Source organism: Paraburkholderia sp. Cy-641 (genome assembly GCF_011752945.1).
Taxonomy (GTDB): Bacteria; Pseudomonadota; Gammaproteobacteria; order Burkholderiales; family Burkholderiaceae; genus Paraburkholderia.
In genome coordinates, this window is record NZ_VWWM01000051.1 from 1 (window position 1) to 57,671 (window position 57,671).

Genomic DNA, 57,671 nt, shown 5'->3' on the forward strand with positions numbered 1-57,671 from the left:
CATTGCTGTTCGTCGTGCTCAGGCCAGTCGACAGCGAGCTTTCCACTGTCGAAGCCGACGTCGACAGCGAAGCCACATTGCTGTTCGTCGTGCTCAGGCCAGTCGACAGCGAGCTTTCCACTGTCGAGGACGATGTCGACAACGAAGCCACATTGCTGTTCGTCGTGCTCAGACCTGTCGACAGCGAACTCACCGCGGTCGACGTCGACGTCGACAAACTGCCGACAGCCTGATTAGTCGCATACAGTTGCGATCCGTTGATCGCATCGGTGCTCGTTTCCGTCACCTGTCCCGCTGCGACATTTGTAATCTGACGCTCCGCGTCCTGCGTCCCGACACTCACGACACTCGTCGGATTAGTACCCGCATAGGCATAGGTCGTACCACCTACCGTCCCGCTGGAAGTTGGATGAGGTACGTCGGTGATCGATCCCGAGCCGAGCGCCACGTCGCCCGAACTCGCCGTAGCCGTCGCACCATTGCCGATCGCGACGCTTCCTGTGGTGGACGTCGAAGTACCAGCGATTGTGTTTTGACCGAGTGCAACCGAACCCGGTCCTTGTGCCGTGTTCGTGTTGCCAATCGCCAGTGCGCCATCGCCGCTTGCCGTGTTGTTAGCCCCCAGCGCTGCAGCGCCCGTCCCGGTTGCAGTATTCGGATCACCAAGCGCGATCGCCCCGCTACCTGAAGCGGTCTGACCTTCCCCCAGTGCAATCGCGCCAGATCCCGACGCCACGGTCGAGTTATGACCACCCGCAATCGATCCCGGTCCGGCAGTTGTATTTACGGTGTTGCCGTCCCCAATCGCGACCGTTGAAGCCGCTGCGGCAGTAGACTGATGACCGATCGCCACGCTCTGATCGCCGGCTGCATTGACAGCATTGCCTACAGCCGTTGCACCGGCACCGCTGGTGATGGCATCCACACCCGCAGAGAGTGCATTGATGCCGGTCGCACCATCATTGTTGTAATTGCCGCCCTGAACACCGTTGTCGTTGACGCTGTAATAATGCGTGCGCGTAGCCGATACAACCGTCGACAGCGACGACACATTGCTGTTCGTTGTGCTCAGACCCGTCGACAACGAACTTACACCAGTGGACAGCGAACTCTCCGTCGTCGAGGTAGACGTCGACAGCGACGACACGTTGCTGTTGGTCGTGCTCAAACCCGTCGACAGCGAGCTTTCCACCGTCGACGCCGAGGTCGACAGCGACGACACGTTGCTGTTGGTCGTACTCAGACCTGTCGACAGCGAACTCACCGCGGTCGACGTCGACGTCGACAAACTGCCGACAGCCTGATTAGTCGCATACAGTTGCGATCCGTTGATCGCGTCCGTGCTCGCAGCACTGACTCGTCCGGCTGCGACGTTGGTGATCTGACGCTCCGCGCCCGATACGCCGACACTTACCACGCTCGTCGGATTGGCTCCCGCATAGTTGTACGTCACGTCCCCAACCGTGCCCGTCGCAGTCGCATTCGGTCCCGCCGTCACCGATCCCGAACCCAATGCGACATCACCCGAGTTCGCTACCGCCGTCGCACCCTTGCCGATTGCAGTACCGTTCGCGCCCGCCGTAGCCCCATCCCCCTGTGCTATGCCGTATGCTCCCGTGACCGCCGCCGCACGGCCAACTGCAACGCCCGAAGTCGCCGCAGCTGCAACGGACGACTGGCCGCCGAGGGCGATCGAATCCGATGCGGCCGCCTGCGCCCCCTTCGTCGCATTGCTACCGATCGCGATCGCGCCAGAACCTGACGCGATGACGGAATTAGCTTGCGACAACGGCGTCGTACCGTTACCACCCGCACCACCAATTGCAACTGAATTCAACGCATTGGCAGTCGAACCGAAGCCAAGCGCAGTAGCCGCTGTGCCGCTCGCGGTCGATTCAAGACCCGCCGCCGTCCCGAACAGTCCCGCGGACGACAGCAGGCCAGAAACTGTCGCACCGGTACCCGTTGCCTTGGCAAACGCACCCGATACCGTTACCCCCAAATTTCCGTTGCCGCTTGAGTTACAACCAACCACCATCGAATAGGTACCCGATCCATCCGCGGCATTACTCGACGTTGGTCCTGGATTGAAGCGACCAACTACGCCCGAACTTCCGGTATTGCACGACTGCACTGTATTGACAGTATTTGCATTGGCAAGCGAAGGTATCCCGATCACCAATGCCGTAATAACAGTGGCAACAACCGAAGACTTGTTCGGCTTGCCACGCGCCGAATCGATTTCCGATGTCGCAACCCATGTACCAAGCGCGTCATTCCAGATGACGCGGTAGATCCGGTTCATATTATTAGCACTCCGATATTTTATATGTAAAAATTACTACTTTCGTTTTTCGTCCCAGCCACTTTAGAGCGTGTTAAATACCTTGAAGTACTGGCACGGCGTGGACAGGCATGAGCATGGCGAAGACGATGAAGCGCCTGCCTGCGAGGGTCTCGGGCAGGCGCTCGCAATCGCGTGCCAGTCGCCTGAAGCGATTCAGCTATCCGAAGCTGGGCTCGACCACCCAGCGATGGGGCAGCAGCACGAAGCCTTTCTTTGCCTCGGGCAATCTGATGACCTGCAACTCCATACCTTCGGCGTGTGCGGCCTGCGCAACTGTGTCGCCGATATAGCCTTGGTCTGCAAAGGCGTGTTTTACCGTTTGCCCCGTGACGTACTCAAGCTGGCGGGCAAGCTCGTCGACCTGTGCGCGCTCCTGTTCGTTGGTGGGCGTAACGTGTACAGCGAGCAGCAGGCCCAGCGTGTCGACGGCCATATGAACCTTGCTGCCCCGCCTGCGCTTGTGAGAGCCATAGCCCGCGCACGGTCCGCTTTTGCGCGTGGACTGCAACGTGCGGCAATCGAGAATGACCCTGCTGCGCCACGCGCTGCACCGAGCGCAAATCGTTGACCATCTAGCACGGCGTGACCCCGAACCAGTTGTTCCACTGGCGCACGCTGTACCAGGACAGGAGCCTGTTGGCGGTCGAGGTTTGCGAGGGAGTGGTTCCCGCATCGGAGCGGGCCGATGCATTCAAACAGATTCGCGAGCTGCAGCGGATGCTTGGCAAAAAGACGATGGAGGACGAGATTCCCCGCGAAGCGGTCGAGTATGGTCCTGCAAAAAAATGGATGGCGTACTCGCCGTCGCTGCCGGAGGATGAGCGGTGAAACTGGTTTGTGAAGTTTCCGGCGTGTCGCGCCCGAACGTATCGGTACGCCGGGGGCGCGCGGCCACATGGCGCGATGGGCGGTAATCCAGGCAGACCGATGATGCGGTGGTGGTCGAAGAAATCCGCCGGGTTGTTGGTGATTTGCCCAGCTATGGCTATCGCCGCGTCTGGGAAGCGTTGCGCAATGAACGCGTTGCTGCCGGACAGGTACCGCTCAATGTGAAGCGCATCTATCGCGTCATGCGTGCGCATGGTCTGCTGATGCAACGCCGCCTGACTCAGCCTCGGTCGCAACGTCGGCACGATGGCAAGGTGGCCGTGGCGCGCAGCAACCAGCGTTGTTCGGACGGCATCGAGTTCCGTTGCGATAACGGCGAACCGCTGCGCGTGACGTTCGCGCTGCACTGCTGTGATCGTAAAGTAATGAACTGGGCGGCCACGACGGCGGGCCGCAGCGGCGACATCGTATGTGACGTGATGCTTGCTGCAGTGGAAAATCGGTTTGGCAATGCGTTGCATACACCGTCCGAAATCGAGTGGCTGACCGACAATGGTTCGGGCTACACGGCCGACGACACGCGCCGGTTCGCAGTGGTCATCGGCCTGAAGCCATTGACCACGCCGGTGCGCAGCCCACAAAGTAACGGGATGGCCGAGAGCTCCGTGAAGGCCATGAAACGCGATGACGTCGCCTTCATGTGAAAGCCAGACGCGGCGACTGCGGCACGCAATCTGTACCATCGCGGTCGAGAATTACAACGAGAAGCATCCCCATAGCGCGCTGAAATACCGCTCGCCTCGCGAGTTCCGGCGCTCGATGGATTCAGTAATCCTTACTGTGATGCTGTGTCCGATCCTGCTGGGTCAAGTCCAATTCCGCCAGGTTTCCACGTTTGGCTGAAAGCGCCTAACACGCTCTAGGAATATTTAATACAGACTAATCTGGCTTACGGAAATTTTCAAGCTAGTTGTCACCCCAACAATTTAATTTCAGGCGGCCTTCTTCTCTTGATGACGGTTTGGGGCGACGCCCTGGTTGTCTCTGCGATCCGGGAGATAGGGTTGGCCGGCTGGAAGAGGAAAAAAGTACGTACACGGTAATTTGTTCTCTCCGAAGCATCTTAACGGTGATCTTTGCTATTGAGATTCCCCGTTAGATTCGGTGATTCTGAAGATCTTATGATTGATTGACAGGGTGCCGTTGCTTTCCTGGTATTATCATAAATGACGCATACGTACAATAAGTGTTGGTTCCGGGTGATCGGTGCGTGGCTTATGCGCTTCGCAGGTAGTGCGTCACGGCTGGTTTGCCATCAGTACATTTTCCTGTCTCAAATGCGGCGGCTGGCTATGGTGGTAAAAATCAATGTAGTTCACCTGTAGTGGTAATCCCCCCGAAGAACCACTGGGATCGGAAGTAGAGTTTTCCCGTTGAGGGAGTTCTACAGAATGAAGAAGTCGAGATTCACGGACAGCCAGATCATGGGCGCGCTCAAGCGCGTAGATGTTGGACTGACGGTGCCGGAGCTGTGCCGGGAGTTGGGTATCAGCACAGCGACGTTCTACAAATGGCGCTCGAAGTACGGCGGCATGGACGTGTCGCTGATCGCGCGGATGAAGGAACTGGACGCCGGGAACGTGCCGCAGCGGCGATACGGATTGCGCGAGATGTTCAACGCATTGCGCTGGATGGCGCGAGCCGGTGCGTCCTGAAGAATGCTGCCGACCAACTTCCTGCCTTGGGAACAGGTCTATCAGCAAACGCAACGCTGGTTGAACGCGGGTTGCTTTGAGACAATGGTCAACGACTTGCGTTCGGCGCCGCGCGTGGTGCAACAGCGTCAGGAGCAACCCAGCGTGGTTATCCTGGATGGACGTACGCTGCAGTCCACATGCGAAAGCTGTCCGCGCGTGTTACGACGGGCATAAACGCAAGCGCGGAAGCAAGATCCATATGACTGTCGATACACTGGGCCTGCTGCTCGCAGCGCACATTACGCCGGCCAACGAGCAAGAGCGCGCACAGGTAGCCGAGCTGGCGCGTCAGCTCCAACACGTAACCGGACAGACGGTAAAACTTACATTCGCTGACCAGGGTTATACGGATAACACCGCTGCACAGGCTGCACGTGAAGAAGGCATTGAGTTGCAAGTCATCAAGCTCCCGAGGCGAAGAAGGGTTTCGTGCCGTGGCTTCGCAGCTGGGCTGGGTGGTCGAACGCAGCTTCGGCTGGCTCAACCGCTTCAGGCGGCTGCACGCGACTACGAACGCTTGCCCGAAACCTGGACAGGCTTGCACTTTGTCGTCTTCGCCATGCCCATGCTCGTTCATACTAGACCGATTATGCAAAGTGCCCAACCTGCCTTAGGGGGAGCATGAGACGCTATCTTGCCGACACATTTGCAATGGTGATTTTTTCGATTGCCATAGGTGCTTTCGTTGAGATTGTCATCACGGGGCTGACGATAGAGCAAACCATCAAAATACGTGCTGCTGCCATGCCAGTCTCGTTGTTAGTTGGAAGGCCATACGGAATTTATAGGGACTGGGTGTTCAGGCGACTAGGTAGTGCAGAAAAGACGCCGCTACAAGAAATCCTGCTGGATACCTTCATCAATTTGACGTTCCAGATTCCTCTTTATTCACTGATATTGGCATTGAATGGCGCCAGGTTTTTGCAGATTCTTACGGCAGTCAGTTCAATTCTTGTCATCGTTGGTCTTTCCGGTCGCCCCTACGGCATTTTCCTAAGAGGATGTCGGCGGTTGTTTAAAGTACCTGACACGCTCTAAGACCTCAAGTAATAGCTTCTGCTTGAGCGCAGTACATTCCGGCGCTGCCTCAATTACGAGGCCCGCGCCTGAAACCGATTCTGCGAGGTCGCAACACAAATGGACTTTTATTTGTTCGATCATCCGTGTGAATCTCAACCTCGCCCTGGACACGGAAATTCTGACGCCTCCCGGCGTCGTTATACGGCGCACAACGTGAAGCTCCGCGCTTCTTTCACCACGCGAACCGGGCGCTTTCGATGCCTGGGTGGTTTTCGCAACTCACAGAGTTGCTCGACTGCACTCCCGTTCAACGGGTCTTGCGCTGCCGTGCAACTGCACCACGCAACATCCACATATTCTTGAGTCACACCGTAACCCACCCCGGCTATCGGCCCGAACAGACTTAAGGAGGCAGTCATGCAAATGACAACTGAATCAGCACTGAAAATCAAGCCACACGTGCCCGAAGAAGCAGTGCAACTTGACGATATTCCCTGGAGACCGTTTCCCGATGCACTGTCCGTCGGTGGCATCCGCTGGAAATTCTTGCACGCATCGCCGGAAATGGGTGGATGGACGGCAATCTTCGATTGTCCTGCAGGCTCTTCGTTCAACGCACACTTTCACGTCGGGCCGGGCGAATACTTCCTTACCAGGGGCCGGATGGACGTGCGCGGTGGCGCCGAACAGGGTGGCGACACTGTCGTCGCACCCGCGTATGGCTACGAATCGGCGAACGCCCGTCACGACAAGACGTATTTCCCTGTCGATTCCGAGTTCTACATGACGTTCCTCGGGCCCCTCGAATTCATCAAGGAAGATGGGACTCCCATCGTCGTTGTGACGTGGGACGAAGCCCAGCGTGCCTACATCGACTAGAAAATTTGCACTCAACGCAGAGGTCAACATGTCAGTCACCACCGTTCCGGCTGCCGAAGCAACCAGCCAGATTTTCGACCACCATCTCGGTGCATTCGCGCAGGGTCTCGACGAACTCCTGAAGGACTACGACGACGGTTCCGTCATCGTCACGCCTGAGAAGACCTATCGCGGCACTACGGAAATCCGCGGCTTCTTTAAGGCATTTCTCGATGATGCCCAGCCAGCATTCTGGGACGCATTCAAGGTCACCAGCAAGAGTACGGAGGGTGAAATCGCCTACCTCGCCTGGGAAGCCAGGCCATTCATCGAACTGGCGACCGACACGCTTTACGTCAGGAACGGGAAGATTGCGGTCCAGACGTTTACTGCATTTTCGGGCTGACTGCAAAGAGGCTGCGATGGGCGAGCGCGAAGCCTGCGTTCGATGCCGGTAAAACATCTTGGGAGACAGGCATGGCAGGGAAACTCGAAGGCCGCACCGCGGTCGTTACGGGCGCCAGTTCCGGGAACGGTCGCGCAATTGCAGTGGCCTTGGCGCGGGAGGGCGCTCACGTGGTGTGCTCCGACCTGAAGAAACAGGCGCTGCCGGGTGGCTACGAAAAAGACCTCGAAGTCGATACCGACGCGCTCATCAGTCAGAACGGTGGGAAAGCGACGTTCATCGCGGCAGATGCGAGTAAGGCCGTAGACGTGCAGAACGTCGTCGCTGATGCGGTAGAAAAGTTTGGCAGGCTCGACATCATGGTGAACAACGCGGGCGTGTTCACCGGTTTGCACAACATCATCGACGAAACCGAAGAGCAATACGACTTCACGATGAACGTCAACGCCAAGGGTGTGCGGCTGGGGTGTAAATATGCCATCACGCAGTTCATGAAGCAGGAGCCGATTAAAAGCTCGACCGGTGCCGAACTGCGGGGCCGTATCGTGAACATCGCGTCCATTGGCGGCCTGGTCGGACTCGCACTCGAGCCTGCTTACTGTGCCTCCAAGGGGGCGGTGGTCAACCTGACACGTGAGCTCGCAATCGATTTCGCGCCGGAGCGAATCAACGTCAATGCCATTTGCCCAGGTTTCCTCGCAACGGCGATGGTTCGTTCCTTCCTTGAGAAGGAAGACACCAACAAGCTTCTCCATGACCTCACACCGTGGCCACGTGTGGGAACCGCCGAAGACGTGGCACGTGCGGCGGTGTTCCTCGCGTCTGACGACGCCGAATGGATGACCGGCTCGATGCTGACCGTAGATGGTGCATTTACGGCGCGATAGCGCTCTCTGAAAAAAGGAGACATCGACCATTTCACAGGAGGAATACCATGAGCAGGTTGAAAGACAAGGTAGCTATCGTCACCGGCGCAAGTTCGGGTTTCGGCCGCGGTATTGCACTCGCGTTTGCAGAAGAAGGCGCAAAAGTCGTAGTGAGCGACATTCACGAGGAGCCGAACAAGGGCGGATTCGAGGGTAACGCGCAATTCACCACCGTTGGTGCCATCAGGGAAGCCGGCGGCCAGGCTACGTATGTATCGTGCAACGTGACAAAGCAAAACGAAGTCGCGAATCTCGTACAGGAAGCGGTGCGCGTGTACGGAGGCCTCGACGTCATCGTCAATAACGCTGGCATCTATCGGGCAGGCAAGCTGGCACACGAGTTCGCTGTCGAAGACCTCGACGCATGCTTCGACGTGAACGTGCGAGGTACGTGGTTCGGCTGCCAGGAGGCTATCAAGGTATTCCTGAGGCAGGGCCGCGGCGGCAATATCGTCAACATCGTATCGACTGCGGGCCTTCAAGGTCACCCTAATCAGTCCGTGTACAACATCTCGAAGGGGGCGGCAGCGAATCTGACGCGCTGTCTGGCCATCGAATACGGCCGCGACAAGATTCGCGTCAACGGCATCTGCCCGACTTACGCGAAGACGTCACTCACGCGTGCGCTATTCGACGACAAGGACTTCGACAAGGTGTTCACCGATGCAATACCGCTGAAGCGCTGGGGCGAAGTCGAGGACATCGCGAACCTGGCAGTCTTCCTTGCGTCGGACGAGTCGAGCTACATCCACGGCGACCTCGTTCGTATTGACGGTGGCGAAACGCTCTGCCGTTTCTCTGTCTAGGTTATTTCCACCGATACGGTTGCCATGGCTGCGTCGGTATTCGTATCTCTGGAAGCTGAGCATGCGCGCATGTCGGGGCTCAACATTAACCCGATGCCGGTGAAGGAGTTCAAGCGCGGCGACGAGATGCTTGCACGTTTTTTCTTCGTCCAGGACCCCAATGGCTACAAAATCGAAGTGCTCCAGCGAGCAGGCCACTACGTCTAACGGCGTGGGTGCCCGTATTCAATCGACGCGTGAAGTTCTGAAGAGAAGCCACGAAGACGGCCGTGACTATCTCGCCATGAACGTGCTGATAATCTTCGCGGAGAGACTCGACATGGCGAAGCCAGCGAGGCGAGTACGGGTCTGACACCGCAGGCGGCCGCGACTTCGACGGAAGCCGCCGCAAAGCATCACTCCGAAACTCCGTTCAAGCTTGTGCGCAAAGCCGAGCGGCGCATGTCGCCCGGCGACAATCCGTAGCGCTCCTTGAATGTCCGGCAAAAGTGGCTAACGGAATTGAAGCCCCATCTAAACGCGATTTCGGAAACCTGCAATCTGTGGAACGCGGGGTCGGTCAGTGCCTGTTTGCACATGTGCAGTCGACTGTTGAGGACATATCCGGATACAGTCAAATCGCTGCGCTGAAACAACATGTGCAGATACCGCAACGAAATATTGTTCGCTTCGGCGATGCGGGCCGGGTTCAGGTCTTCCTCGTGTAGGTGTCGCAGAATGAAATCCTGCACGCGCCGGAGCGTGGCCGCGCTCGCGTCGAATGTCGCTGCGGGTTGCTGGCCGGAGAGCGCGATCCCAAGAAGTTCCAGCGTCGAGCGGCTCACTGAGCCCTGAACGGTTTCGTCAAGCGAGCCAATCTGATTCGATAGTGCGAGCAGATGCACGGCGAGCAGTGAGCCAACGCCAGTGCGACTTTCAATCTTGCCACCCGATGGTGGCGTTTTACGCTCGGGTAAGCGCTCCCTCATGAGTGACCACGGAATCATGAGCGTTACCTTGTGCAGCCGTTCCAGCACTTCGAACTTGACGACCTGGTTCGTCGTCCATACCACCAGATCTCCTGAAGCCACTTCGACGCCGGAATCGCCAATCCTGAACCGCTCCCGACCTCCGGTTGTGAGCTGCACACCGACATAGAGCTCGTCGTCTCGTCGCACTTGACCGCGAGTGCGTTCACCGACACAGGGGTCGCAAATCGTTTCGACGATACCCGCGCCGGCGAAGTGATGATGCTTCACGTGGGCATAGAACGTTGCAGGTAACCGTTGAGGCACTTGCCAATCACGATAGCTCTGGCTGAGAACGTCTTCCCAGGCGTCCGTGCGGTCATTGACGGGGACTAGCTCGCTTGACCACTCGTTGGAAGCATTTGGCAATTTTGTCTCCTGTCTCTAGCTGCAGCGCCACTTCTATTGGAGGCGCTTGCGCGTCTTTTGAGCGTACTCCTCAACATCCTCGCGTTCCACGGGGGCAACCCTTATCAGACATTCTATCTTCATCGATGCAATTCTTTAGGGTCGCATGAGCAATGTCCGAGGCGAGACGAGACGACGGCCGGTACCGCTATTAAGGACTCTCATGCTCGACGCTGTAGTCGAAACCGCCAGGCACTTCGAAAGACTGATCTCGACGGCTGGTCCAGGCCGAAACTCGTTGAATGGGTAAGGGGGAGGGGAAGTGATCTTTTCGCGACGAAGGCGAAGGGCCCATACCTGACCTGACGGAACAGCAGTTTCAATCGACTGCGCCACCGGCAGGCGTTGTTCTGCATAGCCCATCGATATAGTCCGCTCACTCCTGCGTCACGCGGCGACGATCGTCGTCGAAAGTTGTCCTGTCATAGGCTTTCTGGCACGTCGCTTCGTTTCGCGTGGGCGGAGCCGCCGGATGCGCTCGCCCGTCTGTTTCTCGATGTCACGGGTGAATTGCCTGACGACGCCAGTTTCCTGCGTCTGCGGCGGATTTCTGGTGCGCTGAAGCTGCGGGACAACGATGCGTTATGGTCAGTACTCGCGGCACTCGAATACTACACACGACTTTACGAAGCGATGCCGGACTGCATCCGCAAAGTCGGGGGCGACAGTTTCGGGGCCGTACGCCGGGAGGCCGGGGAGGAGACCGATGCCCTGATGCACCGGCACCGTGACGCGCTGGCGCGCTGCAAGGCGACGATCCAGCTTGCTGAGGACATGATCCGGGAACACGAGGCGAGGTATCAGGCCGCGCTGGCGACACTCAACGAAGCGTCGCTCGTCGCGCTTGCGGACCGGATGGCGCATCGGGTCGCAGGAATTGCCGGGAACCGGCTTGTCGGTGCGGCGGCGGTGGCGGCGCGGGAACAGCGCAAGCGGATGGACGACGCGGTGGGCCTGTTTGAACAGGCGGTAGCAGAAGCAGCGAAACGGGCACAGGCAGGCTTTGACGTGACCGAACGGCGCCTGGCTCGCACGCTGGTTCGCCTGCTGGTCGTTACGGTCAGCCTGTGCGTGATGCTGATTGCTGCTGCATTCTGGGTGGTCGAACACGCCCGATGAACGATACTCCCTACCCGCGCGAACGCGGGCAGGGAGCGGGGCGTTATGCCGTGTGCTGCACGGTTTATGCATTCTTCACGCTGGCGCCGGTCGGGAAGGGCCACGCCAGGCGGCTTCCGTCCGCTGTTGCAGGGTCAGTTTCCTGAGCGCTGTTTTCATCTGCGCTGGCTGCCTGCGGGTTTTCCGCTTCGCCTTCGTCGTCCGGGCCGCTCACGACACCGTAGGCGCGTATCACCGGCACTTCCCGATCGGTGAGCACTTCCGGGAGCCATGCTGATTTTGCGAGCCGCAGTTCCGCCCAGGCGGCGGCATCGCCCTTTTTCATCCTGCTGAGATCAAGGGCAATCTTCGGGGAAACAGCCTGCATGGCGATCTCCACGATACGTGCCTTGCTGACGTGATCGAAATACGAGGCGCGTGTCGGCGTCCAGTAGTGCGTCATGTCGAGTTGCAGCGCGTTGCTCAGGGCATTGATGGCGTGCGGGCCTTCCGTGCCGGTTACACCGTCGAGCAGGGTACCGGTGCAGAAGGCGAGCAGGTCGGGCAGCGTCGTGCCGGGGTCGTGGTCGGTCAGCCATGGCAGCAGGTCGGCCAGTCGCGCGGGCAGGGCCGTGAGCCACTGCTGGCGCTGTGCGCCGATGATGCTCCATGCTGTGCTCGCAGACAGGTCGTCAGCGGCCTTGAGCAGTGCATCGTGGTTGCTGGCGGCGTTGAGTTCCAGGTAGTCCTGGCTGGTGTGCCCGTACCGCTCGGGGAACGCCACCGGCACGAGCCGGTACAGCAGCGCGGCGAGGGCAACAGATGGCTGTGCGATCAGTTCCGCATGGAGGGCCGCGGTGCGATGGGCGCTCAGGCGCTGGCAGAGCTTCGCGCTGTGAACCGGTTTGGGCTTCCGGCTTGCCTCGGCGAGCGTGGAAACGGCCTGTCCGACCGTGATATCGCCGTTATCGCGATCTGCATTACTGTCACGTCGATCAGCCCACGCTCGATGATCAGGTTGCCTTGTGGGTCGAGCATGACGAACGCACCGGCTTCGGCCATCTGCTGCGCGTCCCATGCCTGTATCTGCGTTTCGAGCACCTGGATCGCGGCGGTGACAGCGTCCAGTTCGGCCTCGATCTTTTCGCCTTCCCCGTAGGCGTTTTCATCATCTTCCGACAGCGCGTCGTACTGTTCCGCGAGTTCATCCTGCCGGGCGGTCAGCGCATCCATTTGCCGCTGCTCGTCTTCCGTATAGGGACGGTCGAGCGGATCGAGCCGGTGGTAGCGGTTCAGTTCGGGCACGTCGCGTTCGATGCGCGTTTCGGTCCAGTTCCAGCCCTCTGCGTGCACTTCTTCCGCCACGGCTTCGAGCTTTTCGCCGGCGAGCCGTTGCAGCAGTTCGGCGTCAGCAATGAATCCGGCGTTGTCGGTGTCGCTGAAGAGGTCGCGCCGGACATAGCCGCCCGCTGCCTCGTAGGCTGCGAGTCCGACAAAGCGCACCAGACGGCTGCGGCTCGCGTCGATTTCCGCCTGCGTGATCGCTTGCCGCAGATACTGCGGGGCACGCTGCCAGTCGTTCGGCGCATCGAACCAGACGCGCTCCTGCGTTTCGTGATCGTCGGCCAGGGCGAGCGCGGCCAGCTGGTCGAGGGTGATGCCGTCCTCGCACAGCAGGGCGAGCAGCTTCGGAGACACGCTGGCGAGCTTCATGCGCCGTCTGACCGTGAGCGGCGAGGCTGAGAACAGTGCCGCAATGTAATCGACGCTACGGCCTTCCTCCGCGAGCAGCCGGTAGGAGCGCAGCACGTCGAACGGATCGAGTCCTTCGCGCTCGCTGTTCTCGATCAGCGAAATGGCGAGGGCTTCGCCTTCGCTGACGATCCGCACGGGCACCGGATAATCGGCGGTGATGTGCTTCTGTTCGAACAGCAGGTCAAGCGCAGCCTCGCGACGCTGGCCCGCGCAGACACCATACTTGCGTTGCCTGCCACGTGATCCCTTCATCTCGTGGACGACGAGATTCTGCAGCAATCCCTTCGCGCGGATATTGGCAGCGAGTCCCGGAATGCCCGACAGGGGATTCGTGCGTGCATTGAGTGGCGAGCGTCGCAGGCTGGCATACGGCACGGTCACGATGGGTTGTTCGTTGCCGAAGTGGGTTTCGAGCGGGGAGGCCGCTTCGGCGGTTTCTACCTGAGTGGTTTCGATCTGGGCTTGCATGATTGACTCCCGAAGATTGAAAAAGCCAGGGCCGTGGTGTTGCCAGAACCTGTCAGGACTCGACCCGGCGAGGAGTCCTGATGGGTAAGGGCGTGATGGAGCAGCGAGTCATGCCCGCTGCTCCACTGGTACTTACGCCTTCATCTGGCGCATGGCGTCAGCGAGCATCCACAGCGCGCGGTTGAGCTTCACGTTCTGGTCGATGCCGGTGATGGGACGCGTGGACATCGCGCGACCGGTGCGCGAGCGACCGTGCAGTCCGCCTTTGGTGAGATTTTCCTGCACGCGGTTAAAGACCGTCCAGAGGTCGTCGCGGCGATCCTCGAAGCGACGCGGAGCGAGCAACTGGTTTTCGGTGATGGGGGCCGGTGCCTCTGCGTCGGTCGGGTCGTAGCGCAGGGCGAGCGCGGAGCGGGCAAACGCCTGCTGTTCGTCGCGATCGAGCGTCACGTCGCGCATGGCGTCCTTCTGCTCGCGGATCAGGTCGAACCCGTCGAGCACATCGAATGCGCCGTTGATGACGTTCTGCACGATGTTGCCTTTGTGCGGCACGCGGATATCGACAACGTTCTCGCCTGCCACCATGCCGTTCTGGCAGACGAAGCGCAGCACGCCCGCGAGCATCTGGTAACTGCTGGTGCCGTCGTGCGAGTTCAGGAGGACGATTTCGTTGGCTTCGTCGCCGTTGATCTGGTCGGCGTGGCGCAGGCGAAGCATGTGCTTCGTGTATTCGCGTCTGCTCTGATCGCGCACGCGGGTCTGACAGATCATGAACGGCTGGAAACCTTCGTTGCGCAGGCCGCGCAGTACGTCGATGGTGGGAATGTAGGTATAGCGTTCCGAGCGGCTTGCGTGCTTGCCGTCCGCGAAGATGGACGGGGCGACGCGCAGAATCTGGTCGTCCGACAGGGGCGCGTCGGCCCGAAGCATCGGGGAACCGTAACGGAAAGAGGAAGTGAGTTGCATGATTATCTCCACAGCTAGAGGGTTGAAGTACGGGCTGTGGGATGGCCCTGGCGCTTACGCGGGAAACCTTCCCGGTGGAACTCGGGGTTGGCTTCTGCTTTTGCCTGACGCCCTGTTTCCTGCCCGTGCGACCCAGGGAGCCGGGGGCGGGGCGGTGTCAAGGAAAGAGGCGAGGGATGGTGCGGGCAACACGGTTCTTCGCCCCCGCCCTCGGCTACGGTCGCGGGACAGGGCAGGAAACGGGGCGGCAGGCAGATGCCAAGGTGCGAGTTCGACGGAAGGAATGGCGAACGCGTCTTCTGCAGCGTCAGATTGAGGTCGAGCGCGTAATCGAGTGTGTGCGCGGCCAGACGCCGCAAGCGACCCCGGCGGCGCTGCAGGATGATCCTAGGCAACTGCTTTCGGCCGCAGGCCCTCGGCGGGATCGGAGATGAGACGGTGCGTCAGCGCGAATGGGCGGGAGAGCTTTTTTCGATCCTTCGCCCGGGGCGCAAGCGGGGGCGGGAGTATCCGGCCTTTCAGGCATGGGCGGGTATTACAGGTGAGCCGTTGCGGCAGGTTCTGAAGGCGCTTGACGAGCCGGGATGCGCCGAGGCATACGCGTTTTTCACGTCGCTCAACGATCTGCTGGGTGGCCTGACACCCATCGAAGCGATGCTTGGCAAGATAGGTTCGGAAAGGGATGTCGACGACGATGCTCGACGGCTTCTGTCGACATCCCCGAGCGATCGAACGGAAGCGGTCTCTCACGCAGCCTAGGCCTATGCGGCGGTGCTTGCGTCATGAGTGCTGCGTCGTCGGGCGGATTCCGAGGCCGGGACCTGGAACTTGAGCTGCTGGATGCGAACAGTGAACCCCTGGTCCGCCTGTTCGCGCATCCGGGTGGGGATTGGGACCCGCCAGAAGAAAAGTACCGGAATCTGCGAGTCGACCCGCCGGCTGGCCACAAGGATGCGTTTGCGGTTCTTTATACCGGCAACACGCTGGCGACAGTCGCGATCGAGTGTCACATCCTTGCGGCGGACGCGGCCGACCGGTACCTATTTGCACCGGAGCCTTCGAAATCAACGCGAAGCGCGATGAAGACGCGAACGGATTGATGCGCCTCCAGTTCAAAATGAACCTCAGTGAAACTCGGATTCCGACGTGGGTTTGCCATCAAGGACGCCGCTAGCCCCGTTGGTCTCCCTGCGAGGATATGGACCGGTGTAGCCAAGCCTCCGGGATATGTCTTCGCCCGTGCGTTGAGTGAGTTCGCGGATGTGTGCTTCCTGTGGGCGAAGCCGATAAGTCGGCCCCGTGACGCTGACGCCGGCCAGCATGTGCCCGACTTCATTCCAGATTGGCGCCGTAATTCCGCTCATGCCTTCGAACATGTTCTCATGCGAGATCGAGATCCCGTGCTCGCGAATACGCTCCAGTTCCACGAGCAGGTCTTCTTCGTCGATGATGGTGTGCGGCGTAAATGCTTCCAGAGGGCTGCGCCTCAGATAGGTCTGGCTCCATTCGACAGGCTGATAGGCAAGCAGCAGCTTGCCTATCGAAGTGGAGTGAAGCGGACGGCGCAGTCCCACCGGAAGGGAGAATCGCACCGGCTTGCGCGTTTCAATGATCTCGATGGTTTCGGCAAGCTCTTCGTCTTCGGCGAGAATGCCGAGCTGCACCGTTTCGCCGATATTCGCGAAGAGCGCCTGCAATGCAGGGCGCGCAGTCGGCAGGAAGCGTTCCTTGGCGGTTATCGCCGCGGCGATCGCGTAGGTCTCCGTGCCGAGACGGTACATGCCCGATACGTTGATGACGTAGCTCGATGCCTCGAGCGAGCGGAGGAGCGTGAGGAGGCTGGTCTTCGGCAGGTGCGTCAGGGCGGCCAGTCTGGCCAGCGTCAAGCCGTTCGTGCTGATCGCCAGTTCGTAAATTACCTGCAGCACCCGGGCGGGCGAGCGTGTCGTCTCGTATTGTTTGCGCGAAGTTATGCCTTCCGCGTCGGACTTGTATCTGTTCATCACCGTGTCTTGGCGGAATCCGGGAATTGCGTTGACCTGTGTTCCGCGCCGGGCGGCGGGCTCCCGTTCACCGCAGCCACCGGCAGGTCATTATAGCGGAAGCAATTTTCCGGAGGCCGGGGCTCGAGTGGGCCTCCGCGCGGCGTCGCGCGGAGGTGCGGGCCGCGTCGGCCGTGATGCGGCGATCAGCCTTGCTGGTCCTGGAAGTAAAGCTGAGCGGGGTTGTCGACGAGGATGCCATGAAGCGTTGCCGGATCCTGCGCCCACTGCGCGAGCCGGTTCAACAGTTGCCCGTCGTCCGGAACGTCCTCTTCGTACGAGACGTGCGGCCAGTCGCTGCCCCACAAAACCCGTTGCGCATTGATGGACACGAGCGCGCGGGCGCGTTCGTCGTCGGGCGAGAAACGCCATGCCGAGAGCTTGACCCACGCCTTGCCTTCAGAGAGCAGATCGTGAAGGCCGCGAAAGCCCGGTGATGTCATCGAACTTCCCTGATACACATGCGCCATGTGATCGAACACGACCGGCACGGGCAGCCGCCGCAACAGGGGGATGAGTGCTTCGATATCCTCAGAATCGATGAAAAGCTGGACATGCCAGCCGAACGGCTGGATTTTCGCGGCGATCTCAGCGATCTCATCCACGCTCGTTCCCCCCGCCACGACGCGCTGGAGCCGCACGCCTCGTGCGCCGCGCGCATGCATGGCGGCGAGCGTATCTTCATCGACGTCCGGCTCGACCACGACCACCGCGCGGGCATGCTCGCCCATTTGCTCTGCCGAGTCCAGCGTGCACGCGTTGTCTTTCGCGAAGAAGCTCGGTTGGACGATCACGTTTCGTTCGATGCCGGTTGCACGCTTCATGCCGAGGTAGTCGCCCAGCGTCGACTCGGGCGGTTGCAGCGAGCGCGTTTCGCGCAACGGGTACTGCCCGAATGGTCCGACGATGTGCATGTGGGTGTCGCACGCACCGGGCGGAACCGCGAAGGACGGCGGTTGGATATCTCGACGGAATCCGAGTGGGTTCGCACGGGGTGGCGTTCGATTGACGGTCATGGTCTTGGGTCGGGAGGGCCGGTTCACACAGGCTCGGTGTTTTCGGAACGGCGGTGGCCGGTGGCCGGGTCGCCAGCTTGTATTTTCATGCTAGGCATTCCGATATCGGACGTCAATATAAAATTCGGAACAAAACTTGTTGACGGTTCCTGAACTCGTGCGGTTTAATGTTCCGAAATAAGAACGAATATTGATTTTCGGAACAAAATTTGCCGAAACAGGAGACATGACATGGCGGGACAAGTGGTGCGTATCGGCGCTGGGGCAGGCTTTGCCGGAGACCGGATCGATCCGGCGCGCGATCTCGCCGAGCGCGGCAATCTGGACTACCTCATATTCGAGTGCCTGGCGGAGCGCACGCTGGCCTATGGGCATTTGCAGCGGGCGCAGGACTCGGCCCGTGGCTACAACCCGCTGCTGGAGAAGCGGCTGAACGCGGTGCTTCCCGCCTGCATGGCGTACGGCACGACGATCGTCACCAACATGGGGGTCGCGAATCCACGGGCCGCAGCCCACGTCGCGATTGAGGCCGCTCGCAGGATGGGCCTGCGCATTCGCGTGGCCGTGGTCGAGGGCGACGACGTGACTGCCCGCATTTCCGATGCGACGTTCTTGCCCGAGATCGGCAGGACGGTTGGCGAGTCCGGCTTGCGCCTTGTCGGCGCGAACGCGTATCTGGGCGCGGAAGCCATTCTTCCGGCGCTGGACGCGGAACCCCACCTCGTGATCACCGGACGCGTCGCCGATCCCTCGCTCTTTCTCGCGCCGCTGGCGCATCGCTACGGCTGGAAGCTCGACGACTGGGCGACGCTCGGGGCGGGCACGGCCGTGGGCCATCTGCTCGAATGCACCACACAGGTCACGGGCGGCTACTTTGCCGACCCGCCGTATAAAACCGTGCCAAATCTCGCGTACGTGGGTTTTCCGCTTGCCGAGGTCGATGCCGACGGAAGCGCCGTCATTACGAAGCTGGAACGGACCGGTGGATGCGTCACCGACCTGACCGTGAAAGAACAATTGCTTTACGAGGTGCATGACCCGAGCGCGTATCTCACGCCTGACGTGACCGCCGACTTTTCCAACGTCCGCATCGACGATACCGGCGGCGACCGGGTCGCTGTCAGCGGTGCAACAGGACGCGCGCGTCCCGACCGGCTGAAGGCGATCGTCGGCTTCGACGGCGGCTTCCTGGCGGAGGCGGAGTTCAGCTATGCCGGCCCTGGCGCGGTGCAGCGCGCGCAGCTCGCAGCGGCAATCGTCGAAGAGCGCATGCGCAACGTTCACGGCTGCGACGAACGCATCCGCCTCGATCTGATCGGCGTGAATGCGCTGCACGCTACCGCCATCCGCCGGCCGGTCGAGACGCAGGACGTGCGTTTGCGGGCGGCGATGCGTACCGGTAGCCGCGACATGGCGCAGACGCTTCTGTCCGAAGTCGAAAGCCTGTGGGTTGCGGGGCCCGCGGGCGGCGGCGGTTACCGGGGCAGTGTCAATGCTTCGGTCACGACACAGGCCGTGTATGTCGGCCGCGATTCTATCGAGACGAAGGTGGAGGTGTTGCAGTCATGAAAAGAACGGTTCCGCTCCGTGAGATTGCGTCGGCCCGTACCGGCGACAAGGGCAATGTGTCCTGTGTCTCGGTCTGGCCTTATGACCCTAAGCATTACGAAGATATCAAGGCTTCCTTGACGGCGGAGCGCATCGCGAAAGCCTGGCCGGATCTATTCCGGGGCCCGGTCGAGCGTTTCGAGATCCCCGCGCTCCAGGGTCTCAATTTCGTGATCCACGATGCGCTGGAGGGCGGCGTGAACGCTTCGCTGAATCTGGATTTTCATGGCAAATCGTTCAGCTTCCTGCTGCTGGAGCTACCAGTCGAAGTGAGCGATCTCTAACTTTGCGGCGGGAACGGACGGTTATCCGAATACATAAAATAAATTCAGGAGACAAAAATGCAGAACACGGTTTATGCCGCGACGCGGCTCGACAGATTACCGCTGAGCGCTTTTCACTGGCGCCTGTTTTTTCTGATCGGAACCGGGTTATTTCTCGATGCGTTCGACGTTTATCTGGGCGGTGTCGTCACCGGCACGCTGCTCAAATCCGGCTGGTCGACGCTGGAGTTGAATGCCTGGTTTACAACACTCACCTTCGCCGGCCTGACGGTGGGCGCGTGGTGCGCGGGTGTGCTCGGCGACCGCTTTGGCCGGCGCTTTTCGTATCAGCTCAATCTGCTCATTTTCGGTGGCGCGTCGATTGCTGCGACCTTCGCGCCGAGCATGTACTGGCTCATCGCGCTACGGTTCATCATGGGAATTGGCATGGGGGCCGAGATCGTCGTCTCGTACGCCATGCTCTCTGAGTTCGTGCCGCCCCGCTATCGCGGCCGGCTGCTGGCCGCGCTTTCCCTTTTTGCGAATTCAGCGGTGTTTGTTGCGTCACTGGCCAGCCTGTGGATCATTCCGGCTTTCGGCTGGCGCTACATGTTCGCGGTCACCGGGGTGGCCGCCGGCATCGTTTGGTTGATGCGCAAGAAAATGCCCGAGTCGCCGCGCTGGCTCGTCAGCCAGGGGCGCTTCGACGAAGCGCAGGCGGTGCTGGAGGCGATCGAATCTTCCGTTGCCCGCAAGCATGCTCTGCCCGACTACCTGCGCGAAGATCCCGTGCAGCCCGAGGCCGTGCCGCTCGGCGTGCTCTTCAGGACGCCGGTGGTGTGGCGCACGATTGTCGGCTCACTGATCATGGTGACGATCGGATACAGCATCTACGGGCTGATCAACTGGCTGCCGTCGTTTTTCGTGCACCAGGGTTTCAATATCGTGAAGTCGCTGACCTATAGCACGGTCATGTCGCTCGGCGCGCCGGCCGGCACGATTATCGGCATATTCGTTGCGGACCGGTTGGGCCGGCGCCCGGCGATCATTGGCGCGGCGCTCGCAACGGCCGTCATCGGGCTGGCCTACCAGCACACGACGTCGAGCACGGCGCTGCTGTTCGCCGGTTTTTGTCTCGTTGCGGGAATCTACGTTCTGGTGGCGGTCGGCCAGGGCGCCTACGTGCCGGAGCTGTTCGCAACGCCGTACCGGCTGCGTGGCAGCGGCATTTGCGGCACGGCTGGCCGCGCGGCCAGCGCGCTGTGCCAGTTCTTCGTGCTCTGGCTCTTCACGGTGGGCGGCGTGAACATGGTGGTCGGGTCGGTGGTGGGCATCCAGTTGCTGTTGGCGGTGATGGTCTGGCTACTGAAAATCGAGACGAGCGGATTGCGCCTGGAGGAGACAGTGGGCGATGGCGCGAGCTTCGGGGCACAGGATCAGCAAGGCGCGGTCAATGTCAGTCACTGAGCGCTAAAGAGCGACGGTAGTGCGGATTCGGTGGGGTTCAGAGTATAGATTATTTAGTCATGCGAACTTAAAAGATGGCATGAACCACCGTAGCGGAACAGATCATCGGAGGCAGGGCGTTGCCATGAAAATACGTTACATGATCGGGGCAGTGGCATTGAGTCTTTATGCTTCGAGCGCGTGGAGCCAGTCGTCGGTCACGCTTTACGGGTTGATTGACGAAGCGATCCGGTACGACAACCATCAGACGCCGTCCGGTGGTCACAACATCACGATGGGTACGGGCGGTGCGATTTTGGGGAGCCGCTGGGGATTGCGCGGCGTCGAAGATCTGGGCGCCGGGACGAAGGCCATCTTCACGCTGGAGTCGGGCTTCATTGCGAATACGGGCGCCATGGCGTTTCCCACGCCGAGCGGGCAAACCCGCATATTCGGGCGGCAAGCCTTTGTCGGGCTGTCGAAAACGGGCTGGGGCACGCTGACGTTCGGCAGGCAATATCTGCTCGCCTATTTAATGGGTGCGTCGCACGACACATTCGCATTCGCCAACTATGCGGCGACCTGGGGGTTCCAGGCGGCCGGGCTGGTGGGCGGCGCGCGGCTCGACAACACCGTGCAGTACAGCTCGGACAACTTTCACGGATTCAGGCTGAACGGGGCTTACACGTTTGGCGGCGTGGCCGGTGACATCCATCGCAATTCGTCGCCGGCGGTGAGTGTCGGCTATGACAACGGCGCGCTCAGCGTGGGCGTCGCGTACCAGATCGTCAACGACATCGGCGGCGAAGTACCGGCGAATAGCGGGTACGGGAACACGTATTTCGGCATTGCCATTCCACAAAGCTTGCAAAAGATTTTCATGGCCGGCGCGACCTGGACGCTCAGCAACGCCGCACTGTACGCGCAATATATTTACAGCCATGTTTATCCGGCGGATTACCGGAACGATTCGATGTCGCTGGGCGCAGCGTACCGGTTCAGCCCGGCATGGGAAATTCGCGATGCGGTCTACGTCGATATCTTGCATCACGCGGCAGGCGAGGGCGCGAGAATTACCACCGGCCCCATTCTGTTCTATCACGTCTCCAAGCGGACGGACCTCTATACCGGATTCAACTACAACCACCTGAGCGGCCAGTGGACGAAGCTGGCGTCGACCAGCGGATTTACCCAGTCTTTTAACGGCTACAACTCGCTGTTTGAAGGCGTGCTTGGGATGATTCACCGATTCTGACCGGATATGCGTGCGTACGCGGCTTCTCGTTCGCGAAGCACAGCATTTCTGTTTTACGCAAGCGCAGCTAGTTTGGAGGAAACGCAATGAACTCGGCAGGAAGGCTGGAAGGCAAGATCGCGCTCGTCACGGGCGCTGGATGCATCGGACCCGGATGGGGCAATGGGCGCGCAATCGCTGTACGGTTTGCCGCCGAGGGCGCGCATGTCGTCGCGATCGATCGCGACCTCGCATCGATGGATGAGACGCTGGAGCTGATCCGGCAGTCGGGAGGGCAGGTCACGCCATACGAGTGCGACGTGACCGACAGCGGGGCGATCGCCCAACTCGTCGCGCAAAGCACGGCGCGCCTGGGCCGCATCGACGTGCTCGTGAACAACGTGGGGGCGCCGGCGCCAGGGGGGCCTGTGCAGCTGAGCGAGGCGCAGTGGGAAAAGCAACTGGAGCTGAACCTGACGACAACCTACCTGATGTGCCGGCACGTGTTGCCGGTGATGGAGCAGCAGGGCGCCGGCGTGATCGTCAATATCGCTTCGACGTCGGGCATTCGCTGGACGGGCGCTGCGCAGGTCGGTTATGCGGCAGCCAAAGCCGGCGTGATCCAGATGACGCGTGTCGTGGCGGTCGAGTACGCGCAAAAAAATATCCGCGTGAACTCGGTGGTGCCAGGGCTGCTGCATACGCCGCTGGTCGACACGACGGTCGCCCGCAACCAGACCGGCGGCGATGTTGAATTGCTGCTGAGCAAGCGTAAGGCACGCATCCCGATGCCATTCATGGGCGATGGCCGGGACACGGCCAACGCCGCGCTGTTTCTCGCGTCGGACGAGGCCCGTTTCATCACGGGCACCGAAATCGTCGTAGACGGCGGCATGAGCGCGCGCTGCGACTGACGCGAAACGGCGCTTGCGCATTTCGCCCCTTTCTGCAACTCAATACGGAGTTTCCATGGCACGCATTCCCTATCCCGATCTCAGCGCCGGTGAAATCGCGCCGCTGGTCGATCGCATCGTCGCCGAGCGCGGCCGGATGCTCAATCTCTATTCCATGCTGCTGCACAGCCCGCCCGTTTGCGAGGGCTGGCTCTCGTTCCTGACCGCGATTCGCCAGCGTTCTTCGCTGCCCGCGCGGGTACGCGAGATGATCATCATGCGTATCGCGGTCATCAACGACGCCGACTACGAATTCCAGCAGCATCGTCCTATTGCGCTGTCCGTTGGCGTGAGCGAGGAAGAAATCGACGCGTTGCGAATGGGCCGTCTGAACGGATTCGACGACCGCGACCGGGCGGTGCTCGCCTACTGCGACTCGATGACGAAAAACGTGCACGTGCCGGACGACATCTTCGCGGCTGTACGGCGTCACTTTGATGATCGGGAACTTGTCGAAGTGACCGCGACGGTCGGAGCATACAACCTGGTGTCGAGGTTTCTCGAAGCGCTCCATGTGGATCACGACGATTAGCGTGCTCGCGCGCATCGATATCGCTTTACGACGAAACTGTCTGGAAGAACATCCATGAATCATTCAAAGAAGGTCATCATTACCTGCGCGGTCACGGGATCCATTCATACGCCCACGATGTCGCCGTATCTGCCCGTTACTGCTGAGCAGATCGCGCAGGCGGCGGTGGACGCTGCCGAAGCGGGCGCATCGATCGTCCACCTTCATGCAAGGAACCCCGCCGACGGGCGGCCGACTCAGGACCCTGAAGCATTCGGTGCGTTTCTGGGCGAGATCCGGCGACGCTCCAACGTGGTCGTCAACATTACGACCGGCGGCAGTCCGCACATGAGCGTGCAGGAGCGCCTGAGGCCAGCGCTGCACTTCGCGCCGGAACTGGCCTCGCTGAACATGGGGTCGATGAATTTCGGGCTGTATCCGATGCTGGACCGATATGCGCAATTCGATCACGCATGGGAGCGCGAGCATCTCGAGAAAAGCCGCGATCTGGTCTTTCGCAACACGTTCGCCGATATCGAAACGGTTCTCACCTCATGCAGTGCGCAGGGTACGCGTTTCGAGTTCGAGTGCTATGACACATCGCACCTCTACAATCTCGCGCATTTCGTCGATCGCGGGCTCGTCAAACCGCCATTCTTCGTGCAGAGCGTTTTCGGGCTGCTTGGCGGGATCGGCTCGCATCCCGAAGACCTTGCGCATATGAAGCGGACGGCCGACCGGCTGTTTGGCGCCGACTACGTATGGTCCATTCTCGGTGCGGGACGCAACCAGATGCGCCTCGCCGCGATCGGCGCGGCTCAGGCATCCTGCGTGCGCGTGGGGCTTGAGGACTCGCTTTGGATCGCCCCCGGCGAACTCGCGAAAAGCAACGCTTCTCAGGTTGAGCAGGTGTGCAAGATTTTGGCAGGGCTTGCGCTCGATGTGGCAACGCCGGACGAAGCGCGGGCGATGCTGGGGCTCAAAGGCTCGGACAACGTTCGGTTCTAGATCGCGCTATCGGCGACGTTCAGGAGCCGCTCGCACGGCAGGGATCTGGTGCAAATCTCGCGGATGTGAATCGGTTAGTCGTGCAGAAGGGCAAGTCACTGATGCATGTGGCACCGGATCGTGGCAAACGTAGCGGAGGGCCGTGTCGGGTTGAGTAGTTTTACGGCAAGCGGGGGCAGGGAGGACAAATCTGGAGGGTGACGGAACAGCAGTTTCAATCGACTGCGCCACCGGCTGGCGTTGTTCTGCATAGCCCGTCGATATAGTCCGCCCACTCCTGCATCACGCGGCGACGATTGTCGTCGAAAGTTGTCCTGTCATAGGCCTTCTGCACGTCGCCTCGTTTCGCGTGTGCGAGTTGCGCTTCGAGAACATCGATGTCGATGCCGAGTTGCTCCCGGCCAACGGTCCGCAGCATGCCGCGGAACCCATGAGTAGCGTGTTTTCCCTGGAAACCCATCTCGCGCAGGGCCTTGCTTAACGCGTCGCGATGTAAATGCGGAGTCTTCTGACGAGCCGGAGACGGAAACACATAGTGTCCGCGGCCTGTAAGCGACTGCAATTCGCCGAGCAACGCAACCGCTTGCTTGGGTAGAGGCACAATAATATGGTCGTGGCGCATCTTCATCCGCACGGCCAGAACATGCCATTCGCCCGCTTTCAGGTCAATTTCGTCCCACGGTGCAGATGCGACCACGCCGGGGCGTAAGCTCGTGAGCATGGTCAGTTTCAGTGCGGCCCTGGTAATCGGCGACTTGTAGGTATTGATGGCTTGCACTAGCGAGGCGATCTCGGTGGGTTTCGTAATCGCCGGGATGTGGCCTTTCTCGTGTCGCGGGATGACGCCGCGCAGCGACAACGGAACACCGTCGTCTCGCAGGCTATGGTGGATCGCATACGTCACGATGCCGCCGACGTATTGGCGAGCCTTCGTTGCGAGATTGGGGGCATGCGCCGCTATTGCTTCCAACACCGGTTTGACTTCCGACGTCGCGAGCGTCGAAATGGGCTTGCTGCGTAATGGCGGGATCAGGTATTGCCGAACTACGAACTCCGCTTTGCGGTAAGTCTCGTCGGCCCACTCCTTGCGCTTGAACGCGAGCCAATTCTCCGCGACGAGACCGAACGCTCCTTCAGCGATCCGTTTGCGTGCAGCGGCCTCGGCATCTGCGATGCTCGACCGGATCAGTACCATCACGCACGAGACTACGCGTAATCGCAGCTGACTTGCGCGCGTCGACGAGTGTAACTTCGGGATAGGGACCAAGACTGAGAAAGTTCTCCTTTCCCGTACTCGGGCGACGATAACGGAGCAGCCACGTTTTGCTTCCGTCCGGCCAGATGCGCGGGGCAAGCCCGTTACCGTCCGAGAGCAGGTAAGGGCGTTCGCGCGGTTTGGCGACGCGAAACACTACTTCGGACTTCGGTTCGGCGTGTTTGGGCATCGCTCGGTACCTCGATTCCGTGTATACGCAAGAAAGAGTGTACGCAAAAATCGCCGATGCCACCGGTATATGACGGCTGTCCACGGAAACAAAAAACCCCGTAAGACTTTAATCTTACGGGGTTTCTCGAACTACTGCGGCTTACGCCGGAACAACCGTTGGTGCCCAGGAGAGGACTCGCTTCATTCTTGTAAATAACTGTATTAAAAGATTTTTATTCGAATTCCGTGGAGGAATGTACTAGCTGATGTACTACATCGTCGCTTACAGACCTATGCGTAGCCGTTACAAAAATCGAGCCTACTGGGACGGCGGCGAGTTCGCGTTGCGGCCCAATTTCATTGTTGCTTATACGCAACGAACGTGTGTGTTACATGAGCTGTGACCGTGACGAACCCTGGTTCCACGAATGCTTGAAGCGCCGATGTCGGCGTGCTTCTCGCTGTCTACTCAACCCTCCGTCTTCGGCCAACAGGCGATCCCGGGTTAAAAGGCAGCTTTCGTGGGGGAGGAAATTATTGAGTGGGTGTACCGCATTGCAGCTAGCCCGAGATTGAAGTCTGCGCTACCGAAATCAAGTCCGTCTAGCGGTGCGATTTAGCCGATATCTGGCCGCCGGCAGTAGCCACCCCGGAAAGTCGCGACACCGGCTGAGCCAACACTGCTGGCGGATGGATGAGTCCGCAACTGTAACGACTGGCTTGATTTTGGACTACCTCTTTTATACCGTACCGAACTCTTACCTCCGACTCCAACTCCCATATCTGTCGCGAGCAAATGAATTGTCCGGTTGAGTAGCACGTAATGTGTCCGGTTTTTGGATGGGGGATGAAGGTACCCATGAGCCGGGCAAGGTTGCTACAGGAAACCCGGAAGATGAGATTCGAAGAGGTCTATGCAGACTGGCAAGACAGGCGTCTGACGCAGGAGGAAGCGGCGTGCTTGCTGGGCGTGTGCGAGCGGACGTTTCGTTGGCAGATCGGACGTTACGAGGCCTAGGGGCTGGACGGCTTGCTCAACAAGCGGTTAGAGCAGGTGTCGCCCCGATGCGCCCCGGTGGATGAGATCACGCAGTTGGTCAGTTTTACCGACGTGACTACCCGGGCTGGAACGTGCGGCATTTCTACAACTGGTATCGACGCGAGCACGGCGGCACGCGTAGTTCCACGTGGGTGAAGAACTATTTGCAGCAGGCCTGCACTGTCAAGCGGGCGAAAGCGCGCGGCAAGCACGGCAAGAAGCGCGATCGAGCGCCGCTGCTGGGCATGCTGATCCATCAGGACGCCAGCCGCCATGAATGGGTGGCCGGACACGACTGGGACTTGGTGGTGATGCTGGACGATGCGACTGGCGAGCACCTGTCGATGTTTTTCTGCGAAGAAGAAGGCACGGCATCCAGCTTCCACGGCGTGGGCCAGACCATCGCCCGCCACGGTCTGTTCTGCGCGCTCTACACTGGACCGCGGCGGCCACTATTTCCATACGCCCGAGGCCGGCGGTAAGGTCGATCCCGATCACTCGACGCAGTTCGGTCGAGCGCTCACGCAGTTGGGCATCGAACACATCGCGGCGTATTCGCGAGGAAGCGCGCGGGTGCTCCGAGCGCGCCTTCGGCACGCATCAGGAACGCTTCCCCGCGAACTCGCCAAGGCCGGCATCACCGACATGCCGCAGGTCAATGCGTATCTCGAACGAGTGTACCTGCCGCGCCACAACGCTGAATTTGCGGTGCCGGCGGCCGAGCTAGGCAGAGCCTTCGTGCCCTACATCGGCAACGGCCTGGCAGACATCCTGTACGAGCACCATGACTATTTGTCCGCGACACTCCAGCGTCCATATCTAATCATAGTTTTTCATGATGGCGGTATCGTGATCTCATATTTTGAAACCGGCCCATCTGTCGATAGACTCACTTGGAAGTAGTCGAGTTGCCCAATCACGATATGGTCATGAGACATGGCTTGGAAACTCTCCGGTACTGCTCCATCAGCAGCATAGTTTGAGAATTCATATCATAAGACGGAAGCGATAATGGAAGAGACGCTGATCGCGGTCCCAAAGGCTGCGAGTCTTGGCGCTGCTGCGTTGTGTGGTGGTGTTCCGGGTGAGCACAAGACCGTGCATCGTCCTATCCAGCTTCGCCATGTCGAGATCGTGGGCCAGTTGGCCGTCCCTGATCAAAAAGACATTGAGCACGTGATCGATAAGGTGAACCGATCTGCCTTTCGTCCTCTAACTGCGAATCAGCCTACGCGACGTCGGGCCGCCGATCTGGTGTCGAGTGTTGATTCCCGAGCAAATCACGATTGCGCAACTGGATCAGATCATGCAATTCGCGATGGGCTGGGATAACGAACACCTCCATCGTTCATCGTTCGCGGACGGCGTTATGGTGGCCATCGCCACGGTGCGCTTCAGTTCTTCGGTGGCCCAGATGCCCTTCCACTGGCGGCGTTTGGCCTGTACGAACATGGGCGCTTTACCTACCTGTACGACTTCATCTCGTCATGGCTTCATGACGTGCGCGTCGAGCGGTGCACGTGCAACCAGCGGTCAAGGTCGCTACCTGCTGCGTCGAGCATTTCGGGCGTTGCCAGCCAGAAGACGTCGGAGGCCTCGAGAGATACATGAACGCACTGGAAGTTCGTGGCGAGCACGCATTTTTCAGGTGGATCGAGACGTTGCTTGGGGGCCAGATTGACGTGAACGATCTACGCGTTGAGGCCGACGAATGGCAGGTCTGGCTGGAGCGGGGTTTCGACTGGTGTGCAGCGAATGAGCGGCTGCAGATTCTTGCGCGGTAAACTCATCGCCCGCTCGACGCGCGGAGCGGGAGGCTGCGATGCAAATCCGCGTGCAGATTGTGGTTCAGACCGAAGTCGACGAGTGGGCGAACATTACGGAGATCGCTCGCTTCGAACGGGATGTATGCGATGCGGGTTCGCTCGACTTGCGTCTTGAGAAGGCAAAGGCGCTGCTGGGCCGGTTGCAGCGTTCGATGATCGACGTCCAGGCCGCTAAGCGATCGCTCGGATGCGCGTGTTTCTGAATTGCGGCGCCCGTCTGGCTTGGCGTGGTCTCCTAGCAGGCCTTTCCGCTAAACACAGCACCATTGATGGCCATGGGAGTTCGCCTGTGAAATACTTGATGTCTGAAGTGTATTCATTCATCGGGATACGGTGGTCACCGCAACACTTGAGGTATCTATGGATGTAAGGCAGTTGAAATATTTCGTCTCGATCGTCGATTCGAGCAGTCTTTCTAGGGCGGCCGAGCGTCTCTTCGTGGCGCAGCCCTCGCTAAGTCAGCATATGCTGAACCTTGAGAAAGATCTGAGCGTGCAATTACTGATCCGAAGTCCCCAAGGGGTCGTACCCACGGAGGCAGGCAAGACCTTGTATCGTCTCGCTCGCGACGTACTACGGGGCATGGAACTGATTCGCAAAGAAGTGAAGGAGGGTATGGGTAGTGAATCAGGTACAGTGTCAATCGGGCTTCCTAGGTCAGTCGCTGCAATTCTGGCAGCTCCCTTGTTTCGCCATGTTCGACGCACGTATCCGGACATTCGATTGCAGATTTACGACAACGTGAGTTCCAAGAATTATGAATTGCTCACTGAGGGCAGAGTTGATCTTGCAATCTTATTTCACGGAACCGAAAGCGTTGGCATATCGGGACAACCGTTGTTCAACGAAAATTTCTACGTGATTGGCCAGCATCTTCGTGGTCTAGCTGTAAATGGCAATGAGTGTCAGCTTCCACTTCTGGACCGGATACCAATTGTAGCTCCGGGACGTACCAATGGGCTACGCGTGCTTCTTGAGCAGGCGTTCGATCAAGCAAACGTCGGTCTCAACATCGTTGCGGAGATCGAGTCTGTACCTACCTTAGTCAATATAGCGGAAGGAGGAGATGCGTGCGTGTTCTTCCCCGCAGCAACTTTGGCGAATTGTCGTCTCAAAAGCGATACGCCTGTTAAAAAGGTTGTCAACCCGGAAATTCTCCGGTGTGGAACTTTATGTTGGAACAGTTCTGTGCCTACACAGGCCGCAACTCACGCAGTCCGGGCCATCATGATCGCGCTTGTCGCTGAGTTACAAGACGCTGGCACGTGGGTTGGCGTTGATCACCTCATCTCGCACAATACCTCGGATCGCTTATAGGCACACGCTAAGCAGACCTAACAACCTAACCTTCACGAAGCTCCGTAAGCGACGAACGCGTTGTTCACCACATGGGGAAGCGTCGGGTTGGGTGATCAACGGATAGAGCGTTTCTTTATATCCGGTAGCCAAAAGTCGTCTTTCCCCCTTCTCTCTCGCAGCTCATATACTTCTTGGTACCGTTTCGGTAACGCTCACCTATCGGTCTTTGTTAGGTACTAGAAGTTCACTATCTGTCACGCCGCGAATGCACTCGTCACTCCGCACGCGACCCACCTCGCTAAAGGCTGGCAGGATGGTGTACTGACCTCGCATTACACAAAAGTCGGACCCCGATGCGCAGTGGCCTCTCGCCGGCCGCGCGACACGAGAGGGACGATATTATGGAGACAAACGGATAATGGATTACATAGAGGGCGAAGCAAGTAGTACAAGGGAACAGCATATGCGCCAGCGCGTTAGAAGGATGCAGGTCACCTTTGTACTGCTAGCGCTGATCACGAGTATTTTAAAAAACCTTGATCGTGCGACGCTCAGTATCGCGGCGATCCACATCCGTGCCGACTTAGGGCTATCGGCAACACAAATCGGTGCGTTGCTCTCTATGTGGTCGATTGCGTACGCCGTATTTAACATTCCAGCCGGCTACTTCATCGACCGTCTCGGTGTGCGAAAGCTTGCCAGTGTAGCCATTTTCCTGTGGTCAATCGCTCAACTCGCGGGCGGCTGCGTCAGTGGATTTACACAGCTGCTCATCTCTCGTTTCCTGCTAGGGATAACGGAAGCGCCAAATGCCCCGGCGAACGCAAAAGCAATTGCCACTTGGATCCCTATTAAAAACCGAGGCCTTGCATTGGCTGTCTACACTTCAGGAGGGTCGGTTGGGGCTTTTATTGCGCCGCTCTTGCTCACGCCATTGATGCTCCATTTCGGGTGGCGCTATATGTTCGTCGCAATGGGAGTGGTCGGAATCTTTCTCGCTGTGATCTACTTCGCAGTGTATCGGGACGTCGACGAGGCAAATCTATCCGACGATGAGCGGGCGTTAATTTCCGAGGGCGAGCCCCCGCAATCCTCATCAGTTCCAATCTCCTTTGGTCATTGGAAGGCGCTTTACTTCTTCAAGACCACATGGGCGCTGATGATAGGGACTCTCACATTGGGCTGGATAATATGGCTTTACGTTGGATGGCTCCCGCTATATCTCGAGACTGAATTTCACATGACTGTTGGCAAAACCGGAATCTACGCCTCTATTCCGTTCGGATGCGGCATCCTTGGGTCGTTCTTGGGAGGCTTATGGACAGACCGCTTGGAGCGGCGTGGGGCGACCCGTCTCGTCAGTTGCAAGACTCCGATAGTCATAGGCATGTGCGCGTTGGCCATTGCTACGTTTGGTGTAGCGTTCTCAAAAAATGCAGTCGTCGCGCTCGTATTTGGGTCTTGCGCTGTATGTTTGTGCTCCGTTGTCGCCACTGCTGTATGGGCAGCGGGATCGGTTCTCTATCCGAAACGAATAGTCGCGTCGGCAATAACATCGATCAACTTCGCAAGTTATATAGGGGCGACAATTTCTCCGCTCATAACCGGTTGGTCGGTTGACGCTACTGGATCATTTAAAACAAGCTTCATTATCGGTGGCGTGGTCACTGCATTCGGTGCGTTCCTCATGTTCCAGTATCTAAACAGCAGTATCGACGAGAAAGAGATTGAAGCTGTGGTGACTGGCATAAGAGTCTGATCTCACCTGTTTGGCGGGTATCGAAGTCTCCTTAGATCACTCAGCGAAGGGTCTGCGCGTCTTGTTAACGTTTACATAAGACCATTATATCAACTTTTAACCGATAGTCTGAACTCTATCTAGACCAAACCACCCGTAGTAACAGGGAATTTAGGAATCCAAATGACAGAAAAGCCTTGGTATAGAAACGCCCTTCGTTGGGGGCAGACAAACTTAGTCGAGATCGATCCGATGCGATACGACGCAGTTTGGTGGCGTGAACACTGGCGAAAAACGCGTATTCAAGGTGTAATTGTCAACGCGGGTGGAATCGTTGCCTATTATCCATCCAAATTTCCGCTGCATCGACGAGCTCACACCTTGGGGGAGCGGGATCTCCTGGGCGAAATCGTTTCGGCCGCCCGCGAGGACGGTCTACAAGTTATCGCAAGAATGGATTCAAATTGCGTTGGCGAAGACTTCTTCCGAGAGCACCCGGATTGGATCTGCGTCGACCTGAGTGGTGATCCATACACTCGCGGGGACAAGTTTGTAACGTGCATTAATTCGCCGTACTATACCGAGTACTTGCCTGGCGTCATCAAGGAGGTTATCGAGAGGGTTCGTCCGGATGGATTCGCCGATAACAGCTGGTATGGATTGACGCGCGAGAGTGTTTGCTATTGCAAATATTGTCAGCGAGGGTTCGGCGCATTCAGCAACGGATTCAGTCTCCCAACCAGTGCCAATTGGGAAGATAAAAACTACCGTAAGTGGATTCAGTGGAGCTACGCGCGCCGCGTTGAGCTTTGGGATTTGAATAACGCTACGACGAAAGAGGCCGGAGGACCGGATTGCACTTGGAGTGGAATGATCAGTGGTGATTTGGCGGTAAATGCGAACCGCTTCAGCGATCTTAGACAACTCCTGTCACGCGCGAAAATTGTCATGCTCGATCATCAGCGCCGCAGTAAGCGCGACAGTTTCGAGCAGAACACAGAGTGCGGATTACGTCTGCACGAACTTGCTGGGTGGGACAAGCTGATTCCAGAGAGCATGCCCCAATATCTACTTGGAGAGCCGATCTTTCGCCTCTCGTCCATGCCGGAAGCTGAAGTTCAGATGTGGTCCGCCGCCGCCTTCGCTGGTGGGATTCAACCTTGGTGGCATCATATCGGTTCGTCGCACGAAGATCGCCGACAATATAAATACGCCGAGAAGATCTTCAATTGGCACCGAGCGAACGCCGAGATTCTCGTGAATCGGACACCGCAAGCCGATGTTGGTGTAGTGTGGTCTCAGACAAACCAAGACTTCTACGGCCAGGACAAATCACAAGACAAGGCGTTGAATCCTTATCGCGGAGTGATCAATGCCCTCAACAAGTCCGCAATCACATATCTTCCAATCCATGTTGATGAAATCTCAAAGGCAACCGGGCGATTCTCCCTGTTGATCCTTCCAAGCATCGTGGCAATGTCCGTCGATCAGATTGATGCAGTGAAGGCGTACATCGAGAATGGTGGGTCAGTCATCGTGACAGGTGATACGAGTCTTATGGACGAGAATGGTATCCGGCGAGATGACTACGGACTCGCTGAAACGTTTGGCGTCCATCGTTTGGAGGGTCATGAGGGCGGAGAGTTGCCGGCGTTGCCTGCGGATCCGAGCCATGAAAACTTCGAGAGGCACTCGTACCTGCGCTTGACACCAGAGCTTCGCTGTCAGGTTTATGGACCTAACGACGAATCTGCGCCGATGACTACGGATCAACGCCACCCGATTCTGGGCGGAATGGATGAAACAGACATTCTTCCATTCGGGGGCTTCCTTCCTCACATACACGTCGACCAGGACGTTTCCGTTCTGGCGACGTTCGTCCCTGACCTCCCAGTCTTTCCGCCCGAGACCGTGTGGATGCGTATACCCAGAACGGAAATGCCGGCTCTCGCTATACGGGAAACGAAGACGGGTGGGAAGCTTGTGTGGATCGCCGCCGATGTCGATCGGTGCTTCGGACGAGATGACCATCGTGATCATGGTGCCTTGATTGCGAATGCAGTGAAATGGGCGATCGACGACTCTTGTTTCGTCAAACTTGAGAATTCACACGGTCTCGTAATCCCGACTCTTTATTCACAAGGAAATCGACAGATTCTCCATCTGAACAGCCGGGCTCATGCATCACGTGTTCCCGGGTCTCAGGATCAATTGATCCCTGTCGGCCCAGTTTCTGTGTATGTGCGCACACGGCAGGAAGCCGATGCCCCTGCATCTGTTGAATTCCGGGTCGCTGGAAAGACCGCAGATGTTGAACAACGAGGGGATTTTCTCGTATTCCAAGTAGACCAGATACTCGATCATGAGGTAATCGTAGTGGATTGGAGGTAACCGCACAGCGTCGAACCGACCGGGCACAACGACATCCGTGCCAGCAGCGGCGCGTCAAATGAGATGTAGAGCAAAGAGTAGTGGAAAATGTGGAGAAGCGTTGGGTAATTTATCGCCATAGCATTTCGTTGTAAAACTTGGTGGCAACAACGAGTTGAATCAGATTTTTATGTTGATGAAAGAATTATCTCTGCGTTGCCATCTCATTAATTAAGTTATACAAAATAAATGGAGACTAGATGAAAGTAAAATATGTATTCCCGATTTTTCTAGCGAGTGTGATGGGCTACGCGCATGCTCAGTCCAGCGTGACCCTGTACGGAATCGTTGGAGGGGGCGTGAGGTATGCAAGTGGCCTCACGGGAGGATCGGTCGTCAAGTTTACCAATGGCATTGTTACAAGCCGATTTGGGATGGTCGGCGAGGAGGATCTCGGCGGGGGACTCAAGGCGTTCTTTCGACTGGAGAACAGCTTTAGTCCTGCTACTGGAGCGCTTGCGACTAGCAATGTGCTTTGGTCACGAGGATCGTGGGTTGGTCTTAGTTCGCGGTACGGATCGGTGTCCATGGGCCGTCAATTGAGTTCTTTCGGAGATTTAGCGATCTTGCTTGACCCAAATGAGATTTCCGGTACCGAAGGTGCACTCGTTCCAGATGCGGTTTACATCGGAAATTTCTTTGCCGGAGACAGCCGATTTAACAACTCGATAAAGTACTCCACAAATGTAAGCGGTGTAACCATCGGAGGAAGTTATGCGCTCGGTGGTATAGCAGGTAATCAACGTGCGGGCAGCTCCTATTCCGGAACATTGAGCTATAACAAGGGGCCTTTCACAGGTGGCATCGGCTATCAACATACTTACAACCCGGATGCGACGCAATATGCACAGGACTACTACGTCGGAACGGAATGGAACGCTGGTCTCCTGAGAGTTTATCTGAGTTATCTGGGAGTTACTGTGAGTGGCTTAAATGCCACCTCGTCACAGCGGCGGGATACCGTGCCTCAAGGAGGGATCGTTTGGCAAGTAACACCTTATTTATCTCTGACCGCAGCGTACTACTACGATATTGCAAATAATCTGGGTAACGTCCAGGGAGCCGGTGGCCACAAACAGACAGCTTATGTGATCGGAAAGTACTATCTGTCGAAGCGCACATCACTTTGGATTGAAGCGGATAGAAATCACATGTCTGGAGCATATACGACAGAGCCGATAAACCTTAAACTTCTGGGTATGAGTCCCGGCAGCTCCGGAACGACTGGAGTCTCGATCGGACTTATGACTCGATTTTGATGGAGTAAGGTCTTTATGCCATGTATCGACCCACGATGAATCTGCTTGAAAAGACGCGGCAATCGTGGAGGCTTGTTGTTCTTGGTTGACACTCGCTAAACGACCGACTTGGGTAGTGTCGGATCGCGATTTGTCTCCGTATCAACGGGGCGGACGTGGCCGAGCGACTCCATGAGAGGAGGATCGTGCTGCCAGACCGTAGATGCTCGTCTCTTCTGGGCCGCCGGCTACGTTTCCCTATTTTTTCCTCGCTTAGGTTTGACTCGTCGTCTGGCTTAAGTTGCGTGGATGATTTGATATTCGCGTTACATCAGTACATCACCATAATTCGATGGACTGGAAGGATCGATCAAAGGGAATGCCGTCGCAAGGGGGAGTTCAACGCAGTTCCCGTGCTTACAACTGCAGTGCCGATAGATTCGAGGTTACCGGTTTAATTTTTAGGTGAGTATTCTTGTGAGAATAGACAAAGTTGAAAGCTTTCAGATCCAGTGGTCTCCCGAGGACATGCCGGGTACTCGTAGCGCATATGTGCGTATTCATGCTGATGACGGCTTGACCGGAATCGGAGAGGCGTCGCCCATGGAGGGAGGGCGTGCCTCGCTGGACATGATCGCGAATGATATAGCACCTGCATTGATTGGGGCCGATCCATTGGATCATGCGGTATTGCAGGACAAGCTTCTCCATCGTCTTATGAAATTGGGTCCTGACGGCGCGCTCACTGGTGCATTAGCTGCTATTGACATTGCCTTGTGGGATCTAAAAGGGAAATCGTTAGCTACGCCTGTTTACAAGCTTCTCGGCGGTGCTTGGCGCACGGCGATACCTTTTTATGCCTCCATTGGTGGAAATGGGCGACGTACCGTCGACGAAGTCTGTCGTGTTGTGGAACAGCGTTTGCGGGACAACCCAGCTGCGATAAAGATTCGAATGGACGGCGACCGAACTACGCCTGATCGCGACATTTCTGGTGACATCGAGAAGGTTCGTGCCGTACGACGCTTGGTCGGTGACAGTTTTCCGCTAGCTTTCGATGCCAACAATGGGTTTTCTTATGGGGGCGCCGTGCGTTTGGGACGGGTGCTCGAAGAACTCAATTACCAGTGGTTCGAGGAGCCTTTGCAGCACTATCACGTTCGCGAGTTAGGCGCACTTGCGCAGAAGCTTGATATAACTGTGTCAGCCGGAGAGCAAACCTACACGACTGCTGGCATTGCCGATCTCATCAATGCAGGCGTCCGAATGGTACAGCCAGATATCGTCAAGATGGGAGGCATTACCGGACTCATGCGTTGCGCCGCTCTTTGCGAGGCACATGGAGTTGAGCTCGTGCCGCACCAAACGCAGCCCGTAGTCGGCCACCTCGCAAACATGCACGTTTGTGCAGCGCAGGCGCAGGCAACTAAGCCCTGCGAATTCAACGATCCATCGGCTCGACGACACGCAATCTTCGCGAACCCACCTCGTCCAGTGGACGGGTTGTTTCACCTGCCGAACGTGCCTGGTATCGGAGTTGATCTTCTGGAAGCGGAAGTCACCCGCTTACGTGTTTGAACCAAGATCCTAGTCGACTTTCGAATTGAGACAAAATGAATATAAGTGAACCCTTAGGTGTTCCGGAGACACTTGAACAGCAAACAATGCATAGAGTCATTTGGCGTATTGTTCCTATCCTCATGCTCGGGTATTTTTGCGCAAACCTAGACCGGGCAAACGTCGGCATGGCTGCAACGGCAATGATGCCAGCCCTTAACTTGACGACCGCTCAACTGGGTTTCGGTGCGGGCATTTTTTTCTTAAGCTATTGGCTCGCGGAAGTCCCTAGCAATCTGATGCTCAATCGATTCGGTGCGCGAATCTGGATCACCAGAATAATGCTCAGTTGGGCAATTGTTTCGGCTCTGACGGCATTCGCTTACGACAAATGGAGTTTCTATGGTGTCCGTTTTATTCTCGGACTCGCCGAAGCGGGATTTTTCCCTGGAGTTTTGATTTACATCACCTGGTGGTTTCCCGCACGTTATCGCAGTCGTATCGTTGCGTGGTTTATGTCCGCCGGTATACTTGCGCAGATCATCGGCCCGCCCATTGGCGGGGCGCTGATGGGGATGCCAAGGACACTCGGGTTGGACGGTTGGCAGTGGCTCTTTATCGTCGAAGCGTTACCATCAATCTTGACAGCCTTTCTGTTTCTTTTATTCTTGACTGATCGACCCAAAGACGCTCGTTGGTTGAACTCCGAGTCACGTGCGTGGCTTGAAAAGCAACTCGCGGTCGAGAAGGAAAAGCAAGAAGAGGAGCAGACGTTCACGTTGCTATCCGCTCTGGTAAGTCCGAAGGTGTGGCTTCTAAGCTTCGTCCAATTTGGCCACCAATATGCGGGCTATGGACTTCTCTTTTTCATGCCATTGATTGTGAAGGGTATGGGCGTGAGCCACCAGTGGATCGGATCGGTTACTGCTATCCCATTCATACTCGGGTTCATGTTCATGATCCCTTGGGGCGCTAGTTCAGATCGTACCGGCGAGCGCATTTGGCATTCGAGTGTCACGCTGTTTGTGACTGCGGCCGCCATGCTGATCTGCAAATTCCTCGGAGCGTCACATTCAGTTTGGCTGATGGTCGTGCTTTGTGTTGCAATGATAGGTCAGCTCTCCTTTGCGCCATGCTTCTGGTCAATACCCGCGAGCATGTTGACCGGGACCGCTGCAGCGGGAGGAATTGCGCTAATTAACGCACTCGGAAATCTCGGAGGCCTGGCCGGACCCGCTGTGTATGGTTCAGTGCGAGACGCTACGGGCAGTACAAATTTCGCACTCTTTTGTTTGGCCATCGGTCCTCTTCTTTCTGGGTTTGCGCTTTTGCTGATTCGGAACAGGCGCGGATCTGATCAAGTCCGCGTTGAGCGTCCCGCGACTCTGGAGAGCGGAAGATGAGTGAACACTTTATCAACGTGGATGAGGCGCGCAGAACTTGCGTTGAGGCGCTCGGGAACGCGGGCGTGCCTCTAGAACACGCTCGGGTACAGGTGGACTTGTTGATGGAAGCGCAGTTGCGTGGACGTGCATCGCACGGTCTGCTGCGCTTGCCGCGAATCGTTGAACGTGTGCGCAGAGGTATCGCGGACCCCATTACCAGAGGCGAATTGTGCTGGCGAGGGAACTCACTATTGCATGTGAATGGACGTCAAGGACTCGGCCCAGTCATCGCCTTTCATGCGCTGGAACAGATCACGCTGCGCGCGAAGGAAACCGGGGTCGCTGTCGCGTCCATTGAGCAGTGCAATCACCTCGGGATGATCGCACTCTATGCCGAACGCGTCGCCGCGCAAGGACAGATTCTGATCGCGATGACGACGAGCGAGGCACTCGTTCATCCATGGGGCGGCCGCACGGCGATGATCGGCACCAATCCCGTGGCGATCGGCGTGCCTGCCGCACCCCATCCGTTCGTGCTCGACATGGCGACGAGCCTCATCTCGATGGGCCAGGTGCACGACTACGCGCATCGCGGCACGCCGCTCGAAACCGGCTGGGCGCTCGACGCGAACGGCGACCCAACGCTCGATGCCACCGCCGCCAAGCAAGGTTCGATCGCACCGTTCGGCGGCGCGAAGGGTTATGCGCTCGGCCTTGCGTTCGAAGTGCTGGTCGCGAGCCTCACGGCCAGCGCGATGGGCGTCGAGGTAAAGGGAACGCTCGATGCGGAGCACCCGTGCAACAAGGGCGATGTGTTCATCGTCATCGAACCGGCGGCGGGCGGCGCGGCCACGCAGGTCGGCGCCTATCTGGATGCGATCCGTCGAAGCCCGCCGCAACGCGCGGACCGGCCCGTGCTCGTGCCGGGCGACCGGGCGCATCGTCAACGCGCGCGAAGCCTGGAAGATGGGATCTCGATCGCCCCCGATGTATGGCGCTCGATTCGTGAACTTGCGATTTCATAAATTAGGCATCCTACTGATGATAAACATTCCTACGATGACAAGCACCTTCGGCGTGATGCGCGCACCGCGCGAACTGATCTTCGGCGACGGTCAACGCGGCGTGCTCGGCGAAGTCACGGCCTCGCTTGGACGCAAGGCGCTCGTGTGTACGGACCAGCGTTTCGCGGCCTCAGCCGCGATGGACGGCATTCGCGCCGATCTGCGCGCGAAAGGCATCGACGTGATGGTGTTCGACGGAACGCTTGCCGAATTGCCCTCGGACAGCATTCACGCCTGTGTCGAGCAGTGCCGCGATTTTTTGCCGGACGTCGTGATCGGCGTCGGCGGCGGCAGTTGCATGGACATGGCGAAGCTCGTCGCGCTCCTGCTCACGCACGGCGGTCCACTCGATCAGTATTACGGCGAGTTCAAGGTGCCCGGTCCGGTGCTGCCCGTCATCGCGATGCCGACCACATCGGGAACGGGCTCCGAAGTCACGCCCGTCGCCGTGCTCGCGGACAGCGCGCGCGAGCTGAAAGTCGGCATCTCGACGCCTTATTTGATTCCGCACACAGCTATCTGCGATCCGGAACTCACTCATACGTGCCCACCGTCGCTCACGGCGCTCTCGGGTGCGGACGCGCTCACGCATGCGATCGAAGCGTTCACCGCGATTCGGCATCCCGCCGAGCCGCTGCTGTCGCGTCAGCGCGTGTTCGTCGGCCGCAATCGCTTCAGCGATCACCACGCGCTCGAAGCGATCCGCGCAATTTTCGGGTATCTGCAACGCGGCGTGAACGATCCCGGTGACGCCGAAGCGCGCAGCATGCTCATGTATGGGTCTGTCTGCGCCGGTCTCGCGTTCGGCGCGGCGGGCACGGCTGCGGCGCATGCGATTCAGTATCCCGTCGGCGCGCTGACGCACACGGCGCATGGACTCGGCGTAGCCGCGCTCTTGCCCTACGTGATGCGCTTCAACGCGAGCGCATGCGAGCCGGAGCTGGCGCGCATCGGCGAGGCGATCGGTTTGGAGGGATCGCAAAGCGCGCTCGCCGCGGCCGCCATCGAGAAAACGCGGGCGTTGTGCGCCAGCATCGGCATTCCACGCACGTTGGCGGACCTTGGACTCGAGCGCGATCAGATCGACTGGGTCGCGGAGCAGTCGATGCTCGCTGCGCGACTCATCAACAACAACCCGCGCAAGCTCACGCTCGACGATGTGAAGTCTCTCGTGCGCAACGCATTCGAAGGTGCGCCGGCCGATGCCGGCGCGCTCGCCTGACCCGATCCTCTCCTGGAGACATGACCAAGTGCACAAACCTTTGACCGCCTACGATCTGCCTAACGAACTCTTCATCGACGGCAGGTGGAGACCGTCGGTGTCCGAGCGCCGCATCGACGTGTTCGATCCGTCGACCGAAGCGCTCATCACTTCCGTGCCCGACGCGACGCTCGATGATGCCGCCGCCGCGCTCGATGCCGCGCAGGCCGCGGCCGGCGCTTGGGCCGCGACGCCGCCGCGCAGGCGCAGCGACATCCTGCGCCGCGCGTACGAGCTGATGACGCGCGATGCGGAGAAGATCGCCCAACTGATCTCGCGCGAGAACGGCAAGGCGCTCGGCGATGCGCGCGGTGAAGTCGCGTACGCGGCGGAATTTTTCCGCTGGTACGCGGAGGAAGCGGTGCGCATCAACGGCGAAATCAGCATCGCGCCGAGCGGGCAGGCGCGCACCATCGTGCAGTATCAGCCGATCGGCATTGCGCTCTTGATCACGCCGTGGAATTTTCCGGCGGCGATGGCGACGCGCAAGATCGGCCCCGCGCTTGCGGCGGGCTGCACCTGCGTGCTCAAGCCGGCGACGGAAACGCCGCTCACTGCCTTCCTGATTGCTCGGATACTGGCGGAAGCCGGCGTGCCCGATGGCGTGGTCAACGTGCTGACGACATCGACCGCGGGCAAGCTCACGAACGCGATGCTCGACGATCCGCGCGTGCGCAAGCTGTCTTTCACCGGTTCGACCGAAGTGGGCCGCGTGCTCCTGCGCAAGGCGGCGGATTCCATCGTCCATTGCTCGATGGAGCTCGGCGGCAATGCGCCGTTCATCGTGTTCGACGACGCCGATGTCGACGCCGCGGTCGAGGGCGCGATGATCGCGAAGATGCGCAACGGCGGCGAAGCATGCACGGCGGCGAATCGTCTCTATGTGCATCGGAAGGTGCTCGCCGAATTCAGCGAAAAGCTCGCGCAGCGCATGGGCGCACTCGCCGTCGGCGATGGCGTCGACGCGAGCACGCAATGCGGGCCGCTCGTGAATCGCGCATCGCTCGACAAGGTCGGCGCTCTCGTCGACGACGCACGCAGCAAAGGCGCACGTGTGATGACCGGCGGCGCGAAGCTCGATCGCGCAGGCTTTTTCTTCCAGCCGACCGTGCTCGCCGATGTTCCCGCCAATGCCGACCTGCTCCATGAGGAGATCTTCGGGCCAGTCGCCCCGATCGTCGCCTTCGACGATGAAGACGAAGCCGTGCGTTTCGCCAACGACACCGAATACGGTCTCGTCGCGTACGTCTACACGCGTGACCTCGCGCGTGGCATGCGCGTGTCGGAGCGCATCGAGAGCGGCATGATTGCGCTCAATCGCGGGCTCGTCTCCGATCCGGCCGCGCCGTTCGGTGGCGTAAAGCAGAGCGGCCTCGGACGCGAAGGAGCGCATCACGGTCTTCTGGAGTTCATGGAGGCGAAGTACATTTCGACCAACTGGTAATGCACGCGCCGCGCGGGCCCTCGCATGAAAGCCAGTTCCCGCGCGAATTAGAACACGGGACATGAGACAAACATCAACTAGGCCGGGGGCATGGCGCTGAACGTACTGGGCGAAAGGGATCTGAAAACTATCGGGATTTGCCGATTCATATCCCCTTCACTGCGCAAGCGAGTGTGGTTGTGCCCGACCGGAGGCTTTCCGAAAGCGCCGGAGATTGAATGGCTTGGACAGCTGATTAACTAATCAAACGGGTAATACAGCGGTTTAGAACGGAGGGCTGGAATTGCCTGTATTCTCTGCGTCTCAGGTACAAGCTATGAGCAATCACCTAACTTTGCGAAAATTAATCGACCTCTGAATCGTCGGTTCATTGAGCATTCCAATCCTGCACGGATCTATAATGAACTTTGATAGCAGTGTCTTTCGCTTGGCCAAGCTTCTTCTTGTGGGCATGAGCTTAATGAATCTAAATCACGCTCAGGCAACCTCATATCCCATGCCTAAGGCAATCTCCAGATATACCTCACCCCAGCCGTCTGAGGGTTTAGACAGCATGACGGGATCGCCTGGTCGAACGCTCGGATTGGAGCGCATTTGCGGATCGTGCCAAGTGGAGAAGTTCACTGACGAATGCGTCGGACGTCTGGAAGGTCCAAGCTTCGACCGGGATGGGAATCTGTGGATGGTCAGCCCAGCGACAGGAAGCATTTTTCGCGTCTCTGAAGACGGGCACTGTGAAGTGGTCGCACAGACGCCTGCGCCAAACGCAACGCGCTTTTCGCGAGACGGTCGCCTTTTTGGGGTGGACAACAAATTAGGCGTATTTTGGATTGATACGCATACCTTGAAAGTCACGTTCGTCACCGACAAGTTTCGCTCTGAAAGCTTTCACGGGCTTGATGACCTGTACTTCGACAGCGAGGGCGGACTATACCTCACAGATGCCTATGGTTCGAGTGTACTAAACCCTCAAGGGCAACTTTTCTATCTCTCCGCAACTGGGGAAGTACGAAAATTGATCTCTGGGCACCTCGCTTTTCCAAATGGCGTCGCGTTGTCTCCTGATGAGAAAACGCTGTATATAGATGACTTTGAGTCTAACCGTATAATTGCGTTGCCGGTAAGAGCGCCCGGCGATGTTGACGTTGATCTGGCGTGGGTCTTCGCATACCTGAACGGTGGCCGAGGGCCGGACAGTATGACCGTTGACGCAAGCGGAAATCTTTATATCGCTCATTACGGAGCAGGAGAGGTCGACGTCTTTGATCCCCACGGCTTCTATTATGGCGCCATTCGCTTGCCGCCCGGCGCAGGAATGGTGCCCTCGAACGTTGCTCTACATAATGGTTTTCTCTACATTACTGAGATGGATCAGCACACTGTTTGGCGAGTACCGGTAAGGACGAGAGAGATCTCTCGGTAATTAACGGGATCGCAATCGTGATGACATGGTGGTGGTAGGCTGACGACGATTCCGTTGTTCTTACCAATTGCGCGGCGCGGGGTGCTGTGATTCAGCGCCACGATAGGCAGGAAGGGTTACCACCATTCCCCGATCAACGCAGTTTGCCGTTCCACACAGGAAACTGGTATGTCGAATAATCTCATCATTTTCGACACGACCTTGCACGATGGCGAACAATTGCTCGGTGCGTCGATTAACGTGGGGGAATCCGAAATTCTAGACAGCTTGAACGATTGTGCGTCGAGGTGATTGAAGCGGATTGCGCCGCGATCTATGAAGGCGAATTCTAGGCAATTCGTTCGATCGCGAGTGAGGTGAAAGACAGCGCAATCTGTTCTCTTGTGCGTGAAAAAAGCGTGATATTTCGCAGGTAGCCGAGACTTTGAAGCGAGCCCATGGTTTTCGCATCGATACGTTTATTGTAACGTCGACGTTGCACATGGAGAAGAAGCTGCGCATGTCGCCTGATCAGGTATATGAGCAGGCGCGGTGCGCGGTGCGCAGTGCGCAGTGCGTTTGGCGCGCGGCCTTCCCGATGACGTCGAGTTCTCGTCAGAAAACGAGCGTCGCTCTGACCTTGACTTTTTCTGTCGTGTGTTAGAGGCAGTAGTCGACGAAGGCGCGAATACAATTAGTGTGTCCGACACGGTTGGCTATGCCGTGTCAGACGAGACCGCGCCAAAGCGGGCGCTATGTCGCAATATGATGGGCATGATCGTTGACAGCGAGCGCGGGATACTGTCGCTCGATGCATTAGCATAGCTGCTCATTCAGAACCGCGGTCTTCATCTGAAGAGGATCCCGCGCATGGACCGGTCGCCAAGCTATCTGTTGCCGCTTCACGAATCGCTTTCTGACCACTTGGTTGAGAGTCGACTCGACGAAGCTCGCGGTGATCGGCTCGCCATGGCTGTAGCGGTCTCCGTAGTTCACTATGAAGCGCCGATTGTTCTTGAGGTAACCAACCAACTCCTCCAGTTTGGCCAGCAGCCTTACCGCCTCGGGACTGCTATCCGGAGCGAGTTCCCCAACCCAAGCTTTCACGCCGGATAAGGGCAGCCGGGCCAGAGGCGCCACTTTGCACTGCGCAGCCTATCGACCAGCCCGTCGACGGGGAACTTGCATGCGGGTATGCCATGTCAAACGGCTTCAATTGCGATGGCGGTGGCTTCGCCACCGCCGATGCACAGGCTCGCGATGCCGCGCTTGAGCCCGCGTGCGTGCAACGCGTGAATTAGCGTTACGATAACGCGGGCACCTGATGCGCCGATTGGATGCCCAAGCGCGCACGCGCCGCCATTCACGTTGACTTTGTCGTGCGACAGGCCGAGTTCGCGCATTGCAGCCATCGGGACCACTGCGAACGCTTCGTTGATCTCGAGCAGGTCGACGTCGTGTAGATTCCAGCTGGTCTTTTCCGCCAACTTGCGCATCGCTCCGATGGGGGCAGTGGGAAACAGGTTTGGCTTGTCGGCATAAGTCGTGTGCCCGGTGATCACCGCTTTGGGTGTCAGACCGCGCCGTTCTGCCTCTGAGTGGCGCATCAGCACGAGGGTGGCTGCACCATCCGAAATCGACGACGAGTTTGCCGCCGTCACAGTGCCGCCCTCGCGGAACGCGGGCTTGAGCTTCGCGATCTTGTCGAGCTTTGCCTTGCCCGGCTGTTCGTCGATCGCAACCAACGTTTCTGTCTTGCCCGAATGCACAGTTACCGGTGCGATTTCTTCCTTGAAGCTTCCGTCGGCAATCGCGCGTTGCGCACGTGTGAGCGAAGCAATCGCGAACGCATCCTGGGCATCGCGCGTGAGCTCGAAAGCACCCGCGCAATCCTCGGCAAACGTGCCCATTAGCCGGCCTTTGTCGTACGCGTCCTCGAGTCCATCGAGAAACATATGGTCGAGCACCTGGCCGTGGCCCATCCGATAGCCGCCGCGCGCCTTAGGCAGAAGATACGGAGCTTGTGTCATGCTCTCCATGCCGCCGGCCACCATCACGTTCGCTGCGCCAGCGAGCAGCAGATCGTGTGCCAGCATCACGGCCTTCATGCCCGAACCGCACATCTTGTTTATCGTCGTTGCGACTACCGAGAACGGCAGTCCTGCCTTGAGCGCTACTTGCCGTGCTGGTGCCTGCCCTTGGCCTGCCGGCAGCACGCAGCCGAAGATGATCTCATCGATCTGCTCGGCGGGCATGCCGGCATGTTCGAGTGCGCCGCGAATCGATACAGCACCAAGTTCGCTTGCGCTGACGGCGGCTAGGTCGCCTTGAAAACCGCCCATCGGTGTGCGCGCTGCACCGACGATGACTATTGGATCGTATGTCGTCATGGTTGTTTCTCCTGTTCCTGTGTTAACGAGATGCCATCCGCAGTGCACCGTCGAGACGAATCACTTCGCCGTTCAACATCGTGTTTTCGGCGACATGGCGCACGAGCGCGGCAAATTCCTCTGGTCGTCCGAGACGAGATGGAAACGGCACGCTTTTGCCTAGTGAATCCTGTACTTCCTGCGGCATCGAGGACATCATCGGTGTTTCGAAGATTCCCGGTGCGATCGTCACAACCCGGATGCCGAAGCGTGCGAGTTCGCGCGCTACGGGCAGCGTCAGCCCGATCACGCCGTTTTTCGACGCCGCGTACGCGGCTTGGCCGATCTGTCCATCGAACGCCGCGATCGACGCGGTATTGACGATCACGCCGCGCTCGCCTTCGGCGTCGGCTTCCTGCTTCGACATGGCGTCGGCCGTGAGCCGGATCATGTTGAAGGTGCCGACTAGGTTGATCGATACCGTGCGCGTAAAGCTTTCCAACCGATGCAGCCCCCCGCGCCCGATTATTTTTTCTCCCGGCGCAACGCCTGCGCAGTTAATAAGGCCGTCGATACGTCCAAACGCATCGATCGCGGTGGCGATTGCTGCCTGTCCGTCGCTCTCGCTGGTGACGTCAGTACGCTGGAAGAGGCTCGAAGTGCCTAGTTTGCTCGCCAGTGCGGCGCCTGCTTCGGCGTTAACGTCAAGCAGCAGGGCCTTGCCTTGCTGCGCTATGACCATGCGCGCCACTGCAGCGCCTAGGCCCGAACTTGCGCCAGTAATGACAAATACTCGATTGGTGATATTCATTTGCTCCGTCCGTTCAGGTGTGTGCTGCATTCTCGGTTTCCTGTTTGCGCAACATGAAGCCCTGAGTTGTGCCGCTTAGGGTTTCGGCAATGCATCGACGAATTCGATTGCGCGCGGATAGGCGTGCGCCGAGAGTCGCCGCTTGACGTGCTGAGTCAGTTCTTCGGCTAGCAGCTGGGCTGCCTTGGTGCATTTGCTCAGGTAGGATGAAGGCCTTGACCATTTCCGTGCGTTCGGGGTCGGGGGCGCCGATGACCGCCGTCTCGCAAACAGCCGGATGCGCGATCAACGCGCTTTCCACCTCAAAGGGGCCGATGTGGTAACCCGATGACGTAATCAGATCGCCAGCACGGCCGGTGAAACTGATGCTGCCGTCGGGCTCCAATTCGACGTTGTCGCCAGTACCGTAGTAGCAGCCAGCGAAGGCTGGTGTGTTCTGACGCCGGTAACTGGTGAACCAGAGTGGAGGCGAGTGTGCAATGTCGATTGCGAGTTCGTCAGGTTGGTTAGGAGCGAGTTCGTTGCTTGTCGTCGAGTGCCGCGACACGGTAACCAGGCATGACAAAGCCCGCGGAGCCTAGTTTCAGCGGCTCTTCCGCATTGCCGACGACACGAAGCTTTCCTTTTACGCGTGCACCGGCGTCCGTGCTAGCCGCCATCAGCAGTCGGTATATGGTTGGCGAGCCGGCGAGGCTCGTGATACTGAGCCGTTTGATCAAGTGAGATCTCCGTGCAAGGTCAAGGCTTCCGTTTCGATGCGAGATCGGGCTACGGCGTCTTCGTAACTGCGTATCGACCGGGTGATAGCTTCGACTGGCATGGCTGTCTCCTGATTGGCATTTCCGCTTGGTGCGTGGCAGATTTACTCTGAATGGTATGCAGCTTGAACATTGCAATCAATGACAAACGGAATCTAGAATTTTGATTACTTTTGTCATGTCTGGAGGCCGCCAGATGAAGCAACAAACAATCTCACCGGCTTTTGTCGAGGACGCGCTTGCATGCCTGCGGCGGCAGGGATTTGCGCCAGAGCCAGTGTTGCAGGCGGCAGGGCTGGTTGCTGCCGAGCACGAGCCCGTGACTGCCCAAGAGTATGGCCGGCTCTGGCTCGTCATCGCCAAAGCGACCGATGACGAGTTCTTCGGTCTGTCCACGCGCCCGATGCGGCACGGCAGTTTCGCGCTGCTGTGCCATGCCGTGCTGCACGCGGGCACGCTCGGCAAGGCGTTGCGCCGCGCCCTTCAATTCCTGCGCGTGGTACTGGAGGATCCGCATGGCGAGCTAGTTGTCACGGACGGCCAGGCGCAGATCGTGTTGAGCGGCAAAGCCGGTCCGTATCCGGCCTTCGCATATCGGACGTTCTGGCTGATTCTGCTGGGATTAGCCTGTTGGCTGACCGGCCGCCGTATCCCGCTACAACGTGTCGATATTGCGTACCCGAGCCCCGACCAGCGTGCCGATTACCTTCAGTTTTTCGGGGTGCCTGTCCATTTCGACCAGCAGCAGACCCGCCTCATCTTCAACGCCAATTGGCTCGACCTGCCCCTCATTCGGTCTGAGCAGGCGCTGAAGGTCTTTTTGCGCGGCACTCCTGGCACTCTGCTTGTGCGCTACCGTCACGATGCCGGATGGGTGGCGAAAATTCGCGCACATCTGAAAGCCGTACCCACGGCCAACTGGCCAGACTTCGACAGGCTGGCTCGGCAGTTGGGTATAACGCCCGCGACGTTGCGCCGTCGCCTGCGTAGCGAGGGTCAGAATTTTTCATCTCTCAAGGACGAGATGCGAAGCGCGCTCGCTCAGTCATTGCTGCGCGATAGTGAGCTCAACGTGGCCGAGATTGCTAACGAACTGGGCTTTACGGAGCCGAGCACGTTTCACCGCGCATTTCGCAAATGGACTGGCGCCAGCCCGGGCGCATTTCGCCGCGACTTTCGCAAATCCGGGCCGATGTGTCGCACTCTCTATGATTGAGTCTGGTCTGCGAGTGCGCCGATTTCGGCGTCTTCGGGAAACGTGGACGGGTAAAACGCGAAAATCCACACATTGCACGAATACGCTCGAAATGAATGCCTAAAAGGCCAGTGCAGAAAGGCCGCCCGGTTCGGCTGAAGATGTTCCAGCAGATGGGCGAGCAGGATATATTAAAGAATGCTTTATGAATGTCAGATCGGAGTTCGAATCGAATACGAAGACGACGGAAACCATGGATCCTCGAAGTGGATGAGAATATTCAGAGGCACTCGCGAGGATGGCGGAATTCGAGTGAGGTTCCATCGAGCGCGTGAGGGTGCTCATGCGCCGTTACTCTAAATCCGATGCCCCGTGCCGATTTTCCGCGAAAGCGGCACAGGTAAAGAGTTGGTCGCGCAAAACATGCATCGGCTGAGTCGTCGCAAGGACTTTCCATTTGTCGCATGAACTACGGCGCCTTTCCCGAAGCTCTACTCGAAAGCGAACTCTTTGAAGGTGCCTTCACGGGCGTGCGCAGGGGCGGTAAGGCCTCACGCGAAGCGTTGAAGTTCAATGGAAACGTTGCGCGTGAGGCCCACATCGGAGTTGCTCGGCACGTGCTGAAATGACTGCCCCCTAGATACCTGTTGAGGATGGCGCACATCGCCGCAGGACAAACGACGTTCGCCGATGATCCTCCAAAACTATATGCGTGTACAAAGAAATTGACCTTGGTTGCAGCGCGACTCGACCAGTTCCTTAGCCGGAACGGTGTGGCGATCATGCTGCACTTCGAAGCGCGGGGATGCGTAACCTGCTCGCTCATCTGCTGGAACATCTTCAGCCGAACCGGGCGGCCTTTCTGCACTGGCCTCTTAGGTATCGACATACTGCATATGAGCTGATTCTCCCATCAGTAGAGGCCGGTTCGCCTCGGCTACCTCTCGTAGATAGTCCCAAAGCGCAGCAATTCGTCGCAACTTGCGGAGGTCCTCCCTGCAACTGATCCAGAAATGACGTGTAACTACAACCTCGTCAGGGAGAATAGGTGCAAGCTGGGGATTAGAGGCTGCCATAAAACAGGGTAGAATTGCTAGCGCTTCTCCTTGTAGCGCTGCTTGATACTGCGCGATAACGCTGGTGCTACACAGTCGAGTCGTCACATTGGGTAAAGTCCGGTTGAGGTAGAGGAGTTCACTACTGAAGGCAAGATCGGCCACGTAATCGATAAATATGTGATTGCGCAAATCGGCGATGGACTGGATCGGGGCATGGCGTGAAAAGTAGTCATGTGCGCCGTAGAGGCGGAGCTGGTAGTCACAGAGTCGCGTGAAAACGTATTGCCCACGCTTCGGACGCTCAAGAGTAATTGCCATGTCTGCTTCTCGTTTCGACAGGCTTACAAAATGGGGAACAGGAAGAATATCGATGGAAACATCGCGATGGGCAGCAGAAAAACGAGCGAGTTGCGGTGAAAGGAAGAAGCAGCCAAACCCTTCAGTTGAACCTATCCGTACATGTCCCGATAATTCCAGAGCGCCGCCGGTGAACTGTTCGCTGGCGGAATGCACTGCTGTCTCTACCGCATCGGCGTGGGAAAGCAATCGCTGACCATCAGGTGTTAAGGTGAAGCCATCAGTACGGGATTTGTCAAAAAGCACAGTTCCTAGCACTGACTCGAGTTCACGCACGCGTCGCGCGACGGTCGTATGATCAACACCGAGCCGCTTGGCAGCGGCGCTTGCGCGTTGGGTGCGAGCTACTTCGAGAAAAAAGCGCAGGTCATCCCAATTCAAGTCCGCTGCCCTCTGTGTTGTGCCCTTTTGCATATCGGATGCGCCTTTTCGTCTATTTTTCCGTGGAAATTTAAGTAACTATACTGGCTCACAAGCCGCTGCGACATTTGTGGTGTGCTAGCAGCGGACAGACGGTAGAAGTCGCTTTTCTAAATCAGAGCAATGGCTACCGGGCGGCGGTACTGCTAGTTCCTCTCGTTTCCTGCAAGGCATGCCGTTGAGGGAGAGTGAGGTGGCGCGATGCTTATGGTGGTCGAACACGTGTCCAAGGGGAACAAGGTTTTTTTCGGCAATCTGACGCAAACGGGGGCTGATCCTTTCGTCAATTGCGATGGTGGTTGTCATGGCGCTGCCGGAACGGGATCTGTTTGCTTGGGAAGGACGGATAGCATTCGCGTCAGCATCATGCTCGTGCTGATCGGCTGAGTTATCGGTGTGTGGGTACCTACAACTTCACTAAGGTACTTCAAACGTGAAAGAGATGCGTACGGAACGAAGTAGCGCCTCGGTCCAGCGGCGCGCAATCTTCTTCTGTCACAACTAAGGCCGCGCGACGGTCATAGGGTCAATACCGAACCACTGGACCGCGCCGCCTGAGCATTGGAGACGCATTACTTCGAGTAAAAATCGCAAGTCATCCCGATTCAATTCTATCGTCCCCTTCTGCGTTGTGCTTTTTTGCACATCGGATGCGCTTTTTCGTCTATTTTCCGGGAATTTTTAGCTGACTATACTAGCTCGCAAGCTGCTATGCCGTTTGTGATGAAGTCACTTCAGAACAGGCATGAGAAATCGGTTTCAAAACATTGGCAGGAGGTAATGCATGGATGTGCGTTCCACGGTGGGTGTTGCTGGCGTTTCTTCTCGACGGGCTCGTACTCGTGACTACATTCTGGCTGGTTGGGCTAGCATGGCCGGCACTACGATCGAGTGGTACGACTTCTTTCTTTACGGCACGGCAGCCGCGCTGATTTTCAACAAGGGTTTTTTCCTCGCGCTCGACTCGATTTTCGGGACGCTCGCAGCATTCGTAACGTATGGCGGCCGCCTCATTGGGCAGCCGATGGGGGCATCCTGTTCGGCCACTTCGGCGACCGTCTAGGCCGCAAGTCGATGCTTCTGCCGATACTCTTTCTGATGGACATTCCGAGCATGGCTATCAGCCCGATTCCGTCATACCAGAGCATTGGGTACTGGGCAACTGTGCTGCTGGTGACCGTGTGTTTTCTGCAAGGCATGGCGGTCGGGGGCGGGTGGGGTAGTGCGGTGCTTATGGCGGTCGAACACGCGCCCAAGGGCAGCAAGGGCTTCTTCGGTAGTCTGCCGCAAACGGGGGGGGGCTTCGGCCTGATCCTTTCGTCAATCGCGATGGCTGCCGTCACTGCACTGCCGGAATTCGATCTGTTTGCATGGGGATGGTGTGTACCATTTCTCTCCAGCATAGTGCTCATCAGCTGGGTTATCCGCGTGCGGGTGCCAGAATCGCCCGATCTCGAGCACATCAGGAAAATGAGCCAACCGGTGAAGGCTTCGGTTCACGAATTGCTGCGCCGGTGGCCGCGTGAGTTGCTGCTCATCATCGGTGCGCGAACTGCAAAAAACACTTGGTTTTATCTCGTGGTCGCCTTTGCTCTGTCCTACGCGGCCAATCAGCTCAAAATTCCCAAGGCGGAAATTCCGCATGTGATTACCGCAATGGATGTCGTCTCTTTGGTGACGATGCCGTTCTATGGATGGTTCAGCGACCAGATCGCACAGCAGCGCCTGTTTCTGATCGGGCTGGTTGTGATAGGAGCCTTTGCTGCCCTGTTCTTTTCGACGCTCGAAATGCTTAATCCCGCGATGATGTGGTGGGCAATCGTACCTCGGTATGGGCGTTGTGTTTTCCGTGCTGTATGCACTGGAATCGCAACTCTTCGCGTCACTGTATCCCAATCTTGCTACAGATTGCCGGTGGGATTGGCCGAGGAATCGCACCGATGATCGTCACCGCATTGCTCGTGAGTGGCGGACGGCTCTATTACGTAGTGGCTATATGGTTGCATAGCTACGATCGGGTTCATTACACATTGCTGATGCGCTCATACGCAGATTGAACTTCGCGTGTCTCCGGGGGATTCACCGTGTTCGCGCGGGCGGAAACGCTGTTTTACTTAACCCGTAATAGAGAGCTCAAGATGAATGCTATCACTCAGGAAGCAAATACTCAGATGTCGACGGTCAAGCTGTTGATCGGTGGTGAATTTGTCGAATCGAAAACGACAGAATGGCGAGAGGTGACGAATCCCGCGACACAGGAGGTATTGGCACGAGTGCCGTTCGCTACGGCGGACGAAGTTGATGCTGCAATCAGAAGCGCTCACTTCGCATTTGAAAAGTGGAAGAACACGCCGATCGGCGCGCGTCTGAGAATCATGCTCAAGTATCAGGAACTCATCCGGAAGCATATGTCCCGTATTGCGAAAACGCTGACCGCTGAGCAGGGCAAGACGCTGCCGGATGCTGAAGGCGACATTTTCCGCGGCCTTGAAGTGGTCGAGCATGCGTGCTCTATCGGCACGCTGCAGCAGGGTGGTTTCGCTGAGAACGTGGCAGGTGGCGTCGATACGTACACGCTGCAGCAGCCGCTCGGTGTATGCGCTGGCATCACGCCGTTCAATTTCCCCGCAATGATTCCGCTTTGGATGTTTCCTATGGCGATCGTCTGCGGCAACACGTTCGTGCTCAAGCCGTCCGAGCAGGATCCGCTGTCGACAATGCAATTGGTTGAACTGGCACTTGAAGCCGGCGTGCCGAAGGGGGTCCTGAACGTTGTGCACGGCGGAAAGGAGGTGGTCGACGCGCTATGCACGCACGAACTCGTGAAGGCTGTGTCCTTCGTCGGTTCGACGGCGGTCGGCAAGCACGTCTACCGTCTCGGCAGCGAACATGGCAAACGTGTGCAATCGATGATGGGGGCCAAGAACCATGCGGTCGTTCTGCCTGATGCGAACCGGGAGCAGGCGATCAATGCTCTCGTGGGTGCAGGCTTTGGGGCGGCTGGTCAGCGCTGCATGGCGACCTCGGTCGTCGTGCTGGTTGGCGCGGCTCAGCAGTGGATCGGAGACCTTGTTGAAAAGGCCAAGGCACTGAAAGTGAATGCAGGCCACGAGTCCGGCACGGATGTCGGTCCGGTCGTCTCCCGGGCAGCCAAGGCTCGTATTCTCAGTTTGATCGAATCAGGTGTTAAACAGGGCGCGACGCTCGCCTTGGATGGGCGTAATGTCAAAGTGAGTGGCTACGAAGACGGAAATTTTGTTGGCCCCACGATTTTCACTGACGTAAAGATAGACATGGACGTCTACACCCAGGAGATCTTCGGTCCTGTGCTGGTTGTTCTGATAGCAGCCACGCTCGACGAAGCGATCGCATTGGTAAATGCAAACCCGTTCGGTAACGGTGTCGGACTGTTCACTCAAAGCGGTGCGGCGGCACGCAAGTTTCAGAGCGAAATCGACATCGGCCAGGTCGGCATCAACATTCCGATTCCGGTGCCGGTGCCGTACTTCAGCTTCACGGGTTCGCGCGGCTCGAAGCTCGGCGATCTGGGTCCGTATGGTAAGCAGGTCGTGCAGTTCTACACACAGACGAAGACCGTGACAGTGCGTTGGTTCGATGACGTGACCGTCAACGACGGAGTCAACACGACAATCAGTCTGCGCTAAGCGCGGTATTGAGTTTTAGCGTAAGGAGACACAATCATGAAGATTGGGTTTATCGGATTGGGCAATATGGGTATGCCAATGGCGCTCAACTTGCTAAAGGCTGGTCATTCCCTATCGGTCTTTGATTTGAGCGCACAGGCTGTGCAGGCACTCGTCGATGCAGGGGCGAAGTCGGCAGAATCGCCAAAAATTGCTGCTGCAGATGTCGAATGCGTGATAACGATGCTACCCGCGGCGGCGCACGTACGACACGTGCTGACTTCCGATGACGGCGTGCTTGCAGGGATTACGCAAAGCGTGACTATCATCGACTGCAGCACGATCGATCCTCTGAGCGTGAAGGAGTTCGCGGAACTTGCGACCAAGCGTGGCAATGTGTTCGTCGACGCACCGGTTTCGGGAGGCACTGGTGGCGCGGCGGCGGGTACTTTGACCTTTATGGTTGGCGCGAGTGCTGCGCAGTTTGAAGCGATCCAGCCTGTGCTCGCCGGCATGGGGCGCAACATCGTTCACTGTGGCGATGTGAGCACCGGCCAGGTTGCGAAAATATGCAACAACCTAGTGCTGGGCGTCACAATGGCGGGGGTTGCAGAAGCGATGGCATTGGGTGAAGCGCTCGGCATTGATCCGAAGGTGCTCGGAGGAATCATGAACACATCGACTGGGCGCTCATGGAGTTCTGACACTTACAATCCGTACCCTGGCGTCATCGAAACTGCACCCTCGTCGCGTGGCTATACGGGGGGGTTCGGTACGGACCTGATGTTGAAAGACTTGGGCTTGGCAACCGACGCCGCAAAAAGCGCGCGACAACCCGCGTTCATGGGTGCTCTTGCGCAACAGCTATACCAAACCATGTCGACGTATGGAAATGGAAAACTCGACTTTTCGTCTGTGATTCAGCTGTATAGGAAAAACCGATCATCCGACGTGCAATAACAGGCAATAGATGATTCCTCCCGTCAGTGTGCATTGGCATGCCCGTTGTCGGGAGGAGGAATCCATAGTTCTACGTCTGGGGAAACATTTGGAATTCTCCCCAGCTTGAAGAAAAAAGCGTCGCATTGCTGTTCTCGTGATGAACGCAAGTTTCGGACGATAGGAAAAGTTTGAATCATATATCGGGACAGTTCTTCGAGCGGGCGTCGAACCACAGATTATTGAAGAGATCTTGTCGACGGTGAGTGTCCGCGCCGGGGTATGCACGTCGAATTCTAGATATTCCATTGCAGGAAAAGTACTGAAATAACACGATGTGTCTGATGTAGACTCGTTGACCAAATTTTATTTATTTAATTAATTTGTGAAATTATTTTCACCGATTTGCACCGACATGTTAAATATTCAGAAAGAAGCCATCAGGATGCCTCAGGTTTGCACTCGCAACCCATTCTGAGTGTGCCAATGGAGGTGGTTTAGTCGAACGAATATGCGTTCCACAACACTCCGAAATGGAAGTGGAATAAGCCTTTCTTGTCTTTGTAAATTTGATCATCCGCCGTGCGTGGATATATTAAATGCAAACTGACGCCCAAACCGTTTCGGTTCAACTTTTGAATGAGACGCTATCCATCGCGGCCTCGCACGGCTCGGACGTGTCTGCGATCCTCCGTAGAGTGGGTATGGAAAAAGAAAATATCAGTTCACCAAACAGCAGAATTTCTTCCGATGAGTACGGAAAAATCTGGGTGGCAATCGCCGATGATTTGGACGATGAATATTTTGGCGAGGATCCACACCCAATGCGCCGCGGTAGTTTCGCGTTAATGGCAAACGCAGCGTTGGGCGCGATAAATGGGGAACAGGCATTGGAACGCGCGGTCAGATTTATGAGACTTGTCCTCGACAATATCGAGGGCCGTATCGTAAAAAATAGTGAGAACGTGCGACTCGAGATGATGTATCGCCACACCAAGCCGACGATGTTCGCTTACGCGACCTACTTTATCCTTATCTACGGACTTATCTGCTGGCTTGTTGGGAGACGTATTCCCGTCATTCGAACTGTCTTGGATTGCGACGTCCCAACGGCCGTCGATGAATACAGGTTGATCTTTTCTGAAGATATGGTTTTCTCTGCAGATACCACACACGTCGATCTATCCGCAGAATTTCTGAATCTCCCAATTGTGCAATCCACTAAAACTATTGAATCTTTCCTGCAAAACGCCCCGGGAAATTTCGTAACAAAATATCGACGGTCGAATTCGTTGGCCGGACGAATCACTCAAATTCTAGAAACCTCTAACGTCACGAGTTGGCCTGATGCCGATAAGTTGGCTCGAACCCTGAGACAGGCGCCCGCAACTATGCGACGAAAGTTACGAGCTGAGGGCGTGAGTTACCAATCTGTGAAGGATCACACACGTTGCCGCCTTGCGACAGAGTTACTAAGAAATACTGATAACTCAGTTCTAGATGTTGCATTGGCCGTCGGCTATGCAGAACCCAGCGCTTTTCACAGAGCATTTCTTAAGTGGATGGGCATAACGCCTGGAAAATACAGGGCGGAAGCAGTTAAAAAAAAAGAAGCCCCGCAAGAATGTAGAAAACATGATCTTTGATCGACAGATATATGGCGTATGTGAGGAGCCAGCGAAAGCGAGGGAGCGCAGGTCGGCGAACTTGCAAGTCGGCTCCGGCGGATTACCGATCATACTTTCAACTCGGCGATCACCGATTAGAGGTATGTCGATGGTGCGTTCGTACACCCAGATTTTGGAAAATTAATCGACCTGGAATATGGCACAAATGGAGGCAATGGGGCGATCAGGCTGTGTTGCAAAACCGCTCACTGAAAATGATCGGTCACAGCATCGTACATGTTCAGTGGAATTTTTATAATCGCTATGAACGGTGAATCAACGGTAAATCCTGCGACTGAAGTGTCGTGTACATCGGTGTGCCGGCCCAGCGGAGCGATCTGAACAAGGAAGAGCTATGCAACACTATCTCAATGAAGATCAGCGGATGATTGCGCAGGCGGCGCGCGATTTTGCGATTGATCTTCTAAAACCTAACGCCGCAAAATGGGATCGCGATAGCGCATTGCCCGATGAAGTTGTGCGGCAGATGGGCGAGCTGGGTCTGCTGGGTATGATCGTTCCTACTGAGTGGGGCGGTTCATACACCGACTATGTCTCGTATGCTCTCGCTATTGAAGAGATCGCCACTGGCTGCGCGTCATGTGCTGCAATG

At 57.7% G+C, this 57,671-nt stretch carries 48 protein-coding genes and 11 pseudogenes (1 of these 59 running past the window's edge); 43 read left to right on the forward strand and 16 right to left on the reverse strand.

Annotation, left to right across the window (positions count from 1 at the left end; translation table 11 throughout):
* Together F3J20_RS24015 and F3J20_RS24020 are read right to left on the reverse strand one after the other, a co-directional pair.
* Nucleotides 1-2,305 (reverse strand): ESPR-type extended signal peptide-containing protein (locus tag F3J20_RS24015; RefSeq protein ID WP_275691482.1); only part of this gene is annotated, 2,305 nt, incomplete at its 3' end.
* Nucleotides 2,306-2,378: 73 nt separating this feature from the next.
* Nucleotides 2,379-2,919: pseudogene (locus F3J20_RS24020) on the reverse strand (transposase); the annotation flags it as partial.
* A gap of 4 nt (nt 2,920-2,923) precedes the next feature.
* Between F3J20_RS24020 and F3J20_RS24025 the strand changes: the two are divergent.
* From F3J20_RS24025 to F3J20_RS24065, 9 genes and pseudogenes are all read left to right on the forward strand, one after another.
* Nucleotides 2,924-4,003: pseudogene (locus F3J20_RS24025) on the forward strand (IS3 family transposase); the annotation flags it as partial.
* 623 nt (nt 4,004-4,626) lie between these two features.
* Nucleotides 4,627-4,809: pseudogene (locus F3J20_RS24030) on the forward strand (transposase); the annotation flags it as partial.
* A 9-nt stretch (nt 4,810-4,818) separates the two neighbouring features.
* A pseudogene (locus F3J20_RS24035) lies at nt 4,819-5,557 on the forward strand (IS5 family transposase); the annotation flags it as partial.
* Complete coding sequence (alaE, locus tag F3J20_RS24040; RefSeq protein ID WP_167284720.1) at nt 5,554-5,970, forward strand: L-alanine exporter AlaE; 417 nt, start codon at nt 5,554-5,556, stop codon at nt 5,968-5,970. The pseudogene F3J20_RS24035 and the gene alaE, both read left to right, overlap by 4 nt.
* A gap of 399 nt (nt 5,971-6,369) precedes the next feature.
* A complete protein-coding gene (locus F3J20_RS24045; RefSeq protein ID WP_240162885.1) occupies nt 6,370-6,831 on the forward strand; it encodes a 2,4'-dihydroxyacetophenone dioxygenase family protein in 462 nt (153 codons plus the stop codon).
* Between the two features lie 28 nt (nt 6,832-6,859).
* Nucleotides 6,860-7,216, forward strand: coding sequence for a nuclear transport factor 2 family protein (locus F3J20_RS24050; RefSeq protein WP_167284721.1), 357 nt, complete (start codon nt 6,860-6,862; stop codon nt 7,214-7,216).
* A 71-nt stretch (nt 7,217-7,287) separates the two neighbouring features.
* A complete protein-coding gene (locus F3J20_RS24055; RefSeq protein WP_167284722.1) occupies nt 7,288-8,103 on the forward strand; it encodes an SDR family oxidoreductase in 816 nt (271 codons plus the stop codon).
* Between the two features lie 47 nt (nt 8,104-8,150).
* Nucleotides 8,151-8,948, forward strand: a complete 798-nt coding sequence (locus tag F3J20_RS24060; protein ID WP_167284723.1) for an SDR family oxidoreductase — start codon at nt 8,151-8,153, stop codon at nt 8,946-8,948.
* 90 nt (nt 8,949-9,038) lie between these two features.
* Nucleotides 9,039-9,155: pseudogene (locus F3J20_RS24065) on the forward strand (lactoylglutathione lyase); the annotation flags it as partial.
* 188 nt (nt 9,156-9,343) lie between these two features.
* Here F3J20_RS24065 and F3J20_RS24070 read toward each other — a convergent pair.
* Entirely contained in the window at nt 9,344-10,324 is a 981-nt protein-coding gene (locus F3J20_RS24070; RefSeq protein ID WP_167284724.1) for a helix-turn-helix domain-containing protein, read from the reverse strand.
* 453 nt (nt 10,325-10,777) lie between these two features.
* On the opposite strand from F3J20_RS24070, the gene F3J20_RS24075 reads away from it, so the two are divergent.
* Entirely contained in the window at nt 10,778-11,482 is a 705-nt protein-coding gene (locus F3J20_RS24075) for a hypothetical protein (RefSeq protein ID WP_240162886.1), read from the forward strand.
* Nucleotides 11,483-11,546: 64 nt separating this feature from the next.
* Here the strand turns inward: F3J20_RS24075 and F3J20_RS32225 are convergent, their stop codons facing one another.
* The 3 genes from F3J20_RS32225 to F3J20_RS24085 all read right to left on the reverse strand — a co-directional run bounded on the left by F3J20_RS32225 (nt 11,547) and on the right by F3J20_RS24085 (nt 14,650).
* Entirely contained in the window at nt 11,547-12,245 is a 699-nt protein-coding gene (locus F3J20_RS32225; protein ID WP_240162887.1) for a hypothetical protein, read from the reverse strand.
* Nucleotides 12,246-12,331: 86 nt separating this feature from the next.
* Nucleotides 12,332-13,684 (reverse strand): ParB/Srx family N-terminal domain-containing protein, encoded by a 1,353-nt coding sequence (locus F3J20_RS32230; RefSeq protein WP_240162888.1) that lies wholly within the window; start codon nt 13,682-13,684, stop codon nt 12,332-12,334.
* Nucleotides 13,685-13,816: 132 nt separating this feature from the next.
* Nucleotides 13,817-14,650, reverse strand: a complete 834-nt coding sequence (locus tag F3J20_RS24085) for a DUF932 domain-containing protein (RefSeq protein ID WP_167284725.1) — start codon at nt 14,648-14,650, stop codon at nt 13,817-13,819.
* 381 nt (nt 14,651-15,031) lie between these two features.
* Here F3J20_RS24085 and F3J20_RS24090 point away from each other — a divergent pair, with 381 nt between their 5' ends.
* On the forward strand, nt 15,032-15,409 hold the full coding sequence (locus F3J20_RS24090; RefSeq protein WP_167284726.1) for a hypothetical protein: 378 nt from the start codon (nt 15,032-15,034) through the stop codon (nt 15,407-15,409).
* A 23-nt stretch (nt 15,410-15,432) separates the two neighbouring features.
* On the forward strand, nt 15,433-15,750 hold the full coding sequence (locus F3J20_RS24095; RefSeq protein ID WP_167038665.1) for a hypothetical protein: 318 nt from the start codon (nt 15,433-15,435) through the stop codon (nt 15,748-15,750).
* A 24-nt stretch (nt 15,751-15,774) separates the two neighbouring features.
* Here F3J20_RS24095 and F3J20_RS24100 read toward each other — a convergent pair whose 3' ends face one another.
* Together F3J20_RS24100 and F3J20_RS24105 are read right to left on the reverse strand one after the other, a co-directional pair.
* Complete coding sequence (locus F3J20_RS24100) at nt 15,775-16,653, reverse strand: IclR family transcriptional regulator (RefSeq protein WP_167284727.1); 879 nt, start codon at nt 16,651-16,653, stop codon at nt 15,775-15,777.
* A 185-nt stretch (nt 16,654-16,838) separates the two neighbouring features.
* Nucleotides 16,839-17,735 carry an amidohydrolase family protein gene (locus tag F3J20_RS24105; protein WP_345889915.1) on the reverse strand — a complete coding sequence of 299 codons (897 nt, stop codon included), beginning with the start codon at nt 17,733-17,735 and terminating at the stop codon, nt 16,839-16,841.
* Nucleotides 17,736-17,939: 204 nt separating this feature from the next.
* On the opposite strand from F3J20_RS24105, the gene F3J20_RS24110 reads away from it, so the two are divergent.
* The 7 genes from F3J20_RS24110 (at nt 17,940) to F3J20_RS24140 (ending at nt 24,731) form a co-directional block, all read left to right on the forward strand.
* Entirely contained in the window at nt 17,940-19,277 is a 1,338-nt protein-coding gene (locus tag F3J20_RS24110) for an acyclic terpene utilization AtuA family protein (protein ID WP_167038661.1), read from the forward strand.
* Nucleotides 19,274-19,600 (forward strand): hypothetical protein, encoded by a 327-nt coding sequence (locus tag F3J20_RS24115; RefSeq protein ID WP_167038659.1) that lies wholly within the window; start codon nt 19,274-19,276, stop codon nt 19,598-19,600. The genes F3J20_RS24110 and F3J20_RS24115 overlap by 4 nt, the downstream gene beginning before the upstream one ends.
* 57 nt (nt 19,601-19,657) lie before the next feature.
* On the forward strand, nt 19,658-21,046 hold the full coding sequence (locus F3J20_RS24120; RefSeq protein ID WP_167284728.1) for an MFS transporter: 1,389 nt from the start codon (nt 19,658-19,660) through the stop codon (nt 21,044-21,046).
* Nucleotides 21,047-21,170: 124 nt separating this feature from the next.
* On the forward strand, nt 21,171-22,280 hold the full coding sequence (locus tag F3J20_RS24125) for a porin (RefSeq protein WP_167284729.1): 1,110 nt from the start codon (nt 21,171-21,173) through the stop codon (nt 22,278-22,280).
* Between the two features lie 86 nt (nt 22,281-22,366).
* A complete protein-coding gene (locus F3J20_RS24130; RefSeq protein ID WP_167038655.1) occupies nt 22,367-23,173 on the forward strand; it encodes an SDR family NAD(P)-dependent oxidoreductase in 807 nt (268 codons plus the stop codon).
* A 55-nt stretch (nt 23,174-23,228) separates the two neighbouring features.
* Nucleotides 23,229-23,744, forward strand: coding sequence for a carboxymuconolactone decarboxylase family protein (locus F3J20_RS24135; protein ID WP_167284730.1), 516 nt, complete (start codon nt 23,229-23,231; stop codon nt 23,742-23,744).
* 54 nt (nt 23,745-23,798) lie between these two features.
* Nucleotides 23,799-24,731, forward strand: coding sequence for a 3-keto-5-aminohexanoate cleavage protein (locus F3J20_RS24140; protein ID WP_167284731.1), 933 nt, complete (start codon nt 23,799-23,801; stop codon nt 24,729-24,731).
* Nucleotides 24,732-24,945: 214 nt separating this feature from the next.
* On the opposite strand, the gene F3J20_RS24145 is transcribed toward F3J20_RS24140, so the two are convergent.
* Together F3J20_RS24145 and F3J20_RS32235 are read right to left on the reverse strand one after the other, a co-directional pair.
* Nucleotides 24,946-25,926 carry a site-specific integrase gene (locus F3J20_RS24145; protein WP_240162891.1) on the reverse strand — a complete coding sequence of 327 codons (981 nt, stop codon included), beginning with the start codon at nt 25,924-25,926 and terminating at the stop codon, nt 24,946-24,948.
* Nucleotides 25,865-26,176 carry an integrase arm-type DNA-binding domain-containing protein gene (locus tag F3J20_RS32235; RefSeq protein ID WP_240162889.1) on the reverse strand — a complete coding sequence of 104 codons (312 nt, stop codon included), beginning with the start codon at nt 26,174-26,176 and terminating at the stop codon, nt 25,865-25,867. The genes F3J20_RS24145 and F3J20_RS32235 overlap by 62 nt, the downstream gene beginning before the upstream one ends.
* Before the next feature lie 1,112 nt (nt 26,177-27,288).
* On the opposite strand from F3J20_RS32235, the gene F3J20_RS24150 reads away from it, so the two are divergent.
* The 16 genes and pseudogenes from F3J20_RS24150 to F3J20_RS24230 form a co-directional block, all read left to right on the forward strand.
* A complete protein-coding gene (locus F3J20_RS24150) occupies nt 27,289-27,678 on the forward strand; it encodes a hypothetical protein (RefSeq protein ID WP_167284732.1) in 390 nt (129 codons plus the stop codon).
* Nucleotides 27,679-27,724: 46 nt separating this feature from the next.
* Nucleotides 27,725-28,099 carry a hypothetical protein gene (locus tag F3J20_RS24155; protein WP_167284733.1) on the forward strand — a complete coding sequence of 125 codons (375 nt, stop codon included), beginning with the start codon at nt 27,725-27,727 and terminating at the stop codon, nt 28,097-28,099.
* A gap of 108 nt (nt 28,100-28,207) precedes the next feature.
* A complete protein-coding gene (locus F3J20_RS24160) occupies nt 28,208-28,528 on the forward strand; it encodes a hypothetical protein (protein ID WP_167284734.1) in 321 nt (106 codons plus the stop codon).
* Between the two features lie 275 nt (nt 28,529-28,803).
* Nucleotides 28,804-28,980, forward strand: coding sequence for a hypothetical protein (locus tag F3J20_RS24170; protein ID WP_167284735.1), 177 nt, complete (start codon nt 28,804-28,806; stop codon nt 28,978-28,980).
* Between the two features lie 38 nt (nt 28,981-29,018).
* Nucleotides 29,019-29,254: pseudogene (locus F3J20_RS24175) on the forward strand (ISKra4 family transposase); the annotation flags it as partial.
* A gap of 143 nt (nt 29,255-29,397) precedes the next feature.
* Nucleotides 29,398-30,339: a LysR substrate-binding domain-containing protein gene (locus tag F3J20_RS24180; RefSeq protein WP_240162890.1), complete on the forward strand. Its 942-nt coding sequence runs from the start codon at nt 29,398-29,400 to the stop codon at nt 30,337-30,339.
* A 400-nt stretch (nt 30,340-30,739) separates the two neighbouring features.
* Nucleotides 30,740-32,080, forward strand: a complete 1,341-nt coding sequence (locus F3J20_RS24185) for an MFS transporter (protein ID WP_167284737.1) — start codon at nt 30,740-30,742, stop codon at nt 32,078-32,080.
* A gap of 162 nt (nt 32,081-32,242) precedes the next feature.
* On the forward strand, nt 32,243-34,450 hold the full coding sequence (locus F3J20_RS24190) for an alpha-amylase family protein (RefSeq protein ID WP_167284738.1): 2,208 nt from the start codon (nt 32,243-32,245) through the stop codon (nt 34,448-34,450).
* Nucleotides 34,451-34,689: 239 nt separating this feature from the next.
* Nucleotides 34,690-35,748, forward strand: a complete 1,059-nt coding sequence (locus F3J20_RS24195; RefSeq protein WP_167284739.1) for a porin — start codon at nt 34,690-34,692, stop codon at nt 35,746-35,748.
* Nucleotides 35,749-36,204: 456 nt separating this feature from the next.
* Nucleotides 36,205-37,305 (forward strand): mandelate racemase/muconate lactonizing enzyme family protein, encoded by a 1,101-nt coding sequence (locus F3J20_RS24200; protein WP_167284740.1) that lies wholly within the window; start codon nt 36,205-36,207, stop codon nt 37,303-37,305.
* Nucleotides 37,306-37,340: 35 nt separating this feature from the next.
* Nucleotides 37,341-38,687 (forward strand): MFS transporter, encoded by a 1,347-nt coding sequence (locus F3J20_RS24205; protein WP_167284741.1) that lies wholly within the window; start codon nt 37,341-37,343, stop codon nt 38,685-38,687.
* On the forward strand, nt 38,684-39,694 hold the full coding sequence (locus tag F3J20_RS24210; protein WP_167284742.1) for an Ldh family oxidoreductase: 1,011 nt from the start codon (nt 38,684-38,686) through the stop codon (nt 39,692-39,694). The genes F3J20_RS24205 and F3J20_RS24210 overlap by 4 nt, the downstream gene beginning before the upstream one ends.
* A 34-nt stretch (nt 39,695-39,728) precedes the next feature.
* Nucleotides 39,729-40,955 (forward strand): iron-containing alcohol dehydrogenase, encoded by a 1,227-nt coding sequence (locus F3J20_RS24215; protein ID WP_167284743.1) that lies wholly within the window; start codon nt 39,729-39,731, stop codon nt 40,953-40,955.
* A 28-nt stretch (nt 40,956-40,983) separates the two neighbouring features.
* Nucleotides 40,984-42,438: an NAD-dependent succinate-semialdehyde dehydrogenase gene (locus tag F3J20_RS24220; protein ID WP_345889916.1), complete on the forward strand. Its 1,455-nt coding sequence runs from the start codon at nt 40,984-40,986 to the stop codon at nt 42,436-42,438.
* A 400-nt stretch (nt 42,439-42,838) separates the two neighbouring features.
* Nucleotides 42,839-43,861 carry an SMP-30/gluconolactonase/LRE family protein gene (locus F3J20_RS24225; RefSeq protein ID WP_167284745.1) on the forward strand — a complete coding sequence of 341 codons (1,023 nt, stop codon included), beginning with the start codon at nt 42,839-42,841 and terminating at the stop codon, nt 43,859-43,861.
* A gap of 168 nt (nt 43,862-44,029) precedes the next feature.
* Nucleotides 44,030-44,572: pseudogene (locus F3J20_RS24230) on the forward strand (2-isopropylmalate synthase); the annotation flags it as partial.
* 87 nt (nt 44,573-44,659) lie between these two features.
* On the opposite strand, the pseudogene F3J20_RS24235 reads toward F3J20_RS24230, so the two are convergent.
* The 4 genes and pseudogenes from F3J20_RS24235 to F3J20_RS24250 form a co-directional block, all read right to left on the reverse strand.
* Nucleotides 44,660-45,015 (reverse strand): annotated as a pseudogene (locus tag F3J20_RS24235) (ISKra4 family transposase); the annotation flags it as partial.
* 27 nt (nt 45,016-45,042) lie between these two features.
* On the reverse strand, nt 45,043-46,230 hold the full coding sequence (locus F3J20_RS24240; RefSeq protein WP_167284746.1) for an acetyl-CoA C-acyltransferase: 1,188 nt from the start codon (nt 46,228-46,230) through the stop codon (nt 45,043-45,045).
* Nucleotides 46,231-46,252: 22 nt separating this feature from the next.
* On the reverse strand, nt 46,253-47,020 hold the full coding sequence (locus F3J20_RS24245; protein WP_167284747.1) for a 3-hydroxyacyl-CoA dehydrogenase: 768 nt from the start codon (nt 47,018-47,020) through the stop codon (nt 46,253-46,255).
* A gap of 13 nt (nt 47,021-47,033) precedes the next feature.
* On the reverse strand, nt 47,034-47,585 hold the full coding sequence (locus tag F3J20_RS24250) for a hypothetical protein (RefSeq protein WP_345889917.1): 552 nt from the start codon (nt 47,583-47,585) through the stop codon (nt 47,034-47,036).
* 389 nt (nt 47,586-47,974) lie between these two features.
* Here F3J20_RS24250 and F3J20_RS24255 point away from each other — a divergent pair, with 389 nt between their 5' ends.
* Nucleotides 47,975-48,994, forward strand: coding sequence for an AraC family transcriptional regulator (locus F3J20_RS24255; protein WP_167284748.1), 1,020 nt, complete (start codon nt 47,975-47,977; stop codon nt 48,992-48,994).
* A 130-nt stretch (nt 48,995-49,124) separates the two neighbouring features.
* Here F3J20_RS24255 and F3J20_RS32240 read toward each other — a convergent pair.
* A pseudogene (locus tag F3J20_RS32240) lies at nt 49,125-49,244 on the reverse strand (IS5/IS1182 family transposase); the annotation flags it as partial.
* A 63-nt stretch (nt 49,245-49,307) separates the two neighbouring features.
* Here F3J20_RS32240 and F3J20_RS24260 point away from each other — a divergent pair.
* A pseudogene (locus F3J20_RS24260) lies at nt 49,308-49,524 on the forward strand (sigma 54-interacting transcriptional regulator); the annotation flags it as partial.
* Between the two features lie 324 nt (nt 49,525-49,848).
* Here the strand turns inward: F3J20_RS24260 and F3J20_RS24265 are convergent.
* Nucleotides 49,849-50,802: a LysR family transcriptional regulator gene (locus F3J20_RS24265; protein ID WP_167284749.1), complete on the reverse strand. Its 954-nt coding sequence runs from the start codon at nt 50,800-50,802 to the stop codon at nt 49,849-49,851.
* Nucleotides 50,803-51,015: 213 nt separating this feature from the next.
* On the opposite strand from F3J20_RS24265, the gene F3J20_RS24270 reads away from it, so the two are divergent.
* From F3J20_RS24270 to F3J20_RS24295, 6 genes and pseudogenes are all read left to right on the forward strand, one after another.
* A complete protein-coding gene (locus tag F3J20_RS24270; protein WP_167284750.1) occupies nt 51,016-51,195 on the forward strand; it encodes a hypothetical protein in 180 nt (59 codons plus the stop codon).
* Nucleotides 51,196-51,679: 484 nt separating this feature from the next.
* Nucleotides 51,680-52,865 (forward strand): annotated as a pseudogene (locus F3J20_RS24275) (MFS transporter).
* Nucleotides 52,866-52,946: 81 nt separating this feature from the next.
* Nucleotides 52,947-54,473, forward strand: a complete 1,527-nt coding sequence (locus tag F3J20_RS24280; RefSeq protein ID WP_167284751.1) for a CoA-acylating methylmalonate-semialdehyde dehydrogenase — start codon at nt 52,947-52,949, stop codon at nt 54,471-54,473.
* A gap of 36 nt (nt 54,474-54,509) precedes the next feature.
* On the forward strand, nt 54,510-55,412 hold the full coding sequence (mmsB, locus tag F3J20_RS24285) for a 3-hydroxyisobutyrate dehydrogenase (RefSeq protein WP_167284752.1): 903 nt from the start codon (nt 54,510-54,512) through the stop codon (nt 55,410-55,412).
* Between the two features lie 578 nt (nt 55,413-55,990).
* On the forward strand, nt 55,991-57,037 hold the full coding sequence (locus F3J20_RS24290; protein ID WP_167284753.1) for an AraC family transcriptional regulator: 1,047 nt from the start codon (nt 55,991-55,993) through the stop codon (nt 57,035-57,037).
* 376 nt (nt 57,038-57,413) lie between these two features.
* A protein-coding gene (locus tag F3J20_RS24295) for an acyl-CoA dehydrogenase (protein ID WP_167284754.1) crosses the window boundary here: on the forward strand, nt 57,414-57,671 show its 5' end (the start). 888 nt of this gene lie beyond the right edge of the window; 258 of the gene's 1,146 nt are visible here — the first part of the coding sequence; it begins with the start codon at nt 57,414-57,416; its stop codon lies off the right edge, out of view.

Excerpts from the sequence above, each read along its gene's own strand:
- alaE (WP_167284720.1), top strand. The coding sequence starts at position 5,554 with ATGAGACGCTATCTTGCCGACACATTTGCAATGGTGATTTTTTCGATT.
- F3J20_RS24045 (WP_240162885.1), top strand. The coding sequence starts at position 6,370 with ATGCAAATGACAACTGAATCAGCACTGAAAATCAAGCCACACGTGCCC.
- F3J20_RS24050 (WP_167284721.1), top strand. The coding sequence starts at position 6,860 with ATGTCAGTCACCACCGTTCCGGCTGCCGAAGCAACCAGCCAGATTTTC.
- F3J20_RS24055 (WP_167284722.1), top strand. The coding sequence starts at position 7,288 with ATGGCAGGGAAACTCGAAGGCCGCACCGCGGTCGTTACGGGCGCCAGT.
- F3J20_RS24060 (WP_167284723.1), top strand. The coding sequence starts at position 8,151 with ATGAGCAGGTTGAAAGACAAGGTAGCTATCGTCACCGGCGCAAGTTCG.
- F3J20_RS32230 (WP_240162888.1), bottom strand. The coding sequence starts at position 13,684 with ATGCAAGCCCAGATCGAAACCACTCAGGTAGAAACCGCCGAAGCGGCC.
- F3J20_RS24085 (WP_167284725.1), bottom strand. The coding sequence starts at position 14,650 with ATGCAACTCACTTCCTCTTTCCGTTACGGTTCCCCGATGCTTCGGGCC.
- F3J20_RS24090 (WP_167284726.1), top strand. The coding sequence starts at position 15,032 with ATGATCCTAGGCAACTGCTTTCGGCCGCAGGCCCTCGGCGGGATCGGA.
- F3J20_RS24095 (WP_167038665.1), top strand. The coding sequence starts at position 15,433 with ATGAGTGCTGCGTCGTCGGGCGGATTCCGAGGCCGGGACCTGGAACTT.
- F3J20_RS24100 (WP_167284727.1), bottom strand. The coding sequence starts at position 16,653 with ATGAACAGATACAAGTCCGACGCGGAAGGCATAACTTCGCGCAAACAA.
- F3J20_RS24110 (WP_167038661.1), top strand. The coding sequence starts at position 17,940 with ATGGCGGGACAAGTGGTGCGTATCGGCGCTGGGGCAGGCTTTGCCGGA.
- F3J20_RS24115 (WP_167038659.1), top strand. The coding sequence starts at position 19,274 with ATGAAAAGAACGGTTCCGCTCCGTGAGATTGCGTCGGCCCGTACCGGC.
- F3J20_RS24120 (WP_167284728.1), top strand. The coding sequence starts at position 19,658 with ATGCAGAACACGGTTTATGCCGCGACGCGGCTCGACAGATTACCGCTG.
- F3J20_RS24125 (WP_167284729.1), top strand. The coding sequence starts at position 21,171 with ATGAAAATACGTTACATGATCGGGGCAGTGGCATTGAGTCTTTATGCT.
- F3J20_RS24130 (WP_167038655.1), top strand. The coding sequence starts at position 22,367 with ATGAACTCGGCAGGAAGGCTGGAAGGCAAGATCGCGCTCGTCACGGGC.
- F3J20_RS24135 (WP_167284730.1), top strand. The coding sequence starts at position 23,229 with ATGGCACGCATTCCCTATCCCGATCTCAGCGCCGGTGAAATCGCGCCG.
- F3J20_RS24140 (WP_167284731.1), top strand. The coding sequence starts at position 23,799 with ATGAATCATTCAAAGAAGGTCATCATTACCTGCGCGGTCACGGGATCC.
- F3J20_RS24145 (WP_240162891.1), bottom strand. The coding sequence starts at position 25,926 with ATGGTACTGATCCGGTCGAGCATCGCAGATGCCGAGGCCGCTGCACGC.
- F3J20_RS32235 (WP_240162889.1), bottom strand. The coding sequence starts at position 26,176 with ATGCCCAAACACGCCGAACCGAAGTCCGAAGTAGTGTTTCGCGTCGCC.
- F3J20_RS24160 (WP_167284734.1), top strand. The coding sequence starts at position 28,208 with ATGGAAGAGACGCTGATCGCGGTCCCAAAGGCTGCGAGTCTTGGCGCT.
- F3J20_RS24170 (WP_167284735.1), top strand. The coding sequence starts at position 28,804 with ATGAACGCACTGGAAGTTCGTGGCGAGCACGCATTTTTCAGGTGGATC.
- F3J20_RS24185 (WP_167284737.1), top strand. The coding sequence starts at position 30,740 with ATGGATTACATAGAGGGCGAAGCAAGTAGTACAAGGGAACAGCATATG.
- F3J20_RS24190 (WP_167284738.1), top strand. The coding sequence starts at position 32,243 with ATGACAGAAAAGCCTTGGTATAGAAACGCCCTTCGTTGGGGGCAGACA.
- F3J20_RS24195 (WP_167284739.1), top strand. The coding sequence starts at position 34,690 with ATGAAAGTAAAATATGTATTCCCGATTTTTCTAGCGAGTGTGATGGGC.
- F3J20_RS24205 (WP_167284741.1), top strand. The coding sequence starts at position 37,341 with ATGAATATAAGTGAACCCTTAGGTGTTCCGGAGACACTTGAACAGCAA.
- F3J20_RS24210 (WP_167284742.1), top strand. The coding sequence starts at position 38,684 with ATGAGTGAACACTTTATCAACGTGGATGAGGCGCGCAGAACTTGCGTT.
- F3J20_RS24215 (WP_167284743.1), top strand. The coding sequence starts at position 39,729 with ATGACAAGCACCTTCGGCGTGATGCGCGCACCGCGCGAACTGATCTTC.
- F3J20_RS24225 (WP_167284745.1), top strand. The coding sequence starts at position 42,839 with ATGAACTTTGATAGCAGTGTCTTTCGCTTGGCCAAGCTTCTTCTTGTG.
- F3J20_RS24240 (WP_167284746.1), bottom strand. The coding sequence starts at position 46,230 with ATGACGACATACGATCCAATAGTCATCGTCGGTGCAGCGCGCACACCG.
- F3J20_RS24245 (WP_167284747.1), bottom strand. The coding sequence starts at position 47,020 with ATGAATATCACCAATCGAGTATTTGTCATTACTGGCGCAAGTTCGGGC.
- F3J20_RS24255 (WP_167284748.1), top strand. The coding sequence starts at position 47,975 with ATGAAGCAACAAACAATCTCACCGGCTTTTGTCGAGGACGCGCTTGCA.
- F3J20_RS24265 (WP_167284749.1), bottom strand. The coding sequence starts at position 50,802 with ATGCAAAAGGGCACAACACAGAGGGCAGCGGACTTGAATTGGGATGAC.
- F3J20_RS24270 (WP_167284750.1), top strand. The coding sequence starts at position 51,016 with ATGGTGGTCGAACACGTGTCCAAGGGGAACAAGGTTTTTTTCGGCAAT.
- F3J20_RS24280 (WP_167284751.1), top strand. The coding sequence starts at position 52,947 with ATGAATGCTATCACTCAGGAAGCAAATACTCAGATGTCGACGGTCAAG.
- mmsB (WP_167284752.1), top strand. The coding sequence starts at position 54,510 with ATGAAGATTGGGTTTATCGGATTGGGCAATATGGGTATGCCAATGGCG.
- F3J20_RS24290 (WP_167284753.1), top strand. The coding sequence starts at position 55,991 with ATGCAAACTGACGCCCAAACCGTTTCGGTTCAACTTTTGAATGAGACG.